Below are 44,384 nucleotides of genomic sequence, written 5' to 3' on the forward strand. Positions count from 1 at the left end.
GACAGTTCGCGGCGCAGCGGGGTGGGGATGCCGAGGAAGGGCGCGACGTCCTTCATGTACGCCGCCATGGCCTCGGCCCGCACGGGGTCGGCGGCCTGCGCGTAGGTGCCGGTCAGCCGTTCCAGGAGGGTGCCCGCGAGGGCGCTGCGGGGAACCCGCGGCGTTCGCTTGTCGTTCGACGGCATGAGGCACAGATTACGGCGGGGTGCCCGGGTGGTCGGTTAGTCTCCCGGGATGTCCCTCCTCCTCACGCCGTGGGCCCGGCTGTCGCTGCTCGTCGTGCTGCTCGTGGCCGCCGGCGTGTGCGTGCTGCTGTACGAGCCCCAGCGCCTGCTGTCGGAGGGCTGGCCGCCGGGTCTCCCGGCGGGCACGGCGGTGGCGCTGTTCGCGGCCGCGTACGGGGTGTGCGCGGCGGCCTTCGTGCCCCGCCCCCTGCTGAACCTCGCCGCCGGAGCCGTCTTCGGCACCCAGGCGGGCCTCGTCGCGGCGGTCGGCGGCACGGTCCTGGGCGCCGGGATCGCCTTCGGCCTCGGCCGGGTGCTGGGCCAGGAGGCGCTGCGTCCGCTGCTGCGCGGGCGCTGGCTGCAGGCGGCCGACGGCCAGCTCAGCCGGCACGGCTTCCGCTCGATGCTCGCGGTCCGGCTCTTCCCCGGGGTGCCGTTCGTGGTGGCCAACTACTGTGCGGCGGTCTCCCGCTGCGGCTGGACCCCGTTCCTCCTCGCAACGACGCTCGGGGTCGTCCCCAACACCGCGGCGTACGTGATCGCGGGCGCCAGCGCCTCCTCCCCCGGATCGCCCGCGTTCCTCGTCTCGTTCGGCTTCATCGTGGTCTCCGTGGTGGCCGCCGGAGCGGTCGCCTGGCGCAAGCGGCACCGGCTGGCGCCGCCCCTGACCGAGGGTGCCGCGTACGAGCTGACGCCGCAGCACCCCCCAGTGGTCAGTGCCACTTCGCACGGGCCCTAGCATCGGGGGCGAACTGCCCGACGATCACAAGGACGAGCGCACCCCGACATGAGCTGGTTCGAATCCCTAATCCTCGGTCTCGTCCAGGGGCTTACGGAGTTTCTCCCGATCTCCTCCAGCGCCCACCTGCGGCTGACCGCGGCGTTCGCCGGCTGGCACGACCCGGGAGCGGCTTTCACCGCCATCACGCAGATCGGCACCGAGGCCGCTGTACTGATCTACTTCCGCAAGGACATCGCGCGGATCATCTCCACCTGGTTCCGCTCGCTGTACACCAAGGCGCTGCGCTCCGAGCAGGACGCCAAGATGGGCTGGCTGGTGATCGTCGGCTCGATCCCCATCGGTGTGCTCGGCCTCGCCTTCAAGGAGCAGATCGAGGGCCCGTTCCGCGACCTGCGGCTCACGGCCACCACCCTGATCGTGATGGGCGTCGTCCTCGGTGTCGCGGACCGGCTGGCCGCGCGTGACGAGGAGGGCGGCCGGCACCGCGCCGTCCGCGAGCGCAAGACGCTGCGGGAGCTCGGCGTCAAGGACGGTCTGATCTTCGGCCTCTGCCAGGCGATGGCCCTGATCCCGGGCGTCTCCCGGTCGGGTGCCACGCTCTCCGGCGGCCTGTTCCTGGGCTTCACCCGCGAGGCGGCGGCCCGCTACTCCTTCCTCCTCGCCATCCCGGCCGTGCTGGCCTCCGGCCTGTTCGAGATCAAGGACGTGATCGAGAGCCCGGGCCACATCACCTGGGGCCCGACGATCTTCGCGACGGTCATCGCCTTCTTCGTCGGCTACGCGGTCATCGCATGGTTCATGAAGTTCATCTCCAACAAGAGCTTCATGCCCTTCGTGATCTACCGGGTCCTGCTGGGCATCGCCCTGTTCATCCTGGTCTGGGCCGGAGTACTGAGCCCGCACGCCGGCGAGTCCGCCGGATAGTCGTACCGGCAGGGGCGCCTCCAGGACCCCGCCTCACCGCTTCGCGTGAACCGCAGGCCGCCCGGGAACGTTCCCGGGCGGCCTGCGCGTCGTTGTCCCTGGAGAGGGTCGAAGGCAAGCAGCAGGGGGTGTCCCATGGGTCGAGTGGTGCTGGAGCGGTTTCCGGCCGGAAGTCCGCGGGGGAGCTGGCCCGCGGAGGAGTATGCGGCGCAGCGCATGCGGGAGGGGGTGCCGGCCGAGGTCGTGATGGACCTGGACAGTGACGCCTTCCTCGTCGTGGTCCGCCAGCGGGAGGCGCATTCCGGACACTGACCGCCCGTACGGAGATCCCGTCGGCGCACGCCCCTTGGCCTTGCGGCCCGCCGCCCCCACACTGTCCCGATGACTCAGCGTGTGGACCTGGCGACGGTAATGGACCGGCTGGCGATCGACGAGGTGGTCTCGGGATACGCGGTGGCCGTCGACGACGGCGACTGGGAGGGGTACCGGGCCCTGTTCGCCCCGGCCGGGCGGGCGGACTACAGCTCGGCGGGCGGGATGGAGGGTCCTGCCGGGGAGGTCGCCGACTGGCTCGCGGAGACCATGAAGCTCTTCCCCGTGCGCCAGCACCTCATCGTCAACCGGCTGATCCGGCTGGAGGACGCGGGCGGTTCGCCCGGCGACAGCGCCGAGGTGCGCGCGGACTTCCTCAATCCGATGCGGCTGGAGGGCGTCGACGACGCCGGAGCGGCCGGGACGGACACCGCGCCCAACTTCGTCGCCGCCGGGCGCTACACCTTCGCGCTCGCCCGCACCCACGACGGCTGGCGGCTGACCCGGGTCACCGTGCACGAGAAGTGGCGGCACATCTCCGCCTGACTGCCACACTGGAAGCGGAGGCGCCCCATGATCTCGCTACGGAACGGGGGGGTCCCCCGGTCGCACCCCCGGTCGCACCCCCGGTCCTCCGTCTGGCGCGCACCGGCCGCTTTCGGCGCCGGTGCGCTGCCCGCCCTCGCCTTCCCCGCCCCCGCGCTCTGGTGGTTCGCGTACGTCGCCCTCCTTCCCTGGATGCTGCTGGTGAGGTCCGCCCCCACCGGGCGGCGGGCCGCGCTCGAGGGCTGGCTCGGCGGCGCCGGGTTCATCGTGGCCGTCCACCACTGGCTGCTGCCCAGCCTGCACGTCTTCCTGGTGCTGATCGCGGCGCTGCTGGGCGTGCTGTGGATCCCCTGGGCGCTGCTGGTGCGGGAGTTGCTCGGCGGGCAGCCGACGGCGGGGCGGGCGGCCGCGGGGCTGGTCCTCGTGCCGGCCGGCTGGCTGCTGTCGGAGCTGGTCCGGTCGTGGCAGGGGCTGGGCGGGCCGTGGGGGCTGCTGGGGGCGAGCCAGTGGCAGGTGCCGCCCGCGCTGCGGCTGGCCTCGGTGGGCGGGGTGTGGCTGGTGAGCCTGCTGGTGGTGGCGGTGAACTGTGCGCTGGTGCTGCTGCTCGCGGTGCCGGGGGCGCGGATCCCGGCGGTGGCCGGGGTGGCGGGGTGTGCGGTGCTGACCGGGGCGGTGTGGCTGTGGGCACCGCGGCCCGAGGTGTCGGGCCGGCTGCGCGTGGCCGTCGTACAGCCCGGGCCGGTACCGGACGGGCCGGACAGCGCCGAGCGGCGGTTCGCGGCCGGGGAGCGGCTCACGCGGACGGTCGCCGGGCAGCGGCCGGACCTGGTGGTGTGGGGCGAGAGCAGTGTGGGTGCGGACCTGGCGGCGCGGCCCGACCTGGCCCGGCGGCTCGCGGCCCTGTCGGCGGAGGTGGGGGCTCCACTGCTGGTCAACGTCGACGCCCGCGGGCCGGACCGGCCCGGCATCTACAAGTCCTCGGTGCTCGTGGGCCCCGAGGGGCCGACGGGAGCCCGTTACGACAAGATGCGGCTCGTGCCCTTCGGGGAGTACGTGCCCGCCCGCTCCCTGCTCGGCTGGGCCACCTCGGTGGGCCGGGCCGCGGGCGAGGACCGCATGCGCGGCCGGGCCCCGGTGGTCATGGACCTCCCCGGGGGCGTCCGCGTGGGACCCCTGGTGTGCTTCGAATCGGCCTTCCCGGACATGAGCCGGCACCTCACCCTCGACGGGGCGTCCCTGCTCGTCGCCCAGTCGGCCACCTCCACCTTCCAGCACAGCTGGGCCCCGGCGCAGCACGCGTCGCTCGCCGCGCTGCGGGCCGCGGAAGACGGCCGCCCGATGGTGCACGCCACCCTCACGGGCATCAGCGCGGTGCACGGCCCCTCCGGCGAGCGGATCGGCCCGGCGCTGCCCACGTCCGCGAGCACGGCGCACGTGTACGGGGTCCCGCTGGCCACCGGCACGACCCCCTACGTCCGCTTCGGGGACTGGGCGGTGTACGCGGCCCTCGCCGCGCTCGCGGCGTACTGCGCGGCGCAGGTCGCGCAGACGCTCAGGAGGCCTGCTCCAGAGCCGAGTCCACCACCCGCTCGCACAGCTCGTGGGTGAGCAGCGCATCGCGCGCGCTGAGGGTCTTGCCGGCCGCCACGGCCTCCAGGAAGTGGTCCACGACCTGTTCGATGCCGCGCTGGCGGGCGACGGACACCCAGTCCCCGCGGCGACGGACGGTCGGCTGGCCCTTGTGGTCGATGACCTCGGCCAGGTTGACGACCTGTCGCTTGGTGTCCTGCCCGGACACCTCCAGGATCTCCTCGGAGGAGCCTGAGAGCCGGTTCATGATCCCGAGCGCGGTGAAACCGGCACCGGACATCTGGAGCACCACCTGGTACATCAGCCCCTCGCGCACCACGGCCCGGACGTCGACGTGGTCGGCCTCGCCGGGCAGCAGGAAGCGCAGGGTGTCGACGACGTGGATGAAGTCGTCCAGCACCATGGTGCGCGGGTCCTCGGGCAGCCCGACCCGGTTCTTCTGCATGACGATCAGATCGCGCGCGTGCTCGGCGCACTGGGCGTAGCCGGGCGCGTAGCGGCGGTTGAAGCCCACGGCCAGGGACACCCCGCGCTCCTCGGCCAGTTCCACGAGCCGCACCGAATCGGCGAGTTCGTAGGCGAGCGGCTTGTCCACGTACGTCGGGACGCCCGCCTCCAGGAGCCGCTCGACGATCTCGGGGTGCGCGGTGGTCGGGGCGTGCACGAACGCGGCGTCGAGGCCCTCGGCGAGCAGCTCGTCGAGGCCGGTGTGCCGGCGGGCCGCCGGGACGTGGTGGATCTCGCCGACCCGTTCCAGGGTCGCGGGGGTACGCGTCTGCAGGTGCAGTTCGATCCCCGGGCGGGTGGTGAGCACGGGCAGGTACGCCTTCTGCGCGATGTCGCCGAGTCCGATGCAGCCGACCTTCACCGGGCGCCTCCTGGTGTGTTCCTTGTGCGATGCCCCTGCAGCTTAGGGCCTGACCCGCGGACCGGGCCCGGCCCGCGGGGAGGGGGGAAGCGGTACTGGTTCCGGGAGACCGAGGTCGACCTGGCCCGGAAGGCCGCCGCGGGCCGCTCGCTCGACCTGCGCTCGCGGCCGGAAAGCCACCGCCGCGGCGAGGTGTTCAGCCTGCGCTGGGTGTACAACCACATGATCGAGGAGTACGCGCGCCACAACGGCCACGCGGACCTGCTGCGCGAGCACATCGACGGCGCCACGGGCGAGTAGGCGCGGGCCGGGTTCGGTTAGCCCCTGCCCCGTCACCCGTGCGGGGTGAATATGGCCTCCGGGTTTCCCAACGCGGTGCCCGCCCGAGCAGAGTTGCGCGGGTGCATCCAACCCGAACCACGACAACGCTGCTGCTCGGAGTCGCCTGTGCCGTCTCGGCCGTCTCCGGCTGTGTGAATGTGAGGCCCGCGTCCGTGACGCCGGCCGCCGGTCCCTCCGCGGGGCCTGCGCCGCACCACGAGCCGCGCGGCGGGCCCGGAGCCTCCCCGGTGGTCGTCCAGGCGCCCGCGCTGGAGGCGCTCAAGGCGGCTCCGGAGCCGGCTGCGCCGCCTGCCGCCTCCGCACCCGCCGCAGGCCCGGCCGCCCCGCAGCGGAGCGCCCAGGCTCCGCCGCCGGTCCCGGACATCCCCGAGCCGCGCAAGCCCGCGGAAGCCGCCCGGGGGCACGGGGACGGCGGGCACCCGCAGAGCGCGCGGCCCGGCGCGAAGGCGGAGCGGGAGCTGATGCGGGAACTGCCGGTGCGGCCGGCCGATGTGTGCGCACTGGGCCGCAGGCACGGCCACTGGCACCCGGACAGCCCGGAGGCCCGCATCTGCGCGGGCGTCCACGGCGGCTGACGCTGCGGACGACGGCCTACGGGGACTGTTCGGGGAACGGGCGGGGCCCGGCCCCCGGCTCTGCGGCGAGGCGCCGCTCCAGCCGGAGGATGGCGCCCCGTACGCCGTTCCCGTAGCCGTCGTCGGCCAGCGCGCCGGCCGCCGCCCGGGCCCGGGCCAGGTGCACCCTGGCCGCCTCGGGCCGCCCCAGTTTCACGTAGTCGTCGGCGAGGCTCAGGTGCAGGGACGGGTAGAACCCCCGGGGCATGAGCGGCCCGTCCCCGAGCGCCTCGGCGGCGGACAGCGCCCTGAGGTCCCAGGCCAGCTCGTCCGCGGGGTCGTCCTGGGCGTCGGCCATGTAGTGGGCGAGCGTGCAGCGGTGGAGGGAGTCGCCCTCCGCCCCGAGCTCCGTCCAGATGTCGCCGAGCCGGTTGCGGGCCTCCTCGCGGTCCCCGGCGTGCAGCAGGATGACCGCCTGGCCGATCCTGGTCATGACGGCGTCCTCCGACGCCTCCTGCTGCTCCGTCACCGCGGCCTCCGGCTCGCTCTGCCAGACCTGCTCCGGTCTGATCATCAAGAAGCTAGCCGGAGGCACCGGCAATGGCGCCGAGGCGCGGTGTGGCGTCAGCCGAGGTCCGGGATCCGCCAGTCGATCGGCTCATGGCCCTGGGCGGCGACGGCCTCGTTGATCTGCGTGAACGGGCGGGAGCCGAAGAACTTCTTCGCCGACAGAGGGGAGGGGTGGGCGCCCTTGACGATCACGTGCCGCTCTTCGTCGATCAGCGGGATCTTCTTCTGGGCGTAGGCGCCCCACAGCACGAAGACGGCCGGGTCCGGACGGTCGGACACCGCGCGGATCACCGCGTCGGTGAACTTCTCCCAGCCCTTGCCCTTGTGCGAATTGGGCTCGGCCTCGCGGACGGTGAGCACCGCGTTCAGGAGCAGGACGCCCTGCTCGGCCCACGGCATCAGGTAGCCGTTGTCGGGGATGGGGAGGCCGAGCTCCTCCTTCATCTCCTTGTAGATGTTGCGCAGCGAGGGCGGGGTCTTCACACCGGGCTGCACGGAGAAGCACAGGCCGTGGCCCTGGCCGGCGCCGTGGTACGGGTCCTGGCCGAGGACCAGGACCTTCACCCGGTCGAAGGGAGTGGCCTCCAGGGCCGCGAGCACCTGCTCACGGGGCGGGTAGACCGGCCCGTTCGCCCGCTCCTTCTCGACGAACTCGGTGAGCTCTTTGAAGTAGGGCTGGTCCAGCTCCCCGCCGAGGACGGGAAGCCAGGACTCGGGCAGCATCTGGGTCACGGCACAACCTCCGGTACAAGTTCTTGCGACAGATCAAGAACCTACCGGGAGCCACTGACAACGCGTCGGCCGCCCTTCCCGGCGGCCGACGCGTGCTGCCCTGCTACCAGCTGGTCTTGCGGTAGAACTCCCACATCTGCATGACGGTCTGCGGGTCCAGGGCCCGCTCGGCGCCCGCGATGTCCTCGCGCGCCGCGACGTACAGCTTGCCCTGCCACAGGGGCAGCAGCCGGACGTCCTCGGCGAAGACCTGCTGCGCCAGCTCGAACTCGTGGACTCCGGCGGAGCGGTCGCCCTCGCGGCGGGACTTGGGCAGCAGCTCGTTCAGGATCTGGGCGGGCTCGTACGGGGTACCGACCGCGTTCTCCTTGCCGACGAACGGCGCGATGAAGTTGTCCGGGTCCGGGAAGTCGGGGAACCAGCCGCGGCCGAAGACCGGGTACTCCTGGCCCTTGTAGCCCTCCTGGAAGGCCTTCCAGGGCGCGCTGCGCAGGGTGATCTTGAAGAGCAGGCTCTCGTCCAGCTGGCGCTTGAGCTCGGTGAACTCGTCGGCGGTGGAGGCGCCGTAGCGGTCGGTGGTGTACCAGAAGGTCAGCTCGACGGGCTGGGTGATCCCGGCGTCCCTGAGGATCTTCTTGGCCTTGGGCACGTCCGCCGGGCCGAACTTGTCGTAGAAGGGCGTCTTGTGGCCCACGACCCCCTTGGGGACCATCGAGTACAGCGGCTCGGCGGTGCCCTGGTAGACCTTGGAGACGAGCGCGCCGCGGTCGATCACCTGGGCGATGGCCTGGCGGACCGGGAGCTTGGCGACCGCCGGGTCCTTGGGGTTGAAGACCAGGTAGCGGATCTCGGAGCCGACGTTCTCGACGACCTGGACGCCCTGCCCGTGCGAGGTGGGGCTCTGCAGGTCCAGGATCTCCGGGGCGGACAGGCCTCGGTAGATCGCGTCGATCTCCTTGCCCTTGAGGGCGGAGATCATCTTCGGGGAGTCCGCGAAGTAGCGGATGGTCACGCCCGCGTTCTTGCGGTTGGCGAAGCCGCTGTAGCTCTCGTTGCGGTTGAGGACGGCCTCGCCGCCCTCCTTGTACGACTCGAGCACGTACGGGCCGGAGCCGACGACCTTGCCGTCGTTGCGGACCTTGTCCGCTGGGTACTCCTTGGGCGCGACCAGCGAGGCGGCCGGCGAGCCGAGCACGAACGGGAACGTGGCGTCCGACGTGTTCAGGTGGAACACGACCGTCAGCGGGTCCGGGGTCTCGATCTTGTCGAGCGTGCCGAAGAGGTCCTTGGGGCCGACCTTGGAGCCGATGGTCTTGATCCGGTCCAGGGAGTGCTTGACGGCCTTGGCGTCGAGCGGCTCGCCGTTGGAGAACTTCAGGCCCTTCTTCAGGGTGCAGCGGTACGCCTGGTTCGCCGCGTCCGTGAATTCGCAGCCCTGGGCCGCGTCCGGCTGGGGCTTCGTGGAGCCCGTCGGGAAGGCCACCAGGGTCTGGTAGACGTTCCGGTACAGCTCCCAGGAACCGTCCCACGCCGCGGCGGGATCGAGGGTGCTGGGGGCACTGGTGGTGCCGACGACGATGCGCTTGGCGTCGTCGCCCTTGTCGTCCGAGAGCAGGCCGCATCCGGCGAGCAGGGATATGGACGCAAGGGCCGCAGTGATCTGCAGACATCTGGTCCGGATGAACACGTGCACGCTCCTCGATCAGCCACGGGTGCGGCAGACCCTACCGCAGTGCCCCACGATTCCAATGGACAGGTTTCGTGGGGCACATGACCGGTTCCGTGCACATTCATGGCACATTCACCTCCCTCCAGGAGGGGAATGTGTCCGATTATCGATCAGTGCACTCCGGCATTCAGGAACATTCCCCCGTCTACGACCAGAGTTTGTCCCGTGATCCATTCCGCTTGTGCAGATGTAAGAAAGGCCGCGGCCCCTCCGATGTCCTCCGGGACCCCGAGCCGGCCCAGCGGATAGGCGGCCGCGGCCTCCTGCTCCCGGCCCTCGTAGAGCGCCTGCGCGAACTTGGTCTTGACCACCGCGGGCGCGATCGCGTTGACCCGGACCCCGGGCGCCATCTCGTGGGCGAGCTGGAGCGTCAGGTTGATCATCGCCGCCTTGCTCATCCCGTACGCCCCGATGAAGGGCGAGGCGGAGACGCCCGCGATGGAGGCGATGTTCACGATCGCCCCGCCGTTGTCCTTCTGCCAGGCGTGCCAGGTCCGCTGGGCGAAGCCGAGCGCCGAGATCACATTGGTCTCGAAGACCTTGCGGGCGACCCCGAGGTCCAGGTCCGCGATCGGGCCGAAGACCGGATTGGTGCCGGCGTTGTTGACCAGGAAGTCGACCCGGCCGAACGCCTCCATCGTGCGCTCGACGGCGAGGGCCTGGTGCTCCTCGTCGTGCGCCTTGCCCGCGACCCCGATGACCCGGTCGGCGCCGAGCCGCTCGACGGCCTCCTTGAGGGCGTCCTCGTTGCGGCCGGTGATGCACAGCCGGTCACCGCGGGCGACCAGCGCCTCGGCGACGCCGTAGCCGATGCCCCGGCTCGCGCCGGTGATCAGTGCGACCTTGCCGCTGTCCGTTCCTTCGTACGTCATGTCGTACGTCCCTGCCTCTCGTGGAGCGGTCAGTTGAGCGGGCCGCCGGCCACGTACAGGACCTGGCCGGAGACGAACCCGGCCGCCTCGCCCGTGAAGAAGGCGATGGCGTTGGCGATGTCGTCGGGGGTGCCGACGCGCTGGACGGGGATCTGGGTGGCGGCCGCGGCCTTGAAGTCGTCGAAGCCCATGCCGACGCGGGCGGCGGTCTGGGCGGTCATCTCGGTGGCGATGAAACCGGGGGCGACGGCGTTGGCGGTGACGCCGAACTTGCCGAGCTCGATGGCCAGGGTCTTGGTGAAGCCCTGCAGACCCGCCTTGGCCGCCGAGTAGTTGGCCTGGCCGCGGTTGCCGAGGGCCGAGCTGCTGGAGAGGTTGACGATGCGTCCGAACGTGGCCTCGACCATGTACTTCTGACAGGCCTTCGCCATCAGGAACGCACCGCGCAGGTGCACGTTCATGACGGTGTCCCAGTCGGACTCGGCCATCTTGAACAGCAGGTTGTCGCGCAGCACACCCGCGTTGTTGACGAGGACGGTCGGAGCGCCGAGCGTGCTCGCGACGCGCTCGACGGCCGCCTCCACCTGCGCGCCGTCGGAGACGTCGCAGCCGACGGCGATGGCCTTGCCGCCGGCCGCCGTGATGGCCTCGACGGTGTCCTTGCAGGCGGCCTCGTCGAGGTCGAGGACGGCGACGGCCCGGCCCTCGGCGGCCAGGCGTACGGCGGTGGCGGCGCCGATGCCCCGGGCCGCCCCGGTCACGATCGCGACGCGCTGCTCGGTGGTGGACATGCTGGATCTCCTCGCCCTTGAGAAGCGGTCACCCAGAGGTGAGCAACCGCTTAGTAGCTTCAGCTGAGGAGACGCTAGGATCCCTGGCACCCGGTGTCAACGGCAGCCCGCCGGGGGCACGTGCAGCCCCGTAGGCGTCCGAGGCGCGGGGGGCGGCTCCAGCCCCGTCGGCGTTCGAGGCGCGGGGGCCGGGGGTGGAGCCCCCGCAGCGGCGCCGCACCCGACCGGCCGAGGGGACCCGCGCGGGCTACCGCACCAGCAGGTCCAGCAGCCGCTCCACTTCCGCGGCCGGGTCGGCCGTGAGCCCCGTGTGCACCGGGCCCGGCTGCACGACGGTGCTCCGCGGCGCGATCAGCCACCGGAACCGCCGCCCGGCATCGTCACCGGCGGCCTGCCCCGCCGCGGTGCCCCCGACGCAGACCCCCTCCACGCCGCGCAGCGCAGCCCGCACCCCGGCCACGTCGGCCCCGGGGTCCAGCGCGAGCAGCTTCGCCTCGTCGAGGTGGGTGCGCGCGGCGACGTACCCGTGCGCCCGGCAGTAGACGATCACGCCGGCGTTGAAGCACTCGCCCCGTTCCATCCGGGGCACCACACGCACCAGTGCGTACTCGAACACGTCCCGCTTGGTCACTCGTCGCCGCTCTTCTTCTTGGTCTTGTGGGGCCATTCCACCAGGTGGTCGGTGAGCCAGCCCGGCGGCTTCTGCGGGGCCTTCACCTCGGCCTCCATCGAGATCCTCTCGTGGATCGTGGCCGCGCGCGGCAGCAGCGCCTCCACATAGGCGCGGCGCAGCGCGTCCGTGGTGTCGAAGCCGGGCTCGTCGACGAGCCACTCGTCGGGCACGTCGGCCGCGACCTCGGTGAGCAGTTCCTCGGTGACCAGCGGCGCGAGTGCGGCCGCGGCGCTCGCGATGTCCGGGCCCACGGGCGCGAGCACGTGGTCGGAGGCGTTGTACGGCTTGGCGGCCGCGGCCGCGGCGGTGGGCCAGTTGTGCTGCCAGATCATGGTGGCGCCGTGGTCGATGAGCCACAGGTCCCCGTGCCAGACCAGCATGTTGGGGTTGCGCCAGGACCGGTCGACGTTGTTGATCAGGGCGTCGAACCAGACGACGCGCCCCGCCTCGACCGGGTCCACCTGGTACGCGAGCGGGTCGAAGCCGATCGATCCGGGCAGGTAGTCCATGCCGAGGTTGAGCCCGCCGCTGGCCTTGAGCAGTTCCTGGACCTCCTGGTCGGGCTCGGCGAGCCCGATGACGGGGTCGAGCTGCATCTGCACCAGCTGTGGGACCCGCAGGCCCAGCCGCTGGGCGAGGCGCCCGCAGATGACCTCGGCGACCAGGGTCTTGCGGCCCTGGCCGGCGCCGGTGAACTTCATGACGTAGGTGCCGAGGTCGTCGGCCTCGACGATTCCCGGGAGCGAGCCGCCCTCACGCAGTGGCGTGACGTAGCGGGTCGCTGTCACTTCGGTAAGCATTTCCCCAGGGTAGGCGCCGTGATCGTCACGCCCCACCGGGATTCCCGGGGGGCGGGCGGCGCGGCCGGTGCCCGACGGAACACCCGGTCCGCATGCGGGCCGCCGGCCCGGGTAGGCGCACGGGGTGTCCGCAGACCGATCGGTGGAGGATGTGAGCGACGTGCGCATCGCGTTCCTGACCGCGCCCGAGGGCGTGGAGGAGATAGAACTGACCGCGCCCTGGAAGGCCGTCGAGGAGAACGGCTGGATTCCGCAGCTGGTCTCGACGGAGCCCGGCCGGGTGCAGGCGTTCCACCACCTGGACAAGGGCGGCACCCATCCCGTGGACCACGTACTGGCCGGTGACACCTCGGACGCCTTCGACGCGCTGGTCCTGCCCGGCGGAGTCGCCAACCCCGACGCCCTGCGCACGAACGAGCGCGCGGTCGGGTTCGTGCGGAGCTTCTTCGAGGCGGGCAAGCCGGTGGCGGCGATCTGCCACGCGCCCTGGACCCTCGTGGAAGCGGACGTCGTACGGGGCCGGACGCTGACCTCGTGGCCCAGCCTGGCGACCGACATCCGCAACGCGGGCGGCACCTGGGTGGACGAGGAGGTGCAGGTCTGCCACGCCGCTCCCGCGACGCTGGTCACCAGCCGCAAGCCCGCCGACCTGGACGCCTTCTGTGCGGCCTTCGTGAGGGAGTTCGCCGGGACGCGGCACTCCGCGGCCGCGCGCACCTGATCCGGGCGGGGGGAGGCACATGCCGCCCGCCGGGGCGGGTAGGCGCCCGGTAGGAACCGCTTCCGGCAGTGGAGGAGCCATGACCCGACGAGTCCACGAGGTGATGACCGAGAAGCCGGTGACCGTCGGGATGCTGACCTCACTGGCAGAAGCGGCCCGGGCCATGCGGGACGCCGACATCGGAGACGTCCTGGTCGTCGACGAGGGCCGGCTCCACGGCATCCTGACCGACCGGGACCTCGTGATCCGCGCCATGGCCGAGGACCGCGATCCCGCCGGGACGGCCGTCCAGGCGGTCTGCAGCACCGAAATGATCACCGTCGGTCCGGGGGACGACGTCGACCTGGCCCTGCGCCTCATGCGCCGGCACGCGCTGAGGCGCCTGCCCGTGCAGACCGGGGAGGGCGAGCTCGTCGGCGTGGTCACCCTGGGCGACCTCGAGGTCGAACGGGATCCGGGGTCGGCCCTCTCGGCCATCGCGGCCGCCGAGCCGGGCAGCTGACGAACCGGGCCGTTGCCCGGCCGTCGCTACGGGGTGCGCGCCGGAGCCCACTGTTCGAGCAGCGCCTCCGTCGTGGTGATGGCCGCGACCAGCCCGAGGGAGTTGCGGATCACCTCGGCCGTGCAGGAGGCGGGCACCCCGGCGATGGCGTCGGCCGGGACGACCACCTGGTAGCCGAGGTTCACCGCGTCGAAGACGGTGTTCGGGATGGCGATGTTGGAGGAGACCCCGGTGACGACGAGGGTGCGGATGCCGAGGTTGCGCAGCAGCGGGTCGAGGTCGGTTCCTGCCATCGGGGAGAGCCCGTGGAGCCGGCGGACCACCAGGTCCTCGTCGGCCACGGTGACGGGCGCCGCGACCTCCACGGCCCTGCTCCCGGTCAGCTGACGGACCGGCAGCTTCCCCGCCGCCCGGAACAGCCGCGCGTTGGTGTTCGCCCCGCGCCCGTCCGGCCGCCGCTCCGCCACCGCGTGCAGCACCTGTACGCCGGCCCCGCGCGCGGCGTCGGCCAGTGCGGCCACCCGCTCCAGCATCCCGGAGTCCCGGGCCTCCTTGGCGAGTTCGGGCAGCGCGCTCTCCTCGCCGACCACCCCGTTCTGGCATTCGACGGTGAGCAGTGCGGTGGTGGCGGGATCGAGTTCCTGCATGGCTCCCCCTGGCGTGACGGCCCGACAGCCCGCATGATTCCTGACACACAGTCAGATGTGAAGGGGTGCGGTACGGATGGACGAGGCACGCTCGGCAACGGAACAGCGGCGGGGCCGCCGCATCATGATGAGCGACGCGGAGGTGGACGCCTTCCTGCGCGAGCAGCGCACCTGCCGGGTGGCCACGGTCTCCGCGGACGGCCGTCCGCACGTGGGCGCGCTGTGGTTCGCCTGGGACGGCACCTCGCTGTGGCTGTACTCGATCACCCGCAGCCGGCGCTGGTCCGACCTGCGCAAGGACCCGCGGATCTCGGTGGTCGTGGACTCGGGCGAGGCGTACGACGAGCTGCGCGGCGTGGAACTCTCCGGCACCGCCGTCTTCGTGGGCGAGGCCCCGCGCACCGGCGAGCCGTGCCCGGAGCTGGCGGAGGCCGAGCGGATCTTTCCGGCCAAGAACTTCGGCCTCGACGAGATGCCGCACGACGGCCGGCACGCCTGGATCCGGCTCACCCCGGAGTCCGTCGTCTCCTGGGACTTCCGCAAGCTGTAGCGGCGCCCCGCGCGCGGCTACCCGATTCCGGCGGCCACTTCCCGCAGGGCCTCCGCGGCGGCCCGGATGGAGGGCCGCCGGTCGGCGTCCGCGCGCCAGACCGCGTACACGTGGCGGCGCACGGTGTCGCAGACCGGGAGCAGCCGGACCCCCGGCGGCACCGGTCCGCGGCCCAGCTTCGGCGCCACGCACACGCCGAGCCCGGCCTCCACGAAGGCGAGCTGGGTGTGGTGCTCCTCGGCGATGTGCGCGATGCGCGGCTCGATCCCCGTATCGCGCAGGGTGAAGACCAGCCATTCGTGGCAGAACTGGCCCTCGTTCCAGGAGATCCAGTCGTCGTCGGCGAACTCGGCGAGCGAGATCTGCTCCCGGCCGGCCAGCCGGTGGCCCGCCGGGACGGCGATGTCGACGGAGTCGTCGAGCAGGTGGGTCCTGGTGAGCTCGGCGGGGACCGGCATGCGCTTGGTGTGCCAGTCGATGGCGAGGGCCATGTCGAGGTCCCCGCGCACGACCGCCGCCATGCTCTCCTCCGGCTCCTGCTCGCGCACCCGGACCCGCAGCTCCGGATGGTCCGCGCGCAGGGCGGACAGCACCTGGGGCAGCAGACCGCGCATGGCCGTCGGGAAGGCGCCGATCCGCAGCTCGCCGACGGCGCAGCCCCGCTGGGCCTCGACATCGGCCTGGGCGAGCTCCACCTGGGAGATGATCCTCGCGGCGTGGTCGGCGAGCAGTCGCCCGGCGTCGGTGAGCCGGACCCCGCGGCCGTTCCTGGCCAGCAGCGGCTGGCCGATCTCCCGCTCCAGCTTGGCCATCTGCTGGGACACGGCGGAGGTCGTGACGTGGAGGCCGTCGGCCGCACCGCTGACCGAGCCGTGGCGGGCGAGGGCGTCGAGGGTGCGCAGGCGCTCCAGGTTCAACATGTAAGCGATGCTACGGCGTCACACCCACGAAGTCTCGCTTGTCCTACGAAGTCGAGACGCGCACAGTAAGTGCCATGAGCGCACCCCCAGCCCCGCGGCCCACCCTCCCGACCACCTCCGCCACCGCCACCGCCACCACCGCCACCACCAGCGCCGTCCGCCGGGTGCGTCTCCTCGACTGGCGGGTCCGCTTCGCGATCCTCTCGGTCATCTGGGGCTTCAGCTTCCTCCTGATCAAGGTGGGTACGGAGGCCTACGCGCCCTTCCAGGTGGCGCTGGGCCGGGTCCTGTTCGGCGCGCTCGCCCTCCTTGCGGTCCTGCTGGTGCGCCGTGAGCCGCTCCCCCGCGGGCTGCGCACCTGGGGCCACCTCTTCGTGGCGGCGCTCCTGCTCAACACGGCCCCCTTCTCGCTCTTCGCGTACGCGGAGCTGAGCATCCCGTCGAGCCTGGCCGGCATCTGCAACGCCACCTCCCCGCTGTGGGGCATGGCGCTGTCGCTGGTCGCGCTGTCCGAGGACCGCCCGACGCGGCGCCGCTTCGCCGGGCTGGGGCTGGGCTTCCTGGGCGTCCTCACGGTCCTCGGCGCCTGGCAGGGCTTCTCGGGGGTCGACGCCAAGGGCACCGCGTTCGCCCTGCTGGCCTCGCTCTGCTACCCCATCGGCTGGATCTACGTCCGCCGCACCCTGGCCGGCACACCGGGCTCCCCGGTGGCCCTGACCGGTGGCCAGCTGCTGCTCTCCACCCTCCAGCTCGCCCTGGTCAGCTCCCTGTTCAGCACCGCCCCGGCGTCCTTCCCGCTCTGGCCGACCCTGTCGGTGATCGCCCTGGGCGCCCTCGGCACGGGCATGGCCCTGCAGATGCAGTACGGCCTGGTGACGGAGGTCGGCCCGACCACCGCGCAGATGGTCACGTACTTCATCCCGGTCGTGGCCACGACGGCGGGCGTCCTGGTCCTCGGCGAACAGCTCCACTGGAACACCCCGGCCGGCGCCGCGATCATCCTGGCGGGCGCCGCACTCACCCAGGCGCGGCGCGCCACCCCCGGCCCCTCCGACGGGTGAGGAGAAGCCCCGTCGGGTGCGGGGCGCGGGTCCCCGGACCCGACGGGGCCGTGCCCCGCGGTCAGACCGACCGGCCGCCCCCCGACGGGCGGACCGCTGCGGCGACCGCGTCCGCCAGGGCCGGGGCGTCCGCCACCGACAGCGCCGAGACGGTGAGGCGGATGCCCGGACCCGACTCCACCCGGTAGCGGGAGCCCGGCGCCACCGCCCACCCCGCCGCCAGCAGCCCGGCCACCACCGCGGTCTCGCCGACCCCTGCCAAGGGCACCCAGACGTTCAGCCCGCTCCGCCCGTGCGCCCGCACCCCCCGCTGCCGCAGCGCCTCGATCACCGCGTTCCGCCGCTCGTCGTAGGCGCGGGACACCGCCGCACGGTCCACCGCCCCCGAGGACCACAGGTCCGCCACCGCGTACTGGAGCAGCCGGCTCACCCACCCCGGGCCAAGCCGCTGCCGCCCGCGCACCCGGTCCAGCGTCACGGCGTCACCCGTGAGCACCGCGAGCCGCAGGTCCGGCCCGTACGCCTTGGCCGCGGACCGCGTCACCGCCCAGTGCCGGGTCACCCCGCCCAGGGAATGGAGCGGCCGGTCCACGATGCCGTGGCCGTGGTCGTCGTCGATCACCAGCACCTCCGGGTGGTCCGCCAGCAGCGCCCGCAGCTCCGCCGCCCGCTCCGCGCCCAGCACCGCCCCGGTCGGGTTCTGCGCCCGCGGGGTGACCACCAGCGCCCGCGCCCCGGCCGCCAGCGCCCGTGCCGCCGCGTCGGTCTGCGGGCCGTCGTCGTCGACGGCCACCGGCAGCACCCGCAGCCCGAGCGCCGCGGCCAGGTCCAGCACGCTCCCCCACCCCGGGTCCTCGACCGCCACCGCGTCCCCCGGCCGCAGATGCGCGGCCAGCACCCGCTCGATCCCGTCCAGCGCACCCGAGGTCACCGCCACCGGCCCGGCGGGCACCCCGTCCGCGTCGAGATCCGCCCGGGCCAGGCGCGCGAGCTCCGGCACCACCGGATCCTCCCCGTAGAGGGTCGGCTCCTGCGCGTACCGCCGGGCTGCGGAGGCCAGGGCCCCGTCCAGGGCGGGGAGCAGCGACACGTCCGGGTTGCCCGAGCCGAGGTCCCGTACGCCCGCAGGCACCGCCATCGGGGCCGCGTCCCGGGGCGCGCTCGACGGGCGGGCCCGTACCCGGCTGCCGCGCCGCCCGTCGGTCTCGATGACCCCGCGCTCGCGCAGCGTCCGGTACGCGGCCGCGACGGTGTTGGGGTTCACCCCCAGCTCACCCGCCAGCTCCCGCATCGGCGGCAACAGCGATCCGGGCGCGAGCGCCCCCGATCCGACGCCCGCTTCGACACTGGCCGCGATATCCGATGCGCGGCGTCCTTCGATCCGATAATCTCCTAGCACAAAGCCAATTATGCACTAGTACAACGGAGCGCGCACGATGACCACGACCCCCGCGACAGAGACGGCGTACGAGCCCACCGACCGCACCGTGCCCACACGCTCCCGGGACCGGGCTCGCTACGACCGCGAGACGGTGCACTCGATACTCGACCAGGCCTACATCTGCCACCTCGGCTTCGTCCGCGACGGCGCCCCCGTGGTCCTGCCCACGCTCTTCGCCCGCGTCGGCGAGGCCCTCTACATCCACGGCTCCACCGGCTCCCGCCCGCTGCTCGCGGCGGGCAAGCCCGACCCGGGGCTCGCCGTCTGCGTGACGGTGACCCACGTCGACGGCCTGGTACTGGCCCGCTCGGCCTTCCACCACTCGCTCAACTACCGCTCGGTGGTGGCGCACGGCACCGCCTACCAGGTCACCGACGAGGCGGAGCGCCGGCTCGCCCTCGACGCCCTCGTCGACCACGTCGTACCGGGCCGCTCCGCCGACTCCCGGCCCGCCAACGCGAAGGAACTCGCCGCCACGGCCGTGATCCGCCTGGACCTGGACGAGGTGTCCGCGAAGCTCCGCACGGGCGGCCCGAACGACGACGCCGAGGACCTGGACCTGCCGTACTGGACGGGCGTGGTCCCCGTCGCACCGGCGTACGGAGCCCCCGTGCCCGCCGCGGACCTGGCCCCCGGCATCGCCGTCCCGGACTACATCACCGCGCTCTGAGGACGCTCCCGCACCGCGGCGGGCCCGGCCGCCACCGGTCCGGGCCCGGCCGCCGGACGGCGGGATTCCGCCGCGATCAGCGCGCCCACCGCCGTCAGCAGCAGTACGGTTCCCAGCACCACGGCGCCGGTCAGCCGCTCGCCCAGTACCAGCACGGCGATGGCCGCCGCGCTCACCGGCTCGATCAGCATGATCACGGAGACGGTCGCGGCCCGCACCGCGGCCGCGCCGGTGAAGTAGAGCACGTACGCGAGCGCCGTCGGCACGAGGGCGACGTACACCAGCAGCCAGAGGACCCGCCCGGGCTCGGCGGTGTGCGGCAGCAGTCCCTCCGCCCAGGCGAGGGGCAGCAGGGCGACCGCGCCCACCGCCACCGACCAGGCGGTGGTCACCAGGGGGTCCCCGCTCGCCCCGCGCTGCCCGAGCCAGCGGGCCCGCAGGGTCATGGACGCGTACCCGGCGGCGGACAGCAGCGCCCAGCCGACGCCGAGGGGCCGCACCTCGCCGCCCCCGCTGCCCAGCACCAGAACGGCCAGTCCGGCCAGCGCCCCGCAGACCGCGGCCAGGCCGCCGCGGCCGAGCCGCTCACCCATCCAGTACCGGGCCCCGAGGGCGATGAGCACCGGTCCGGCGCCGAGCGTGACGACGGTGCCGACGGCGAGGCCTGTCTCGCGGACGGCGGCGAAGTAGGCGGCCTGGAAGAGGGTGAACAGCAGCCCGGTCCCGATCAGCGAGGCCTTGGAGGGGCGTGGCCGCCCGTCGTCCGCCCGGCGGCGCCCGCGCACGGCGAGGACCCCGAGCAGCACCACGAGCCCGCCCGCGCACCGCCAGAACGACAGGGAGAGCGGGCCGAGGTCACTGGCCAGGAAGAGGAGGGAAGCGGCCGCCCCGGCGGTGCCCCAGGCGGCTCCGGCGATGACGAGGTACAGCAGGCTGCGCCCGGCATTGGGCGAATGGTTCGACACGTGGATCTCCGCGCATGCGTGAAGGATGAGGAAAGCAGGTCATCGCTTCGCGGGCAGCGCGCATCGGCCCGGGGGATCCCCGGGCGCTCTGTTGGTGAAGGTGCCGCCCGCGCCTAGGCGGCGGGAGGCGGAAGCACGGTCGAATGCATGCGGGTCACCCTAGGCCCTCGTCGTCTCGCGGTCCAGGACCACCGCTTCGGCCGGAGCCTCCGCGGGCGCCGGCCTCGAGGACTGCGCGATGAACGCACCGCCCAGCACCAGCCCCCCGCCGACGATCTGCCAGGTGGAGAGGTGCTCGCCGAGCAGGATCCAGGCCAGCACGGTGGCGACGACGGCTTCGAGGAAGGCCACGACGCCCGCGATCTGCGGCGAGAGCCTGCGCACGGAGACGACGCCGGTCAGGTACGCGAACACGGTCGCGATCAGCACCACCCAGCCGAGCAGCACCCCGGCGGGCACCGTGGTGTCACCGAGGGCCGCCTCCCCGCCCAGCACCTGCCAGTCGATCTCCCACGGCCGGGCGATGGCGGTCATCACGAGCGCACCGACGACCAGGCCGTACGCCGCCACCCCGAGCGGGTCCGGGGCGTCGTCCCCCTCGGAACCCTGGTCGGCGAAGATGAAGTACGAGGCCTGGCACAGGGCTGCGCAGAGGCCGAAGACCACGCCGAGCAGGTCCAGCCGCAGCCCGGCCCAGATCTCGACCACGCAGGCCAGCCCCGCGACGGCCACGGCCGCACCGGCGGCGGCGCCCCTGGTCACGGGCTTGCGCTGGACGAAGCGTATGTAGCCGAGCAGCAGCGCCGGTCCCAGGTACTCCAGGAGCAGGGCCACGCCGACGGGAATCCGGGACAGCGAAGCGAAGTAGAAGGCCTGGACGCCCGCGACGGCGACCAGCCCGAAGCCCGCGAGCAGTGCGGGTTTGCGCCGCACCAGACCGCGGTGGCGCCAGGCCAGCGGGGACAGCACGAGAGCGGCCCCGGCCACCCTGAGCCAGACCATCTGGAGAGGGTCCAGACCCGCCTCGATCAGCGGCTTCGCCGCCACGCCGGAACTACCGAATGCCACCGCCGAGACGAGGGCGAGGCCCAGTCCGGCGTTCTTCCCTGCCGCTTGCATCGGGCCATCATGACAGGGCCGGTCAGGAGCGCCACGGGCGTGACACCTGTTGAGACGCAGTCGATACCCCCGCCGCCGGCCCACCCGCCCACACCGCCGAGATCTGACAGGTCGTCAGTATTGAATGTTCCGCCCTCCGGGGCTACGTTCCGCCGCACGTACCCGACGAGAAGGGGTGGTCGCATGGCCGAAGTCACCGCGGAATCACGCATCGAGGCGTCCGCCGCGAAGGTCTGGTCCCAGCTGACGGACTGGGACGCGTACGGCCAGTGGAGCATGACCCACACGAACTTCCCGAAGGGCGGACCCGAGACCCTCGCCGTCGGATCCACCTTCGCCGAGAACATGAAGATGATGGGTTTCCCGGCCGAGGTCGTCTGGACCGTCTCCGAGCTGGAGGACGAGCGCGTCTTCGCGATCACCGGCAAGGGGCCGATGGGCGTGGCCGTGCTGACCCGGTACACGCTGACCCCGGACGGCGGAGCCACCACCGTCCGCATCGACGGCGAGTTCACGGGCGCCGCCGTCTCCCTGATGGCCGGCAAGCTCAAGGACTCGGCGACCGCCGCGCTGAACGAGTCCCTGCGCAAGCTGGCCGGCCTGGTCGTCTGACCCCGTCGCCGGAACGCCGGAGCGCCCCGCGAGAGGACTCGCGGGGCGCTCTGCGTGCACCCCGGGCCTCGGGCCCGGAGCGCGGCCGGTCAGTGCTCGTCGGCCAGGATGAGGTAGAGCTTCTTGCGGGCGTCGTTGATGACGGCGAGGGCCTTCTCCCGCTGTTCGGGCGTGCCGGTCTTGAAGACCTGCCCGAAGGCCTCCATCAGGCCGACCCCGGCCGTCCGGACCTCGTGCATCGCCTCGAAGTCGAAGCCGCGCCCGGCATCCTCCCAGGGGGCGTCCGGGCCCGATTCGGCCTCGGTGCGGCCGGCGTCGGTGAGCGTGAACAGCTTCTTGCCGCCCTCGCTCTCGCTGACGATCAGTCCCTCGTCCTCGAGCAGCTGGAGGGTCGGGTAGACCGAGCCGGGGCTGGGCTTCCACGCCCCGCCGCTGCGCTCGCCGATCTCCTGGATCATCTCGTAGCCGTGCATCGGCCGGTCGGCGAGCAGCGCCAGGATCGAGGCGCGCACGTCACCGCGCCGGGCCCTGCCGCGCGGTCCGCCACGGCCACCGCGCCCGCCGAAGGGCCCGCCGCCGAAGGGAGGCCCGAACGGGCCGAAGGCGGCGCGCAGCCCCCTGAACTCCTCCCGACGATCGGGCCCGCAGTGGCCGTGGCCCCGTCCGTGCTCATGTCCGTGGCCGTGGCCGTGTTCGTGCTGTCCGCGTGAACGCATGACTGCGCTCCTTCCGTCACTTCGTAGTGGTTCGTACTGGTTCATCGGTTTTCCGATGTCTCTACTATCGATGACCGATCGCGATGCGTCAACGATATATCGGAAACTTCTTCACCGAAGGGGTGTAGGGTCCACGTCGATTGAACGCGTTCAACAAGCGTGCAGGGGGCTCTCACCATGGGAAATCGCAGGGGCACCACCGGACGGCGGACCACGGACGCCTGGAGCGGAATCGCACCGGGCGCCGAGACCGTGGGAGGAGCGGCACTGCTCTGCGCGGCGTTCTACGCACAGCTCGCCGCGCTCGCGGGAGAGCCCTACGGCCGGGGTTACGGCGGCGGAATCGCCGTACTCTTCTGGCTCTTCGTCATGTGCGTCATCGGCCCGTTCATCGCGCTCGGCCTGGGCTACGTGCACAGCCTGCTCTTCACCACGCCGGTCATGGCGGCCTCGAACCTCGCGGGCGTGCGCACCCGCGTCTCCGCGCCCTACTGGGCCGCGCCCACGGCCGCCCTGATCGCGGCCGGGTACGCCGTACCGCTCTCCCTGCTCGCCGACGCCTCGTACGCGGCCGCGTTCGGCTGGATCGCGGCCGTAGGGGCGCCGCCCGTGGTGGTGGCGGTGTTCGCGCGGATGCGCCAGGTACCGAGGGGCACGGTGCGTCGTCGGGCGGTGGCGCCGATCGCGGTCGCGGTGGTCGCCACCTTCTTCATCGGCGTCGATGTTCCGGCGTACCAGCCGCCGGTCCTCGGGCGCGCCGACTACATCGGCGAGTGGGCGGGCGACCACGTCCGCCTGGAACTCGGCCCGCAGGGCGAGGCGGTGGTCCGCCGGCTGCCGGTCCACGACGGGTTCGAGGTCGTGAGCCACTGTTCGGGCCGCGGGACGTGGAAGCCCGTGGAACAGGCGTACGGCGACCGGGCGGGCGTGGCCCTGGCCGTCCCCGGCTGCGAACGCGCGGAGCTGACCTGGCAGGTGGCGGGCACGGCCCAGCGCCCGGAGCTGTTCGTACTCATGGGCGACCCGGACGACGGGGAAACCGCCGTACTGCGCAAGCAGGCCGGGTAGCTGGGGCAGGGCCAGGCCCGGGCCGGCCGGGGCCGGAAGAGCCGGCCCTTCCGGCCCCGCGCGACACCAGGCCAGTCACCCCGCATTGGCCTTTGTCGGTGATCAAGGATCCGTCCTACCGTCGGGAACATGCGCATCCGAATCGTCGACGCCTTCACCGACCGTCCCTTCCACGGGAACCCCGCCGGAGTCCTGATCCTCGACGGCGGCTTCCCGCCGGACGCCTGGCTCCAGCAGGTCGCCTCCGAGATGAACCTCTCCGAGACCGCCTTCGCCCACCCGCTGCCGCCCGGCGGCGACGCCGACTGGGCGCTGCGCTGGTTCACCCCGGCCGCCGAGGTGGACATGTGCGGGCACGCCACGCTCGCCACGGCACACGTACTGGCCGCGAACGGGCTCGCCAAGGGGCTGATCCGCTTCACCGCCCGCTGCGGCATCCTCACCGCCGAGACCGCCGAGGACGGCACCGTCACCCTGGACTTCCCGACGTCCTCGCTGACCCCCGTCCCGGCGCCGACCGCGGTCGACCACGCGCTCGGCGGCGCGCCGATCCTCTCCATGCACGACACCGCCTCGCACATCGGCGACCTGCTGATCGAGCTCGCCGACGAGCAGACCGTGCGCGAGCTGGAGCCGGACCACGCCGCACTGCAGGCCTTCGCCAAGCGCGGGGTGATCGTCACCGCGCCCGCCGAGGACCCCTCCCGCGGGTACGACTTCGTCTCGCGGGGCTTCTTCCCCGCCTTCGGCATCGACGAGGACCCGGTCACGGGCAGCGCCCACACCGCGCTCGCCCCGTTCTGGGCGCAGCGCCTGGGCCGGGACGAGCTGACCGGCCTCCAGGGCGGCGCCCGCCAGGGACTGGTCAAGGTCACCCTGGCCGGCGAGCGCACCCTGCTGACCGGGCACGCGGTCACCGTCCTCGACGGGGAGCTCCTCGCGGCCCCGCCCGCGGAGCCGGGGACCGAACCCGCGGAGTGACGACGGGGCACGGGCACGGGCACGGGCCGGCCCTGCGCTGCCGGGACCTGCCCGGCCCGGTCAGCCCTTCGGCCGCGCCTTGGCCCGCGCCTTCGCCTCCGCCTTCGCGCGGGCGGCCTTCCGCCGCTCGTCCTCGTGCTCGATCCAGGCGGCCGAGTCGATCCGCTTGCGGTAGACCTGTGCGGGCTCCGCCGCGCCCAGGTGCACCGTCCAGACCCACAGGACGGCCGACACGACGAAGAAGACACCCGCCAGCCCCAGATAGGAGGCGATCTCCTCGGACTCGGAGGCGCCCTCCTGGTGCGCGAAGCCGGGCACCCCGGCGACGAGCGCGTTCACCCACCACGCGAGCGCCCCGTTGAACAGGACGAGGGAGATCCAGTAGACGACGCGCACGGTCTTCGCCGGGCCGCTCGCCTCCCCCAGCAGCAGGAGGCGCCGCAGTGTGACCGGCCCCGTCCGGTGGCGGCCCCCCGTGTCCTCCTTGGCCCGCCGCACCGATGCGTAGCACTCGTCCAGCCACTGGCCCGGCTCCGGGTCGGGTGCCGGTGAGTCGGTCGGTGCCATCTCCTTGGCCTGGATCCAGCCGTTGAGGAACTGGATCTCCAGCTGGGCCTTCTCCAGCCGCCTGCGGTAGTGGTGGTCGCTGCTGCGCGCCTCGCGACGGTCGCGGATGAGGAGGCTGATCCCGCCCACCAGGCCGGTGACCACCGGCACGAAGAACGGCGCGAACTGCACCACGGAGTCCAGAACAGCCACCGCGCGCGCCTCCTCACTCCCCCCTTCAGCGTCGCACCGCTGCCGCGCCCGCCCCCTCCCGGCGGGGCCGATCGGGTGGCCCGCGCCCGGTCAGGGCGTCGGCAGCCAGCCCACCTTGCCGGCGAGGAGCGCGTACCCGCCGAAGGCCACGATGTCGAGCAGGGCGTGCGCGACGACGAGCGGCCCCACCCGCCCCCAGCGGCGGTAGGCGAGCACGAAGACGACGCCCATCACCATGTTGCCGATGAAGCCGCCGACGCCCTGGTAGAGGTGGTACGAGCCGCGCAGCACCGAGCTGGCGAGCAGCGCGGCCATCGGCGACCAGCCCAGCTGACCGAGTCTGCGCAGCAGGTAGGCCAGCACGATGACCTCCTCCACCACGGCGTTCTGCACCGCGGAGAGGATCAGCACGGGGAACTTCCACCACACGTCGGGCAGCGCCTCCGGCACCACCGTGAGGTTGGCGCCGCTCGCCCGCGCCGCCAGGTAGAAGGCGAGTCCCGCGCTCCCGATCCCGGCCGCGACGAGCGCGCCCCGGCCCAGGTCCCACCAGGGCCGGGTGCGGTCGAAGCCGAGCACCCGCAGCCCGGGCGCGCCCTCGCGCGTCAGGAAGTGCGCCACGAGCAGGACGGGGACGAGCGCGGTCGCGATCCCGAAGAGCTGCCAGGCCAGGTCCAGCCAGGGCCGGCCCGGGGCGTGGGAGCCGTTGAGGGTGGCGGCCTGGTCCTTGAGCCCGCCGGGCTTGGTGAGCGATCCGATGAAGCTGATCAGCGAGGAGAAGGCGCTCGCCCCCAGGGACAGCGCGAGGACGAGCAGCGTCTCCGTCCGCAGGAGGCCGCGCCGCCCCTCTCCGCGCAGTTCCACGTCCACCGGCTCCGGCTCCACCCGCACGCCCGACTCCCGTCCCTGCCGCCCTGTTCCGACCATCCCCATACTGCCTCCTCCGCGGCGGAACGGGATCACGGAACCCGGGGCGGCCCGGCAGGGCCGGTCAGGCCGGGCCGGCACCCCCCAATCCCACGGGCCAGGTGTGCACGGGATCGCCCTTGTGCATCAGCTCGCTGTAGCGCCGGGTGGTCGCGGCCAGCGCCTCGTCCCGTTCCAGTCCGGACGCGAGGGCCTGGTGGTAGGTGTCCACCTGCCAGGTCGCCCCGTTCACCCGGCGCCGGCAGCGCTCCTCGATGATGCCGAGGTAGTGGTCCCGGTCCGCCGGCTCGATGCCCCAGGCGTCCAGCCCGGCCGCCGCCATCGGCAGCAGCTCGTCCAGCACCAGCCGCACCGCCGGTACGCTCACCAGTCCCCCGGCCCTGCCCCGGCGCGGCCACCGCACGCGCGCCTCGATCCCGTACCGGCAGGCCGCGTCGAAGTTGGCCTCCGCCTCGGCGAAGGGCAGCCTGGTCCACACCGGGCGCGGATCGTCGGCGAGGGTGCGTACGAGCCCGTAGTAGAAGGCGGCGTTGGCGACGACGTCGGCCACGGTGGGCCCGGCCGGCAGCACCCGGTTCTCCACCCGCAGGTGCGGCGCCCCGTCCGCGACCCCGTACACGGGCCGGTTCCAGCGGTAGACCGTGCCGTTGTGCAGGACGAGTTCCTGAAGCCGCGGCACCCCGCCCTCGTCCAGCACCCGCAGCGGTTCCTCCTCGTCGCAGATCGGCAGCAGGGAGGGGAAGTAGCGGACGTTCTCGGCGAAGAGCTCGTACGCCGAGTCCACCCACCGCTCCCCGAACCAGGTGCGCGGGCGCACCCCCTGCGCCTGGAGCTCGACCGGCCGGGTGTCGGTGGCCTGCGTGAACAGCGGCGGCCGCGACTCCCGCCACAGCTCGCGCCCGAACAGGAAGGGTGAGTTGGCCCCGACGGCTATCTGCACGGCGGCCACCGCCTGTGCGGCGTTCCACACGTCGGAGAACCGGGCCGGGGTCACCTGGAGGTGCAGTTGTACGGAGGTGCAGGCGGCTTCCGGCACGATCGACCCGGAGGTCCAGGTCAGCCGCTCGACACCCTCGATGTCGAGCGTGAAGTCCTCGCCCCGCATCATCAGGATCTGCTCGTTCAGCAGCGAGTACCGGTCCACCGCCGACAGGTTGGCGGCGACCAGGTCACCGCGCGAGATCGTCGGCAGAATTCCGATCATCACCACCCCGGCATCGATCTCGGCGGCCTGCCGGTGGGCGTAGCCCAGCCCCGCACTGAGTTCTTCGGCGAGCCGGTCGAATACGCGGCCGCCGAGCCTGTGCGGAAGGACGTTGACCTCCAGGTTGAACATTCCCAGTTCGGTCTGGAAATCCGTGCTCGCAATCCGCTCCAGCACCTCCGCATTCACCATTCTCGGCAGCCCGTCGGCACCGGCGAGATTCAACTCGATCTCCAGTCCCATCATGTTCTTCGGGCGATCGAACCTCCCCTCCGCCAGAAGTCGCTCCAGTCCCTCCAGACACTCGTGGAGCTTCCTTCGATACCTCTGCCGATCGGACAGGTCGAATCCGCCCGCCACGACCTTCTCCCCCATCGAAGCGTCCCTCCTCGACTGCGCCTGGCCTTGGGCACCCAGGCGCGCGTTACGGTCGATGATGCCCCGGCAGCGTGATCCATAACGCCCGGGGGGCGTGCACTGCGCGGAGCGCGCGCCGGTTTGGCCGAAGGGCGCTCCGGCACATTCACCTGGCAAGCCGCGTTGCGCAAATTCCGCCTCGCCTTTGCCCGTTCCGGATTGCCGACGCTTTTCAGCCGGGCCCCCGTCCGGTAACCTCCGAGGTCAGCGCGACATGTTCGCGCCCATCCGGCATGAATGCCATGTCAGCGGGACCGGTAAGCGCCTTGTCGGCAATAGGCGGGACAGCTAGCCGAAACACTGCGTGAACACATGTCGTATAAACTCCGCAAACGAGGCAGAGAGTTGGCGCGCGGCCATTGCCCCTCAGCCCCCCTCTGGCCCCAGAATGCGACAGCGCCGTCCGCACCTCCCCCTTCCACAGGTCTCCCAAGTGAGAGGCGACCCACCATGCCGCTGCACGTCCCTCCGGCTCCCGCATCCGCCCTGCGCAGTGTCCTTGCGGCTCTCGGTTCCCCCACCGCAGTCAACGAGGCGCACACTCCCGCCCTGCGCGCGCTCCAAGGGCCGATGACCGCCGAACTCCCCCTGCCGGTCCACGTCCTCGACCGGCTGGGCATGTCCACCCTGGCGGCCGGCGGCAGGCCGCCGCGCACCCGGCTCACCGGCTGGCGGTTCCTCATCCGCAGCGGCGACCGCTTCGTCGCCGCGGCCGACACCCGTCTGACCCCGGACGGCTGGACCTTCTCCCACTTCTTCGAGGGCCCCTACGTGGCGGCCACCGAACGCGCCCTGCGCCAGGCGGAGTCGCTCGGCAAGGGCTACCAGCCGCGGCTGCTGTCCGTACCGGAGCTGTACATGCTGACCCTGTGGCTGCACGGGGCGGTGGGCGCCGACCCCGCCGCGGGTCTGCCCGCGGGCGAGGACCTCCTGGTGCCCCTGGCTCCGGCCCCGCCCGGCATCGCCGCGTACCGGCCGCATCCGGTCTCCGAGCTGCTGCCGGTGCTGACCCACCGGCTCACCCCCGCGACGCCGCCGGTCCCGCCCACGCTGGCCGCTCCGGCCGCCTGACCCGATTGGCCCATTCGGGTTAGTCCGCCCGGGCCACCTGCGAACCATCCGAAATGACAGGGGAGTTGGCCTGAACCGCCCGCACGAGTGATGCGTCATCAATCTGTGAGGACAGCTGGCGGGAAATCCCTGCGAAGCGGCTGTCCTGGGGGAAGACTGAGGACACGCTCCCCGCGGGTGCGGGGATGATCCAGGGGGACGGCCATGAATCACGCATCGAGCCGTAGCACACAGACCACGTCGCAGCGAAAGAACGCATCCATGTGCCAGCACCAGCCAGCCTGCCCGTCAGCCGAATCCGCCGACCGGGAGGCGGCCCGCCCGGTGGCCAACCACCCGGAGCAGGGCTGGAGCCTGCTGTGCAACGGCGTCCTGCTCTTCGAGGACACCGGGGAGCTGCTGCCCGACGGCCAGATCATCGCCCCGCACCGGCCCCTCGCGGTGGCGTAGGACGGATCGGGAACGGCGAAGGGGCCGGTCCGGGAGGTTCTCCCGGACCGGCCCCTTCGTCATCGGTCAGTTGTCGTACTCGTCCAGCGGCGGGCAGGAGCACACCAGGTTCCGGTCACCGAACGCACCGTCGATGCGGCGCACCGGCGGCCAGTACTTCTCGGCGGCCGAGACCCCGGCCGGGAACACGGCCTCGTCACGGGTGTACGGGTGGTTCCACTCGCCGCCCAGCGCCGCAGCGGTGTGCGGGGAGTTGGCCAGCGGGTTGTCCTCGAGCGGCCACTCGCCGGAAGCGACCTTCTCGATCTCGCCGCGGATGGCGATCATGGCGTCGCAGAAGCGGTCGATCTCGGCGAGGTCCTCGGACTCCGTCGGCTCGATCATCAGCGTGCCGGCGACCGGGAAGGACATGGTCGGCGCGTGGAAGCCGTAGTCGATCAGGCGCTTCGCGATGTCGTCGACGCTGACCCCCGTCTCCTTCGACAGCGGACGCAGGTCGATGATGCACTCGTGCGCGACCAGGTCGCCCGGCCCGGTGTAGAGCACCGGGTAGTGCGGCTCCAGGCGCTTGGCGATGTAGTTGGCGCCCAGCACGGCCACCTGGGTGGCGCGCTTGAGGCCCTCGCCGCCCATGAGGCGCACGTACGACCAGGAGATCGGCAGGATGCCCGCGGAACCCCACGGCGCGGCCGAGATCGGACCGACGCCCGTCTCCGGGCCCGCGGTCGGCTGCAGCGGGTGGTTGGGCAGGTACGGGGCCAGGTGTGCCCGGACACCGACCGGGCCGACGCCCGGGCCGCCGCCGCCGTGCGGGATGCAGAAGGTCTTGTGCAGGTTCAGGTGCGAGACGTCGCCGCCGAAGTGACCCGGCTTGGCCAGACCCACCAGGGCGTTCAGGTTCGCGCCGTCCACGTAGACCTGGCCGCCGGCCTCGTGCACCTGGGCGCAGATGTCGGCGACGTGCTCCTCGAACACACCGTGCGTGGACGGGTAGGTGATCATCAGCACGGAGAGCTCGTCGCGGTACTGCTCGATCTTGGCGCGCAGGTCGTCCGCGTCCACCTCGCCGTCGTCGGCGGTCTTGACGACGACGACCTTCATGCCGGCCATCACGGCGCTGGCGGCGTTGGTGCCGTGCGCGGAGGACGGAATGAGGCAGATGGTGCGCTGCTCGTCGCCGTTCGCGCGGTGGTAGGCGCGCACGGCCAGCAGACCGGCGAGCTCACCCTGCGAACCGGCGTTCGGCTGGATGGAGACCTTGTCGTAGCCGGTGACCTCGGAGAGACGTTCCTCCAGCTCGTTGATGAGCGTGAGGTAGCCCTCGGCCTGCTCCACGGGGGCGAAGGGGTGCAGCTGGCCGAACTCGGGCCAGGTCACCGGCTCCATCTCGGTGGTCGCGTTGAGCTTCATGGTGCAGGAGCCCAGCGGGATCATGCCGCGGTCCAGCGCGTAGTCCTTGTCCGAGAGCTTGCGCAGGTAGCGCAGCATCGCGGTCTCGGAGCGGTGCTGGTGGAAGACCGGGTGGGTCAGGAAGGCGTCCGAGCGCAGCAGGCCCTCGGGGAGGGTGTCCGCCGCGGTCTCGTCCAGGGCCTCGATGTCGGCGCTGACGCCGAAGGCGGCCCAGACGGCCTCGATGTCGGCGCGCAGGGTGGTCTCGTCGCAGGCGACGGCGACGTGGTCCGCGTCGGCCTGGTGCAGGTTGACCCCGCCCTTGCGGGCGGCGGCGACGACCTCGGCGGCACGGCCCGGGACGCGGGCGGTGATCGTGTCGAAGTACGCGCCGTGCACGATCTCCACGCCGCCGGCCGTCAGGCCCGCGGCGAGCAGGGTCGCGTAGCGGTGGGTGCGGCGGGCGATCGTCTGCAGGCCGTCCGGGCCGTGGTAGACCGCGTACATGGCGGCCATGACGGCGAGGAGCACCTGCGCGGTGCAGATGTTGCTGGTGGCCTTCTCGCGGCGGATGTGCTGCTCGCGGGTCTGCAGCGCCAGGCGGTACGCCTTGTTGCCGTCCGCGTCCACGGAGACGCCGACGAGGCGGCCCGGCAGGGAGCGGGCGTGCTTGGCCTGGACGGCCATGTAGCCGGCGTGCGGTCCGCCGAAGCCCATCGGAACGCCGAAGCGCTGCGTGGTGCCGACGGCGATGTCCGCACCCAGCTCGCCCGGGGAGGTCAGCAGGGTCAGGGCGAGCAGGTCGGCCGAGACGGTGACGATCGCGCCGAGCTCGTGCGCCTGGTCGATGACCGGCTTGATCTCCCGTACGGCGCCGGAGGCACCCGGGTACTGGAGCAGCACACCGAAGACACCGCGCTCGGCGATCTCGGCGGGGATGCCGTTCGAGAGGTCCGCGACGACGACCTCGACGCCCGTCGGCTCGGCGCGGGTCTCGATCACCGCGATGGTCTGCGGCAGGGCGTCGGCGTCGATCAGGAAGACGCCGCCCTTGACCTTGCCCACGCGGCGGGCGAGCGACATGGCCTCGGCGGCCGCGGTGCCCTCGTCGAGCAGCGAGGCACCCGAGGTCGGCAGGCCGGTGAGGTCCGCGACGAGGGTCTGGAAGTTCAGGAGCGCCTCGAGGCGGCCCTGCGAGATCTCCGGCTGGTAGGGCGTGTACGCCGTGTACCAGGCCGGGTTCTCCATGACGTTGCGGAGGATCACCGGCGGGGTGAAGGTCCCGTAGTAGCCGAGACCGATCATGGAGGAGAGGACCTGGTTGCGGTCGGCGAGCGAACGCAGCTCGGCCAGCACCTCGGCCTCGGTCCGCGCCTCGGGCAGGTTCAGCGCCTCGGCGGTCTTGATGACGTCCGGCACCGCGGCAGCGGTCAGTTCGTCCAGCGAGCCGTAGCCCACCTGAGCGAGCATCTTCGCCTGCGCCTCGGCGTCCGGACCGATGTGGCGCTGCTCGAAGGGGATGCCTCGCTCCAGCTGGGAGAGCGGAATGCGGTTGGCGGTCATGTACGGAGGCCTCCTGGTCGTACGACCTGCGAGGGGCACCACGGCGCGGGCACCCGGACGGCCTCCCCCTCTGTCATCTCAACCTGAGAGTTTCACCGGTCGCTGGAGGGTCGCTCGAGCCACCGGCTTTCACCGTCGGTGAGGAGGGGAACCGGCACTGCGCGCCCGGTACCCGCCCCTGCTTTCCAGAGTGGCCTCGTCCGTGCGGTACGTATGCCTGAGAGATTCCGGGGAGGATTTGCTCCTTCGGCGCCTCCGTCGTTCTCACTCGGAGGACTCTCCCGCACAGGGTCGACAGCCATCACCCAGCCTACCAGCGAGGATCCGGGCCCTCCCCGAGTGGCCTCTTCTTGGGATATGCACTTCTGTAGTCATTACGGAGGAGTTGCGACCATTTGGAGGGACCGTGCAGACCGACATCGATCCGCGCAGCCTGATCGGCCGCAAGGCGTTCGACCGCAATGGCACCAAGATCGGCACCGTGGACGAGGTCTACCTCGACGATGCCACGGGCGTCCCGGAATGGGCCGCCGTCCGTACGGGCCTGTTCAGCCGGGACGCGTTCGTCCCGCTGGAGCCGAGCGAGCTGGTGGGCGACGCCCTGCGGGTGCCGTTCGACCGCTCCCTGATCAAGGACGCCCCCGACTTCGGCGTCGGCCGCCACCTCTCCCCCGAACAGGAGCTCCAGCTCTACCACCACTACGGCCTGGACGTGACGCTCCCCACGGACTTCCAGCGCGACTTCGGCCACCTGGCAGGCGACGAGGACTGACCCACCCCGGGGCCCGCCGCCCCGGACCCGCCGCCCCGGGCCCCGGAACGGCCCGGGCTCCGGCTGCCACGGCCCGGCACGCTCCGAACCCCGGCACGGCCCGGGTCCCGGCCTGGCACAGCCCGGCCCGCTCGGCCTCGGGAGTCGGCCCGGCACGGACCGGTGGACGCACCGACGCGCCCCGGGCCCGGCCGCGGCCGGGCACACCACGGCCCCGGCCTGACCAGACCGGACAGGCCGTTCACCGGCATGGGCCCGGGTACAAGCCCTGCACGAGAGCAGGCGCGCCACGGCGTGGCCGGCTGGCCGCAGACCATGCCCACCAGGCCACACGGTCCTACGGGCCGCAGGGCGCGGGGCCGCGGGGTGCAGCCGTGCGGCCGTGGGCCTGGGGCGCAGCACGTGGGCCAGGGCCGTTGGCACCGGGCACCCGGCACCGGGCGCAAGCGCGTGGGACGTAGGCCACGGACACCGGGCGCAGCGCGCGTGGGACGCCGGCCGCGGACCACGGGCCGCTATGGCCCCACTCAGCCACCACCGGGCCTGCACGGGCCGCACGAGGCTGAAGCGTCCTATGGGGCTGAAGGGCCGTATGGGGCTCAGGGACGCAGAGGCCTGCTACCGGCCCGGGCTTCGGCCACGTGAGGCGCAGGCCGCACGCAGCCGCGGCCGGGCACACGCACGGCCAGACACGTACGGCTGGGCACAGCCACGGCCGGACGCGGGCACGGCCTGGCGCAACCACCGTCCGGCACGGGCACGGCCCGGCACAGCCGCCGCCGGGCGCAGGCACCGACCGGCGCAGCGGCAGCCACGGCCCGGCACGGGCACGGCCGGACACCGGCACGGCCCAGCACACACACCGCCGGACACCGGCACCGCCCAGCACACACACCGCCGGACACCGGCACCGCCCAGCACACACACCGCCGGACACCGGCACGGCCCAGCACACGCACCCGCCGGGCACAGACACCGCCCGGCGCAGGCACGGGCCCGGGACGCGCGCGGCCCGGGGTGTGGGCGGGCCGTCAGCCGCCCCCGGCGCCGGAACCGGCACCCGCATCCGCCCTCGGCTCCGACCCCGCGGCCCCCACCAGCGGCAGCGGGTCCGACGGCTCCAGCTCGGGGTCGTCCACCCGGAAGGTGCGGACCCGGCCCGGCTGCGATCCGGGCTGCTCGAACCGCACGGTCACCCGCCCGACCCCGCTGCCCTGCACCCACCCCGGCCCGTACACCGAATGGAGTACGTCGACCCCGGCCATCCACCGCCGCTCCGCAGCCGGCTCCGGCTCCGTGGCGGGCTCGTCCGCCCCCGGCGTCACGGACCACGGGTCCATGACCGCCTCGGCCCCGGCGGACGCAGCCTCCCCGGGAGCCTCGGAGGCCCCCTCCGAATCCTCCGCCCCGCCCTCCGCACCCTCCGCACCCTCCGCACCCTGCACGGCCTCCGCCGCCTGCATCGCGGCCTGCGCGAAGAGGTCCTCCTGCGTGTAGTCCGCCAGCCCCGTCACGCCCACCCCCAGCAGCCGCACGCCGCCCGTGGTGTCCACGCCCTCCAGGAGCCGCGCCGCGGCCTCCCGGACCACGCCGGGGTCGTCCGTGGGCCCCCGCAGCGTCTCGGAGCGGGTCAGCGTCGAGAAGTCGTACCGCCGCACCTTCAGCACGATCGTGCGCCCCGAGTGCCCCGAATCCCGCAGCCTCCGCACGCACCGGTCCGCCAGCCGCTGCACCTCGCCCCGGATCCGGACCCGGTCGTGCAGGTCGACGTCGAAGGTGTCCTCGACCGAGACCGACTTCGCGTCCCGCTCGGCGACCACCGGCCGGTCGTCCAGCCCCAGCGCCATCCGGTACAGGCCCACGCCGTGCGCGCGCCCGACCATCCGGACCAGCTCGTCCTCCCCGGCCTCCGCGATCTCCCCCACGGTGGTGATCCCGGCCCGCCGCAGGTGCTCGCCGGTGGCCGGCCCCACGCCGGGCAGGGTCCGCACGGTCATGGGCGCGAGGAGCTCCCGCTCCGTCCCCGGCTCGATCAGCAGCAGTCCGTTCGGCTTGGCCTCCTCGGAGGCCACCTTGGCCAGCATCTTCGACCCGGCCAGCCCCACCGACCCGCTCAGCCCCGTCACGGCCCGGATGTCCGCCCGCAGCCGCTCCCCCGTAGCCCGGGCGCTCGCCGAGTCGAACGCGACCCCGCCCGCCTCCAGGTCCACGAAGGCCTCGTCGAGGCTGAGCGGCTCCACCAGCGGCGACAGCGCCCGCAGCAGCGCCATGACCTGGTCGCTGACCTCGCGGTAGAGGCTGAAACGCGGGATGAGGTAGGCGCCGTTCGGGCAGAGCCGCCTCGCCTGAGCCGTCGGCATCGCGGAGTGCACCCCGAACCGCCTGGCCTCGTACGAGGCGGTCGCGACGACCCCGCGCGGACCGAGGCCGCCGACGATGACGGCCTTGCCCCGCAGGCTCGGCTTCGACGCCTGCTCCACCGAGGCGTAGAAGGCGTCCATGTCGAGATGGAGGATGGTCGGCGCGGCTCTCACAGCCCCGATGCTGCCCTACGCCTCTGACATTTCCACGCGGCATTTCCGGGGCGGGCCGCGCCGGCGCTCAGACGGCGCGGTTGCGGCGTGCCGCGAGTTCGTCCGCCGGGTTGTGCCCGACCAGCGTCTCGCCGGTGTCGACGCGCTCCCCGTGCAGCTGCGACAGGGCGCTCTCGACGTCGCGCCACACCACGCCCACGGCGATGCCGAAGACGCCCTGCCCGCCCTGGAGCAGGCTCACGACCTGGTCCGGGGAGGTGCACTCGTAGACGGTGGCGCCGTCGCTCATCAGGGTCATCCGCTCCAGGTCGTGGAACCCGCGGTCGCGCAGGTGCTGGACGGCCGTGCGGATGTTCTGAAGCGCCACCCCGGTGTCCAGGAAGCGCTTCACGATCTTGAGGACCACCACGTCCCGGAAGCTGTAGAGCCGCTGGGTGCCCGACCCGTACGCGGGCCGCACGCTGGGCTCCACCAGCCCGGTCCGCGCCCAGTAGTCGAGCTGCCGATAGGTGATCCCGGCCGCGGCGCACGCCGTCGGCCCCCGGTATCCGATCTGCGCGGGCGCCTGGTCGCCACCCACCGGTCCGACCGGCGTCGACTCCGGCTGACGGCGCGCGGAACCGACCGCACTTCCGTGCATCGGGTACGGTCCCCCGTCACTCCGCGCGGGGGTGCCCCCGGTCGTACCGTCGCCCGTGATCCTCACGCCGACCCTCCGTCCTTGACCTGCCACCTTGAAGGTAGGCAGTCACCAGGGGTGCGTCAACGATCGCCACACTCGGCACGCCGAGTGATAATCACCCTGAGAGTGGTTTCCCGTATCCCCTTGCGGGGAAAGGCTACTCGAATGGGCCGAAATACCCGGCGGTCCGCCCCGTTGGACGGTCCACCGGGGCTCACTGCGGGCCGGTGCCGAAGTCCTCGGGCGAGATCTGGTCGAGGAACTCGCGGAACTTCTCCACCTCGTCCTCCTGCTCGTCCGGAATGGCGATTCCGGCGTCGTCGAGGACGCCGTCACTGCCGTAGATCGGCGTCCCCGTCCGCAGGGCCAGCGCTATGGCGTCGGAGGGCCTCGCGCTCACCTCGACCCCGCTGGCGAAGACGAGCTCCGCGTAGAAGACGCCCTCCCGCAGATCCGTGATCCGGACTTCGGTGAGCTCCTCGCCGATCGCCTCCAGCACGTCCTTGAACAGGTCGTGCGTCAGCGGCCGGGCAGGGGCCATCCCCTGCTGCGCGAAGGCGATCGCGGTCGCCTCCCCTGGTCCGATCCAGATGGGGAGGTACCGGTCGCCTCCCACTTCACGCAGGAGCACGATCGGTTGGTTGGAGGGCATTTCCACCCGGACACCCACAACGTCGAGCTCGTTCACACAGCAACCCTAGGACCTGCTCGGCAGGTTTGGGTAGTCGGGGCCCCACTCCGACCGGTCGGCTCACCTCAGCCGGACCCCGAGGGCCGTCTGTACGAGGGCCTCGTGGAGCCGTACGGACAGCCCCGCGAGTTCCTTCATCGTGGCCTCCGCGTGCGCCCTGGTCTGCGGGTTGCGGTGGCGGCGCAGCGGTGCCACGACCTGCTCCACCAGGCCCGCCTCGCGGTCCGCGGCGGCCTTCATGGCCCGCAGGTGCCGCGGCTCCAGTCCGAAGCGCCCCAGATCGGCCACGAGCCGGGCCACCGTGACGGCCTCGGCGTCGAATCCGCCGCCCGGTGCCTCCGCGAGCAGGCCGTACGACTCCCATTCGACCAGCTGCACCTCGTCCACCTCGGCGGCCGCGAGCAGCTCCGCGCGACCCACCCGGGCCACCGTGGGCCGCTCCCGGCCCACCTCGCCGTAGAGGGCCACGGGGCTGCCGGGATCGGCCGTGCCGTCGGAGTCGCCGTGCGCGGTGGGCGCCGGGATGCGGATCTGTTCGCCGCGGGCGAGCGCGTCGAGCTGCTCGCGGATGACCTTCAGCGGGAGGTAGTGATCGCGCTGCAACCGCAGGATGCGCGCGAGGCGCTCCACGTCGTCGGTGCTGAACTTGCGGTATCCGGACGGCGTGCGGCGGGGCTCGACGAGCCCTTCCGCCTCCAGGAAACGGATCTTGGAGATCGTGACTTCGGGGAACTCGTCACGCAGCGTGGTGAGCACCGTGCCGATGCTCACCAGCCGCCCGGCGGCGCCTGCGGTGCCGTTGTCGGAGGCACCGCCGGTCGGGGTACGCAGCATGAGACCTTCCCAGATAGGGTCAGACGCCCCGCAGGCTCGCGTAGAAGACCAGCCGGTACTTGCCGATCTGCACCTCGTCGCCGTTGTGCAGGGCGACGGAGTCGATCGGTTCGCGGTTCACGTACGTGCCGTTGAGGCTGCCGACGTCGGAGACGGTGAACCCGCCGTCCTGGCCCCGGCGGAAGTCGACATGGCGCCGGGAGACGGTGACGTCGTCCAGGAAGATGTCGCTCTGCGGGTGCCGGCCCGCCGTGGTCAGCTCGCCGTCCAGCAGGAAGCGGCTACCGGAGTTGGGGCCGCGCCGCACGATGAGCAGGGCGGAACCGGGCGGCAGCGCCTCCACCGCGGCCTGGGCCTCGGGGGACAGCGAGGACGACACGTGCGTCTGTCCCGACACCTCGGCCTCGTAGGCCTCGAGGCCCGAGATCGAGATGGTGGACGTGGTCTCCGAGGCACGCTCCGGCGTCAGACCCGCCCGCAGCGGCGCCCCGCAGTTGGAGCAGAACCGGCTGGCCGCATCGCTGCGGTGTCCGCACCTGCTGCAAATCTGCTCGGCCGACATGGACGGCTCCTCGCGCCGCGGCTGCCCCGCGGAGGCATTGGTGGCGTACGGGTCGGGAGCGAACCCTCCACCCGTAGTTGAGGTTGATGGTTCACCGAAACCTATGCGTCCGGTACCAGCAGGGTCAACAGTCGACGCGCCGGAAGCGCCCGAATTGTCGCCCGGCCCTGCCACCTCGTCGCGGAAGAGCGGCCGGTCGCCCTGCCCTTCCACCTCGCCCTGCCCGGCGCGGTGACGTGCCGCGCCGCTCTCCTCGCGGTTCTTCTTGCCGAACAACTTCTCAAACAACTTCACGGGCGATTCCCCTTGACCGAAACAGACCCGCCCGTGGGGCAGGACGAACTCCGAATGCAGACACCTGCCGACCCGGACATCCTCACAACGTCCGTAACCACCAGACAGTTTCCACCACACACCGCAACTTCGGTGCGCCGACCCCCCGCAGGCATCAGCCCGCGTGAGCCGGTCCACTCTCCACTCAGCATCATCACGATGACGACCGAGCGTAGTCAGGCTGCTTCGCAGCCCGCAAGGCATCCACGACGATCTTCGCCGACCGTGTGACGGCGACGGTGGCCTGCTCCTTCTCCAGCGTCTGGACGACCCCGCCCGGGATGTTGAGCGCGGGCTCCAGATCCTGGGCCTTGCCGATCACCCTGAACTCGTAAGGCTGTGTGATCTTCTTACCGTCGATCGCGACCCCACCGTTCTCGTCGGAGAAGTACGAGCCTGCCACGATGCGCACGCCGTTGATCTGGATCGCCTCGGCCCCGGCCGCCCGCAGCTCCTGGAGCGCGTCCAGCAGCTGGTCCGACCGTACCTTGCCCGTGGGATCGGTGATCTTCAACGTGATGCCCGGCCCCTGAGCTGCCACCGTACCGGCCAGGATGCCGAGTTGGCGCTCCTTCTCCACGGTCTGCTTGCGCGCCTCCTCGGCCTGGTTGGAGCTGCTCTCCAGCTCCTTGCGCTGCTCCTCCAGCCGCTGCTTCTCGTCCTCCAGGCGCTTGGTCCGCCCGTCGAGCTCGTCCAGGATCCGTACGAGGTCCTCCTGACGGGCCCCGCGCAGCGCGCTGGACTCGCTGTTCGACCGCACCTGGATGGCCAGCCCGAGGCCCAGGACGAACAGCAGCAGGGCGACGATCAGTTGGGCGCGGCTCACCCGCGGCGGCCACAGTCCGGCCGCGAGCCGCTGTCGGCCCGTCTGCTCCGCCGGCTCCACCGGCTCCACCACGGGCTTCGGCGGCTGCTCTGCTGCCTCCGACTTCTCGGATGCCCCGGGCTGCTCTGATGCCCCGGGCTGCTCGGGAGTGTCGTCCGTACTCATCGGCCTCACGCCCGGAACACGTGCCGGCGGATGGCCGCGGCGTTGGAGAAGATGCGGATGCCGAGGACCACGACCACGCCCGTGGAAAGCTGCGACCCCACGCCGAGCTTGTCGCCGAGGAAGACGATCAGCGCGGCCACGACCACGTTCGACAGGAACGACACCACGAAGACCTTGTCCACGAAGATGCCGTCCAGCATCGCGCGCAGACCGCCGAACACCGCGTCCAGCGCCGCCACCACGGCGATCGGCAGATAAGGCTCCACCACGGCCGGCACTTCGGGCCGGACCAGAAGTCCGGCCACCACTCCGACCAAGAGGCCCAGTACCGCGATCACGATGCACCCTTCTGCTGCTCTGCTGCTGTAGCTGTACGTACGGTCACGCTCGGCGCGGCCGGCAGCCGCACCTCGTCCGCCGCGGACAGGGTGTAGCGGATCCCGTAGCTCTCCTGCAGCACGTGCAGGTACTGGCCGTCCGCCGAATCCTGGAAGGCCGTGCCGAGCCGCTTCTTGTCCCCCACCGCCAGCACTTCGTACGGCGGCACCAGCGGCCTGTTGTCGACCAGTATCGCGTCACCCGCGGCTCTGATCGCCGACAGCGCCGTCAGCCGCTGCCCGTTGATGGACACGGCCTCCGCCCCGGACTGCCACAGCCCGTTGACGATCTTCTGCATGTCGCGGTCCCGCACCCGGCCGGTGTCCGAGAACCCGGCGCTCTCGCGCGGTCCGCCGCCGCCCCCGTCGGAAGCACCCTTGGCGTCGTCGACGACCAGCTTGATCCCGGGGCCCCGGACCTCCGTGGCACCGGAGAGCAGCGCCACGAGGTCGCCCTGTCCCCCGCCTGGCTGCTTGAGCGCCGCGCGCTGGCGGTCCGCGACATCGGTCCGGAGCCGCTCGATGTCCCGCTCCAGGCCGTCCGCGCGGTTGTCCGCGCGCTCCACCCGGTCGATCAGCTCCTGACGCTCCTTGGCCAGCACCGGGGCGGCCACCTGCGCCTCGGCGGCGCCGAGCGTGACGACCAGGGCCGCGAGCACGAGCCCCGCGGCGAGTCCGAGCTTCGCCTTGAGGGTGCGGGGCAGCCCTGCGGTGCCCTCCGCCTCACGGCGGGCCGACGCTTCCGCATAGCCCTCGTCGAGGCTGTGGTCCATCACGTGCGTCAGCAGCGACATGGAAGCGTCCGGGCGCGGGGGCACCGGGAACGCCGAACTCCGATTGTGGGGCGGCTGCGACATGCCGCACATCGTCGCATGTCGGCGCCGTACACACCGAATGCACCCGTCCGGGGGTCCGGGCCAGGGCTTCCCCTCGCCCGGACCCCGGGACTACGGTCCGCAGCGGATCAGCGCCCGGCGCTCAGTGCCCGGCCCCGTCCACCACTGCGGCCCACTCGTCGAGCAGCGCCTGAGCCGAGGCGTCGTCGGGACCTTCCGCCCACAGGTGCGTGACCGCCTCCGCCGGGTCGGGCAGCACCAGCACCCACCGCCCGTCGGCCTCGACCACCCGCACCCCGTCGGTGGTGTCCACCTGCCGGTCTCCGGCCGCCTCCACGACCCGCCGCATGACGAGTCCCTTCACCGCCCACGGAGTCGGCACGTCCCGCTTGAGGACGTGGGCGCGCGGGATCCGGGCGTCGATCTGGCTCAGCGTGAGCTGCGTACGCGCCACCAGTCCGAGCAGCTGGACGAAGGCGGCCGAGCCGTCGAAGACACTGCTGAACTCCGGAACGATGAACCCTCCGCGGCCGTCGCCGCCGAAGATCGTGTTCTCCGCCCGGCCCACCCGGGTCAGGTCGTCGGGCGAGGTCGTCGTCCACTCCACCTGGGTGCCGTGGTACGCCGCCACCTGCTCGGCGACCCGTGTCGTGGTCACCGGCAGCGCGACCTTGCCGCTGCGCTTCTCCGCGGCCACCAGGTCGAGCAGCACCAGCAGGGCCCGGTCGTCCTCGATGATCCGCCCGCGCTCGTCCACCAGCGAGATCCGCTCTCCGACGGGGTCGAACCGCACCCCGAAGGCCGCCCGGGCCGAGGCCACGATCTCCCCGAGCCGCACCAGCCCGGCCCGCCGGGACTCCGCGGTCTCCGTCGGCCTGGACTCGTCGAGCCCCGGATTGATCGTGAGGGCGTCCACTCCGAGCCGCCCGAGCAAGCTGGGCAGAACGAGGCCGGCGCTGCCGTTCGAGGCGTCCACGACCACCTTGAGGCCGGCGTCGCCGATCCCGGCCGTGTTCACCTGCCTCAGCAGCGATCCCGTGTACGAGTCGAAGACGCTCGACGGGAAGTGCAGGTCGCCGATCTCCCCCGGGAAGGCACGGCGGTACTCCTGGCGTGCGTACACCCGGTCGAGCTTGCGCTGCTGGGCCTGCGAGAGGTCCGCTCCCCGCTCGTCCAGGAACATGATGTCCACGGAGTCCGGGACACCGGGCGAGGTCCGCAGCATGATCCCGCCGGCGCTGCCGCGGGCGGTCTGCTGCCGGGCGACCGGCAGCGGGACGTTCTCCAGGTCCCTCACCTCGATGGCACTGGCCTGGAGCGCCGAGATCACCGCGCGCTTCAGGGCCCTGGCGCCTCGGGAGTGGTCACGGGCCGTGGTGACGATCGCACCCTTCTTGAGGGTGGTCGCGTAGGCACCGGCGAGCCGGACCACCACCTCGGGGGTGATCTCCACGTTCAGGATCCCGGAGACTCCCCGCGCGCCGAACAGGTGCGCCTGGCCGCGGGACTCCCAGATCACCGACGTGTTGACGAAGGCACCGGCCTCGATCGTCTTGAAGGGGTAGACGCGCACGTTCCCCTGGACGATCGATTCCTCGCCGACGAGGCACTCGTCGCCGATGACGGCCCCGTCCTCGATCCTCGCGGAGCGCATGATGTCGGTGTTCTTGCCGATCACGCAGCCGCGGAGGTTGCTGTGGGGCCCGAGGTACACGTTGTCGTGGACGACGGCCTTGTGCAGGAAGGCCCCGCTCTTGACGACGACGTTCGACCCGACGACGGTGTGCTCACGGATCTCGACGCCGGCTTCGATCTTCGCGTAGTCCCCGATGTACAGCGGCCCGCGCAGCACTGCCTCGGGGCTCACCTCGGCCCCTTCGGCCACCCACACGCCGGGCGAGATCTCGAAGCCGTCCATCTCGACCTGGACCTTGCCCTCGAGCACGTCGGCCTGCGCCTTGACGTAGCTCTCGTGCGTGCCGACGTCCTCCCAGTAGCCCTCGGCCACGTAGCCGAAGATCGGCCGGCCTTCCTTCATCAGCTGCGGGAACACGTCACCGGACCAGTCGACCGAGACGTCCGGGTCGACGTAGTTGAAGACCTCCGGCTCCATCACGTAGATGCCGGTGTTCACGGTGTCCGAGAACACCTGGCCCCAGGTCGGCTTCTCCAGGAACCGCTCGACCTTGCCCTCCTCGTCCACGATCGTGATGCCGAATTCCAGCGGATTCGGCACCCGGGTCAGGCACACCGTGACGAGTGCGCCCTTCTCCTTGTGGAAGCGGATCAGATCGGTGAGGTCGAAGTCGGTCAGCGCATCGCCGGAAATGACGAGGAACGCGTCATCCTTCAAGGCCTCCTCGGCGTTCTTGACGCTGCCGGCGGTGCCGAGTGGCTTCTCCTCGTTGGCATAGGTGAGCTCCATGCCGAGCTCTTCCCCGTCCCCGAAGTAGTTCTTCACGAGCGACGCCAGGAACTGCACCGTGACCACGGTCTCGCTCAGCCCATGCCGCTTGAGGAGCCTGAGCACGTGCTCCATGATCGGCCTGTTCGCCACCGGCAGGAGCGGCTTGGGCATGCTCGAGGTCATGGGGCGAAGACGTGTGCCTTCACCACCGGCCATCACGACGGCCTTCATGTCGGAAGAGTCCTCCTTGAGAGATGACGGTCGTGCCGACCTCACCCGTCTCGGACGGTGACTTCCCGACTCCTCCGTGCCATCCGGTCGGGCGGGCTCAATCGGCGGTGGCGTCCGCCTTCACGAGACGGCGGACTTGAACCACGTACAGGATTCCTGCCCACCAATAGAGCGTTGTACCCCATCCCGCGAACGCCCATCCGAAAACAGCCCCCATCCAGGCCAACCAACCCGTGCCGTCACTGAGCAGCAACAAGGGGAACGCGTACATCAGGTTGAAGGTGGCGGCCTTCCCGAGGAAGTTGACCTGCGGCGGCGGATAGCCGTGACGGCGCAGGATCCACACGTTGACCAGCAGCATCAGATCGCGCGCGAGCAGCGCCGCGGTCAGCCACAGGGGAAGAATCTCGCGATAGGTCAGACCGAAGAGCGTCGACAGGATGTACAGCCGGTCGGCGGCGGGATCCAGCAGCCGGCCGAGGTTGCTGATCTGATTCCAGCGCCGCGCGAGCTTCCCGTCGAGGTAGTCACTGATCCCGCTGAGCATGAGTACGGCCAGGGCCCACCCGTCGTACTCCGCGAGGATCAGCCACAGGAACACGGGCACGCCGGCCAGGCGAGCCATGCTCAGGATGTTCGGAATGGTGAAAATTCGGTCAGTCTGAACCCGAGTCTCCTGGACCTCCACCCGGGGGCCTCCACTGTGACGGTAGAAAAGTTGAACGATGCCCCTTGACCCTACAGGAGTCCGTACGCGCATCCGGAACGCAGAAAAGCCCCGCACCGAACCCTGAAGGGCTGGTGCGGGGCTTTCCCACAATGATTGTTCGGCGGCGTCCTACTCTCCCACAGGGTCCCCCCTGCAGTACCATCGGCGCTGAAAGGCTTAGCTTCCGGGTTCGGAATGTAACCGGGCGTTTCCCTAACGCTATGACCACCGAAACCCTATCGGTTTCGAGCGAACAAGCACACTCTGTAGTTGTGTTCTAGCTCTAGAAACCAGCAACTGTTCGTTGCTTCAGAACTAACACAGTGGACGCGAGCAACTGAGGACAAGCCCTCGGCCTATTAGTACCAGTCAGCTTCACCCGTTACCGGGCTTCCACATCTGG

Annotated in this window: 47 protein-coding genes, 1 rRNA gene and 1 riboswitch (1 of these 49 only partly in view); of the genes, 18 read left to right on the plus strand and 30 right to left on the minus strand. The window is 71.9% G+C overall.

Annotated elements, in window-relative coordinates; genetic code table 11:
- Window positions 1–185: the 5' portion of a DNA alkylation repair protein gene (locus tag ACIGFK_RS24730; protein ID WP_400053616.1), read on the minus strand. 532 nt of this gene lie to the left of the window's left edge; the window shows 185 of its 717 coding nt (coding positions 1–185); the start codon lies at window positions 183–185; the stop codon falls past the left edge of the window.
- A 49-nt stretch (window positions 186–234) separates the two neighbouring features.
- Between ACIGFK_RS24730 and ACIGFK_RS24735 the strand changes: the two genes are divergently transcribed.
- The 5 genes from ACIGFK_RS24735 to lnt all read left to right on the plus strand — a co-directional run bounded on the left by ACIGFK_RS24735 (window position 235) and on the right by lnt (window position 4,356).
- Entirely contained in the window at window positions 235–963 is a 729-nt protein-coding gene (locus tag ACIGFK_RS24735) for a TVP38/TMEM64 family protein (RefSeq protein WP_386466908.1), read from the plus strand.
- A 48-nt stretch (window positions 964–1,011) separates the two neighbouring features.
- Window positions 1,012–1,890, plus strand: a complete 879-nt coding sequence (locus ACIGFK_RS24740; protein ID WP_376658198.1) for an undecaprenyl-diphosphate phosphatase — start codon at window positions 1,012–1,014, stop codon at window positions 1,888–1,890.
- Between the two features lie 135 nt (window positions 1,891–2,025).
- Complete coding sequence (locus ACIGFK_RS24745; protein ID WP_376658197.1) at window positions 2,026–2,202, plus strand: hypothetical protein; 177 nt, start codon at window positions 2,026–2,028, stop codon at window positions 2,200–2,202.
- A 69-nt stretch (window positions 2,203–2,271) separates the two neighbouring features.
- A complete protein-coding gene (locus ACIGFK_RS24750) occupies window positions 2,272–2,748 on the plus strand; it encodes a nuclear transport factor 2 family protein (RefSeq protein ID WP_376658196.1) in 477 nt (158 codons plus the stop codon).
- Between the two features lie 27 nt (window positions 2,749–2,775).
- On the plus strand, window positions 2,776–4,356 hold the full coding sequence (gene lnt / locus ACIGFK_RS24755) for an apolipoprotein N-acyltransferase (protein WP_400053619.1): 1,581 nt from the start codon (window positions 2,776–2,778) through the stop codon (window positions 4,354–4,356).
- On the opposite strand, the gene ACIGFK_RS24760 is transcribed toward lnt, so the two are convergent.
- Window positions 4,301–5,206 (minus strand): Gfo/Idh/MocA family protein, encoded by a 906-nt coding sequence (locus ACIGFK_RS24760; RefSeq protein WP_386466901.1) that lies wholly within the window; start codon window positions 5,204–5,206, stop codon window positions 4,301–4,303. The two genes, lnt and ACIGFK_RS24760, sit on opposite strands and share 56 nt — an antisense overlap.
- A gap of 24 nt (window positions 5,207–5,230) precedes the next feature.
- Here ACIGFK_RS24760 and ACIGFK_RS24765 point away from each other — a divergent pair, with 24 nt between their 5' ends.
- A complete protein-coding gene (locus tag ACIGFK_RS24765; protein WP_400053647.1) occupies window positions 5,231–5,506 on the plus strand; it encodes a DUF664 domain-containing protein in 276 nt (91 codons plus the stop codon).
- A 101-nt stretch (window positions 5,507–5,607) separates the two neighbouring features.
- Window positions 5,608–6,123: a hypothetical protein gene (locus tag ACIGFK_RS24770; RefSeq protein WP_386466897.1), complete on the plus strand. Its 516-nt coding sequence runs from the start codon at window positions 5,608–5,610 to the stop codon at window positions 6,121–6,123.
- Window positions 6,124–6,139: 16 nt separating this feature from the next.
- Here the strand turns inward: ACIGFK_RS24770 and ACIGFK_RS24775 are convergent, their stop codons facing one another.
- From ACIGFK_RS24775 to ACIGFK_RS24805, 7 genes are all read right to left on the minus strand, one after another.
- Window positions 6,140–6,676 carry a hypothetical protein gene (locus ACIGFK_RS24775; protein ID WP_376658192.1) on the minus strand — a complete coding sequence of 179 codons (537 nt, stop codon included), beginning with the start codon at window positions 6,674–6,676 and terminating at the stop codon, window positions 6,140–6,142.
- A gap of 50 nt (window positions 6,677–6,726) precedes the next feature.
- Entirely contained in the window at window positions 6,727–7,395 is a 669-nt protein-coding gene (locus ACIGFK_RS24780; protein ID WP_376658207.1) for a uracil-DNA glycosylase, read from the minus strand.
- 112 nt (window positions 7,396–7,507) lie between these two features.
- Entirely contained in the window at window positions 7,508–9,091 is a 1,584-nt protein-coding gene (locus tag ACIGFK_RS24785; RefSeq protein ID WP_376658191.1) for an ABC transporter substrate-binding protein, read from the minus strand.
- A gap of 152 nt (window positions 9,092–9,243) precedes the next feature.
- On the minus strand, window positions 9,244–10,005 hold the full coding sequence (locus ACIGFK_RS24790; RefSeq protein ID WP_376658190.1) for an SDR family oxidoreductase: 762 nt from the start codon (window positions 10,003–10,005) through the stop codon (window positions 9,244–9,246).
- A gap of 29 nt (window positions 10,006–10,034) precedes the next feature.
- Window positions 10,035–10,796 carry a 3-oxoacyl-ACP reductase FabG gene (gene fabG / locus ACIGFK_RS24795; protein ID WP_376658189.1) on the minus strand — a complete coding sequence of 254 codons (762 nt, stop codon included), beginning with the start codon at window positions 10,794–10,796 and terminating at the stop codon, window positions 10,035–10,037.
- 247 nt (window positions 10,797–11,043) lie between these two features.
- Complete coding sequence (locus tag ACIGFK_RS24800; RefSeq protein ID WP_376658188.1) at window positions 11,044–11,427, minus strand: DUF3037 domain-containing protein; 384 nt, start codon at window positions 11,425–11,427, stop codon at window positions 11,044–11,046.
- Entirely contained in the window at window positions 11,424–12,269 is an 846-nt protein-coding gene (locus tag ACIGFK_RS24805; RefSeq protein WP_376658187.1) for a HipA family kinase, read from the minus strand. The genes ACIGFK_RS24800 and ACIGFK_RS24805 overlap by 4 nt, the downstream gene beginning before the upstream one ends.
- 160 nt (window positions 12,270–12,429) lie before the next feature.
- Here ACIGFK_RS24805 and ACIGFK_RS24810 point away from each other — a divergent pair, with 160 nt between their 5' ends.
- Both ACIGFK_RS24810 and ACIGFK_RS24815 read left to right on the plus strand, forming a co-directional pair.
- Window positions 12,430–12,990, plus strand: a complete 561-nt coding sequence (locus ACIGFK_RS24810; RefSeq protein ID WP_376658186.1) for a type 1 glutamine amidotransferase domain-containing protein — start codon at window positions 12,430–12,432, stop codon at window positions 12,988–12,990.
- A 79-nt stretch (window positions 12,991–13,069) separates the two neighbouring features.
- The gene (locus tag ACIGFK_RS24815; protein ID WP_376658185.1) at window positions 13,070–13,492 is read left to right on the plus strand and encodes a CBS domain-containing protein; all 423 of its coding nucleotides are present in this window, start codon (window positions 13,070–13,072) and stop codon (window positions 13,490–13,492) included.
- A 26-nt stretch (window positions 13,493–13,518) separates the two neighbouring features.
- On the opposite strand, the gene ACIGFK_RS24820 is transcribed toward ACIGFK_RS24815, so the two are convergent.
- Window positions 13,519–14,139: a cysteine hydrolase gene (locus ACIGFK_RS24820; RefSeq protein ID WP_376658184.1), complete on the minus strand. Its 621-nt coding sequence runs from the start codon at window positions 14,137–14,139 to the stop codon at window positions 13,519–13,521.
- Window positions 14,140–14,215: 76 nt separating this feature from the next.
- On the opposite strand from ACIGFK_RS24820, the gene ACIGFK_RS24825 reads away from it, so the two are divergent.
- Window positions 14,216–14,689 (plus strand): pyridoxamine 5'-phosphate oxidase family protein, encoded by a 474-nt coding sequence (locus ACIGFK_RS24825; RefSeq protein ID WP_386466890.1) that lies wholly within the window; start codon window positions 14,216–14,218, stop codon window positions 14,687–14,689.
- A gap of 17 nt (window positions 14,690–14,706) precedes the next feature.
- On the opposite strand, the gene ACIGFK_RS24830 is transcribed toward ACIGFK_RS24825, so the two are convergent.
- Window positions 14,707–15,609, minus strand: a complete 903-nt coding sequence (locus ACIGFK_RS24830) for a LysR substrate-binding domain-containing protein (RefSeq protein WP_376658182.1) — start codon at window positions 15,607–15,609, stop codon at window positions 14,707–14,709.
- Between the two features lie 74 nt (window positions 15,610–15,683).
- Here ACIGFK_RS24830 and ACIGFK_RS24835 point away from each other — a divergent pair, with 74 nt between their 5' ends.
- Window positions 15,684–16,670 (plus strand): DMT family transporter, encoded by a 987-nt coding sequence (locus ACIGFK_RS24835; protein WP_376658181.1) that lies wholly within the window; start codon window positions 15,684–15,686, stop codon window positions 16,668–16,670.
- Between the two features lie 61 nt (window positions 16,671–16,731).
- Here the strand turns inward: ACIGFK_RS24835 and ACIGFK_RS24840 are convergent, their stop codons facing one another.
- A complete protein-coding gene (locus ACIGFK_RS24840; protein ID WP_386466884.1) occupies window positions 16,732–18,069 on the minus strand; it encodes an aminotransferase class I/II-fold pyridoxal phosphate-dependent enzyme in 1,338 nt (445 codons plus the stop codon).
- A gap of 37 nt (window positions 18,070–18,106) precedes the next feature.
- Here ACIGFK_RS24840 and ACIGFK_RS24845 point away from each other — a divergent pair, with 37 nt between their 5' ends.
- Window positions 18,107–18,781 (plus strand): pyridoxamine 5'-phosphate oxidase family protein, encoded by a 675-nt coding sequence (locus tag ACIGFK_RS24845; protein ID WP_376658179.1) that lies wholly within the window; start codon window positions 18,107–18,109, stop codon window positions 18,779–18,781.
- On the opposite strand, the gene ACIGFK_RS24850 is transcribed toward ACIGFK_RS24845, so the two are convergent.
- Both ACIGFK_RS24850 and ACIGFK_RS24855 read right to left on the minus strand, forming a co-directional pair.
- Window positions 18,763–19,746, minus strand: a complete 984-nt coding sequence (locus ACIGFK_RS24850) for a DMT family transporter (RefSeq protein ID WP_400053626.1) — start codon at window positions 19,744–19,746, stop codon at window positions 18,763–18,765. The genes ACIGFK_RS24845 and ACIGFK_RS24850 overlap by 19 nt on opposite strands.
- 159 nt (window positions 19,747–19,905) lie before the next feature.
- The gene (locus ACIGFK_RS24855; RefSeq protein WP_376658177.1) at window positions 19,906–20,865 is read right to left on the minus strand and encodes a DMT family transporter; all 960 of its coding nucleotides are present in this window, start codon (window positions 20,863–20,865) and stop codon (window positions 19,906–19,908) included.
- A 183-nt stretch (window positions 20,866–21,048) separates the two neighbouring features.
- Here ACIGFK_RS24855 and ACIGFK_RS24860 point away from each other — a divergent pair, with 183 nt between their 5' ends.
- A complete protein-coding gene (locus ACIGFK_RS24860) occupies window positions 21,049–21,477 on the plus strand; it encodes an SRPBCC family protein (protein WP_376658176.1) in 429 nt (142 codons plus the stop codon).
- An 89-nt stretch (window positions 21,478–21,566) separates the two neighbouring features.
- Here the strand turns inward: ACIGFK_RS24860 and ACIGFK_RS24865 are convergent, their stop codons facing one another.
- A complete protein-coding gene (locus tag ACIGFK_RS24865; RefSeq protein ID WP_376658175.1) occupies window positions 21,567–22,193 on the minus strand; it encodes a PadR family transcriptional regulator in 627 nt (208 codons plus the stop codon).
- A 177-nt stretch (window positions 22,194–22,370) separates the two neighbouring features.
- Here ACIGFK_RS24865 and ACIGFK_RS24870 point away from each other — a divergent pair, with 177 nt between their 5' ends.
- Together ACIGFK_RS24870 and ACIGFK_RS24875 are read left to right on the plus strand one after the other, a co-directional pair.
- Window positions 22,371–23,261 (plus strand): hypothetical protein, encoded by an 891-nt coding sequence (locus ACIGFK_RS24870; protein ID WP_400053629.1) that lies wholly within the window; start codon window positions 22,371–22,373, stop codon window positions 23,259–23,261.
- Window positions 23,262–23,390: 129 nt separating this feature from the next.
- Window positions 23,391–24,242, plus strand: a complete 852-nt coding sequence (locus ACIGFK_RS24875) for a PhzF family phenazine biosynthesis protein (protein ID WP_400053631.1) — start codon at window positions 23,391–23,393, stop codon at window positions 24,240–24,242.
- Between the two features lie 60 nt (window positions 24,243–24,302).
- On the opposite strand, the gene ACIGFK_RS24880 is transcribed toward ACIGFK_RS24875, so the two are convergent.
- From ACIGFK_RS24880 to ACIGFK_RS24890, 3 genes are all read right to left on the minus strand, one after another.
- Window positions 24,303–25,001 (minus strand): hypothetical protein, encoded by a 699-nt coding sequence (locus ACIGFK_RS24880; protein WP_376658172.1) that lies wholly within the window; start codon window positions 24,999–25,001, stop codon window positions 24,303–24,305.
- A 90-nt stretch (window positions 25,002–25,091) separates the two neighbouring features.
- A complete protein-coding gene (locus tag ACIGFK_RS24885) occupies window positions 25,092–25,928 on the minus strand; it encodes a CPBP family intramembrane glutamic endopeptidase (RefSeq protein WP_376658171.1) in 837 nt (278 codons plus the stop codon).
- A gap of 64 nt (window positions 25,929–25,992) precedes the next feature.
- The gene (locus tag ACIGFK_RS24890) at window positions 25,993–27,507 is read right to left on the minus strand and encodes a glutamate-cysteine ligase family protein (RefSeq protein WP_376658170.1); all 1,515 of its coding nucleotides are present in this window, start codon (window positions 27,505–27,507) and stop codon (window positions 25,993–25,995) included.
- A 492-nt stretch (window positions 27,508–27,999) separates the two neighbouring features.
- On the opposite strand from ACIGFK_RS24890, the gene ACIGFK_RS24895 reads away from it, so the two are divergent.
- Entirely contained in the window at window positions 28,000–28,620 is a 621-nt protein-coding gene (locus ACIGFK_RS24895; protein ID WP_376658169.1) for a hypothetical protein, read from the plus strand.
- A 261-nt stretch (window positions 28,621–28,881) separates the two neighbouring features.
- Window positions 28,882–29,070 carry a DUF5999 family protein gene (locus ACIGFK_RS24900; protein WP_329388107.1) on the plus strand — a complete coding sequence of 63 codons (189 nt, stop codon included), beginning with the start codon at window positions 28,882–28,884 and terminating at the stop codon, window positions 29,068–29,070.
- A 66-nt stretch (window positions 29,071–29,136) separates the two neighbouring features.
- Here ACIGFK_RS24900 and gcvP read toward each other — a convergent pair whose 3' ends face one another.
- Complete coding sequence (gcvP, locus tag ACIGFK_RS24905) at window positions 29,137–32,022, minus strand: aminomethyl-transferring glycine dehydrogenase (protein ID WP_376660909.1); 2,886 nt, start codon at window positions 32,020–32,022, stop codon at window positions 29,137–29,139.
- Between the two features lie 195 nt (window positions 32,023–32,217).
- Window positions 32,218–32,316: riboswitch (glycine riboswitch) on the minus strand.
- Between the two features lie 112 nt (window positions 32,317–32,428).
- Here gcvP and ACIGFK_RS24910 point away from each other — a divergent pair.
- Window positions 32,429–32,794: a PRC-barrel domain-containing protein gene (locus ACIGFK_RS24910; RefSeq protein ID WP_376660908.1), complete on the plus strand. Its 366-nt coding sequence runs from the start codon at window positions 32,429–32,431 to the stop codon at window positions 32,792–32,794.
- 1,031 nt (window positions 32,795–33,825) lie between these two features.
- Here the strand turns inward: ACIGFK_RS24910 and ACIGFK_RS24915 are convergent.
- From ACIGFK_RS24915 to rrf, 11 genes are all read right to left on the minus strand, one after another.
- Entirely contained in the window at window positions 33,826–35,328 is a 1,503-nt protein-coding gene (locus tag ACIGFK_RS24915; RefSeq protein ID WP_400053636.1) for a DNA polymerase IV, read from the minus strand.
- Window positions 35,329–35,395: 67 nt separating this feature from the next.
- Window positions 35,396–36,034 carry a MerR family transcriptional regulator gene (locus ACIGFK_RS24920; RefSeq protein WP_376660906.1) on the minus strand — a complete coding sequence of 213 codons (639 nt, stop codon included), beginning with the start codon at window positions 36,032–36,034 and terminating at the stop codon, window positions 35,396–35,398.
- Window positions 36,035–36,224: 190 nt separating this feature from the next.
- On the minus strand, window positions 36,225–36,698 hold the full coding sequence (locus tag ACIGFK_RS24925; protein WP_030009777.1) for a bifunctional nuclease family protein: 474 nt from the start codon (window positions 36,696–36,698) through the stop codon (window positions 36,225–36,227).
- 63 nt (window positions 36,699–36,761) lie between these two features.
- A complete protein-coding gene (locus tag ACIGFK_RS24930; RefSeq protein WP_376660905.1) occupies window positions 36,762–37,535 on the minus strand; it encodes a MerR family transcriptional regulator in 774 nt (257 codons plus the stop codon).
- Between the two features lie 19 nt (window positions 37,536–37,554).
- Window positions 37,555–38,511 carry an FHA domain-containing protein gene (locus ACIGFK_RS24935; protein ID WP_376660904.1) on the minus strand — a complete coding sequence of 319 codons (957 nt, stop codon included), beginning with the start codon at window positions 38,509–38,511 and terminating at the stop codon, window positions 37,555–37,557.
- A 73-nt stretch (window positions 38,512–38,584) separates the two neighbouring features.
- A complete protein-coding gene (locus tag ACIGFK_RS24940; protein WP_386466868.1) occupies window positions 38,585–39,421 on the minus strand; it encodes a DUF881 domain-containing protein in 837 nt (278 codons plus the stop codon).
- 5 nt (window positions 39,422–39,426) lie between these two features.
- Complete coding sequence (locus ACIGFK_RS24945; RefSeq protein WP_373040019.1) at window positions 39,427–39,759, minus strand: small basic family protein; 333 nt, start codon at window positions 39,757–39,759, stop codon at window positions 39,427–39,429.
- Window positions 39,756–40,664, minus strand: a complete 909-nt coding sequence (locus ACIGFK_RS24950; protein ID WP_376660902.1) for a DUF881 domain-containing protein — start codon at window positions 40,662–40,664, stop codon at window positions 39,756–39,758. Before ACIGFK_RS24950 ends, ACIGFK_RS24945 begins: the two co-directional genes overlap by 4 nt.
- A 112-nt stretch (window positions 40,665–40,776) precedes the next feature.
- Window positions 40,777–43,272, minus strand: a complete 2,496-nt coding sequence (locus tag ACIGFK_RS24955) for a sugar phosphate nucleotidyltransferase (RefSeq protein ID WP_376660901.1) — start codon at window positions 43,270–43,272, stop codon at window positions 40,777–40,779.
- Window positions 43,273–43,369: 97 nt separating this feature from the next.
- A complete protein-coding gene (locus ACIGFK_RS24960) occupies window positions 43,370–43,960 on the minus strand; it encodes a CDP-alcohol phosphatidyltransferase family protein (protein WP_386466865.1) in 591 nt (196 codons plus the stop codon).
- A gap of 137 nt (window positions 43,961–44,097) precedes the next feature.
- A 5S ribosomal RNA gene (gene rrf, locus ACIGFK_RS24965) occupies window positions 44,098–44,214 on the minus strand.
- Between the last annotated feature and the right edge of the window lie 170 nt (window positions 44,215–44,384).

The sequence above is a fragment of the Streptomyces sp. NPDC085524 genome (genome assembly GCF_044541755.1).
In the GTDB taxonomy this organism is placed as follows: Bacteria; Actinomycetota; Actinomycetes; order Streptomycetales; family Streptomycetaceae; genus Streptomyces.

Excerpts from the sequence above, each read along its gene's own strand:
- ACIGFK_RS24735 (WP_386466908.1), top strand. The coding sequence starts at position 235 with ATGTCCCTCCTCCTCACGCCGTGGGCCCGGCTGTCGCTGCTCGTCGTG.
- ACIGFK_RS24740 (WP_376658198.1), top strand. The coding sequence starts at position 1,012 with ATGAGCTGGTTCGAATCCCTAATCCTCGGTCTCGTCCAGGGGCTTACG.
- ACIGFK_RS24745 (WP_376658197.1), top strand. The coding sequence starts at position 2,026 with ATGGGTCGAGTGGTGCTGGAGCGGTTTCCGGCCGGAAGTCCGCGGGGG.
- ACIGFK_RS24750 (WP_376658196.1), top strand. The coding sequence starts at position 2,272 with ATGACTCAGCGTGTGGACCTGGCGACGGTAATGGACCGGCTGGCGATC.
- lnt (WP_400053619.1), top strand. The coding sequence starts at position 2,776 with ATGATCTCGCTACGGAACGGGGGGGTCCCCCGGTCGCACCCCCGGTCG.
- ACIGFK_RS24775 (WP_376658192.1), bottom strand. The coding sequence starts at position 6,676 with ATGATCAGACCGGAGCAGGTCTGGCAGAGCGAGCCGGAGGCCGCGGTG.
- ACIGFK_RS24780 (WP_376658207.1), bottom strand. The coding sequence starts at position 7,395 with ATGCTGCCCGAGTCCTGGCTTCCCGTCCTCGGCGGGGAGCTGGACCAG.
- ACIGFK_RS24790 (WP_376658190.1), bottom strand. The coding sequence starts at position 10,005 with ATGACGTACGAAGGAACGGACAGCGGCAAGGTCGCACTGATCACCGGC.
- fabG (WP_376658189.1), bottom strand. The coding sequence starts at position 10,796 with ATGTCCACCACCGAGCAGCGCGTCGCGATCGTGACCGGGGCGGCCCGG.
- ACIGFK_RS24805 (WP_376658187.1), bottom strand. The coding sequence starts at position 12,269 with ATGCTTACCGAAGTGACAGCGACCCGCTACGTCACGCCACTGCGTGAG.
- ACIGFK_RS24815 (WP_376658185.1), top strand. The coding sequence starts at position 13,070 with ATGACCCGACGAGTCCACGAGGTGATGACCGAGAAGCCGGTGACCGTC.
- ACIGFK_RS24820 (WP_376658184.1), bottom strand. The coding sequence starts at position 14,139 with ATGCAGGAACTCGATCCCGCCACCACCGCACTGCTCACCGTCGAATGC.
- ACIGFK_RS24825 (WP_386466890.1), top strand. The coding sequence starts at position 14,216 with ATGGACGAGGCACGCTCGGCAACGGAACAGCGGCGGGGCCGCCGCATC.
- ACIGFK_RS24830 (WP_376658182.1), bottom strand. The coding sequence starts at position 15,609 with ATGTTGAACCTGGAGCGCCTGCGCACCCTCGACGCCCTCGCCCGCCAC.
- ACIGFK_RS24835 (WP_376658181.1), top strand. The coding sequence starts at position 15,684 with ATGAGCGCACCCCCAGCCCCGCGGCCCACCCTCCCGACCACCTCCGCC.
- ACIGFK_RS24845 (WP_376658179.1), top strand. The coding sequence starts at position 18,107 with ATGACCACGACCCCCGCGACAGAGACGGCGTACGAGCCCACCGACCGC.
- ACIGFK_RS24855 (WP_376658177.1), bottom strand. The coding sequence starts at position 20,865 with ATGCAAGCGGCAGGGAAGAACGCCGGACTGGGCCTCGCCCTCGTCTCG.
- ACIGFK_RS24860 (WP_376658176.1), top strand. The coding sequence starts at position 21,049 with ATGGCCGAAGTCACCGCGGAATCACGCATCGAGGCGTCCGCCGCGAAG.
- ACIGFK_RS24865 (WP_376658175.1), bottom strand. The coding sequence starts at position 22,193 with ATGCGTTCACGCGGACAGCACGAACACGGCCACGGCCACGGACATGAG.
- ACIGFK_RS24870 (WP_400053629.1), top strand. The coding sequence starts at position 22,371 with ATGGGAAATCGCAGGGGCACCACCGGACGGCGGACCACGGACGCCTGG.
- ACIGFK_RS24875 (WP_400053631.1), top strand. The coding sequence starts at position 23,391 with ATGCGCATCCGAATCGTCGACGCCTTCACCGACCGTCCCTTCCACGGG.
- ACIGFK_RS24885 (WP_376658171.1), bottom strand. The coding sequence starts at position 25,928 with ATGGTCGGAACAGGGCGGCAGGGACGGGAGTCGGGCGTGCGGGTGGAG.
- ACIGFK_RS24890 (WP_376658170.1), bottom strand. The coding sequence starts at position 27,507 with ATGGGGGAGAAGGTCGTGGCGGGCGGATTCGACCTGTCCGATCGGCAG.
- ACIGFK_RS24895 (WP_376658169.1), top strand. The coding sequence starts at position 28,000 with ATGCCGCTGCACGTCCCTCCGGCTCCCGCATCCGCCCTGCGCAGTGTC.
- ACIGFK_RS24900 (WP_329388107.1), top strand. The coding sequence starts at position 28,882 with ATGTGCCAGCACCAGCCAGCCTGCCCGTCAGCCGAATCCGCCGACCGG.
- gcvP (WP_376660909.1), bottom strand. The coding sequence starts at position 32,022 with ATGACCGCCAACCGCATTCCGCTCTCCCAGCTGGAGCGAGGCATCCCC.
- ACIGFK_RS24930 (WP_376660905.1), bottom strand. The coding sequence starts at position 37,535 with ATGCTGCGTACCCCGACCGGCGGTGCCTCCGACAACGGCACCGCAGGC.
- ACIGFK_RS24940 (WP_386466868.1), bottom strand. The coding sequence starts at position 39,421 with ATGAGTACGGACGACACTCCCGAGCAGCCCGGGGCATCAGAGCAGCCC.
- ACIGFK_RS24950 (WP_376660902.1), bottom strand. The coding sequence starts at position 40,664 with ATGTGCGGCATGTCGCAGCCGCCCCACAATCGGAGTTCGGCGTTCCCG.
- ACIGFK_RS24955 (WP_376660901.1), bottom strand. The coding sequence starts at position 43,272 with ATGAAGGCCGTCGTGATGGCCGGTGGTGAAGGCACACGTCTTCGCCCC.